Below are 57,065 nucleotides of genomic sequence, written 5' to 3'. Positions count from 1 at the left end.
ATGCCAGCGCCTTGCCCGGTTCGACCAGATGCGCCATCGACAGCATCGGAATACCCGCAACGCCGGTGACGGGGATCAGCTTCTTTTCGCGCGCCTGGGGCTTCTGGTCCTCGCTGCCCATCAGACGCGCCTGGGACGGGCCGTAAATGTCGGCGTCGACGAGGCCGACCTTGTGGCCCAGCCGATGCAGCGCCACCGCCAGATTGGCCGACAGGGTGGATTTGCCCACCCCGCCCTTGCCCGATGCCACCGCGATGATGCGCAGCGGGCGGCGCTCGGCGGTCTGGGCGATGCGGACGTCCGTGACGCCCGGCACGGTGAGGCCACCCTCGCGGATCGCGGCAAGGATCGCGTCACGCTGGTCGGGGCCAAGCCCGCCCACGTCGAGCGCAAGGGTCATGACGCCGTCCCTGACGCGCGGGGCGCTGGCGCGGCCATCGGTCAGGGCGGTCAGGCGGGCGGTAAAATCGGCGATATCGGTCATGGCCACGCCCTGTAGGAAATAATCGCAGCCATTGGCACTGTTTTTCGTGGATAAGCCTTCCTATAGAAGGGCCATGAAAAGAATTTTCGGGTGGATGCCCGGCATCATGAGCATGGCTCAAGGGCCTTGGGGCGGTAAGAGCGACGGGCCGGACGGCAATGACGGCAAGGGGTCGGGCGGAGACGGCGGCCCGCGCAACCCATGGACCCAGCCCAACCGACCCACCGGCCAGAAAGGCCCGTCGGCCATCGACGAATTGCTGCGCCGTGGTCGCGAAAGCTTTGGCCAAGGCGGCGGTGGCGGCGGCTTTGGCGGTCTGCCCCCGCGCGCCAATGGCAAGGCGTTGTGGCCCGCCGCGATCGCGCTGCTGGTGATATTATGGCTGGTGCTGACCAGCTTTCATCGCGTCGGCCCGCAGGAACGGGGCGTCGTCACCCTGCTTGGCAAATATAGCCGCACCCTGTCGCCGGGCATCAGCCTGACCCTGCCTGCGCCGTTCGAGACCGTGTCGATCGTGGATGTGGAGGAAATCCGCACCATCGACGTCGGATCGACCAGTGCGGAAAGCGAGAATCTGGTGCTGACGGGCGACCAGAACATCATCGATCTGGCCTATTCGGTGCGCTGGAACATCCGCAACCCCGAACTCTATCTGTTCCAGTTGTCGGACCCGGACGCAGCCGTGCGCGAAGTCGCCGAAAGCGCGATGCGGGCCGTGCTGGCGAGCGTCAGCCTGGACGATGCGCTGGGCGCTGGGCGCACCGCGATCGAGCAGCAGGTCGAGCAGCGGATGCAGGAAATATTGGATGGTTATCGTTCGGGCATCCGCATTCAGGGCGTCGCGATCAAGCAGGCCGATCCGCCAAGCGCGGTGAACGATGCGTTCAAGGCCGTGTCGGCAGCGCAGCAGACCGCGCAAACCTATCTGAACGAAGCGCGCGCTGCCGCCCAGCAGGTGACGGCCAAGGCGCAGGGCGAGGCCGCGTCGTTCGACAAGGTCTATGAACAATATCGCCTGTCGCCCGACGTGACCCGCCGCCGCATGTATTATGAAACCATGGAGGGCGTGTTGTCGAACGTCGACAAGACCATCGTCGAAGGCGGCAATGTGACGCCCTATCTGCCATTGCCTGAAATCAAGCGCCGCGCGCAGGCAACCCCGGCCACCGGCTCTGCCGCCAGCACGGGAGGCCAGTGATGCGGGGCATATTGCGCCAACCCATCGCGATTGCGCTGATCGCCCTGTTCCTGCTGATCCTGGTCGGCAGCACGGTGACGATCGTACCGGAAACCCGGCAGGGCGTGATCGTGCGCTTTGGCGATCCCAAGGACATCATCAACCGCTATCAGCCCAACGAGACGTTCGGGAATACCGGCGCTGGCATTATCTGGCGCTGGCCGTTCATCGACCAGATCGTGTGGATCGACAAGCGGGTGCTGTCGGTCGAGATGGAGCGGCAGCAGGTGCTGTCCACCGACCAGTTGCGCTTGCAGGTGGATGCCTTTGCCCGGTATCGCATCGTCGATCCGCTGCGCATGTATATTGCCGCTGGCAATGAGGAACGGGTGTCGGACGCGCTGCGCCCGATCCTGGGTTCCGCGTTGCGCAACGAACTGGGCAAGCGGCCTTTCGCCGCGCTGCTCAGCCCCGAACGCGGCCAGGTGATGCAGAATATCGAGGCCGGGCTGGACCGGGTCGCGCGCCAATATGGGGCCGAGATTGTCGACGTGCGGATCAAGCGCGCCGACCTGCCCGACGGCACGCCGCTGGAAAGCGCCTTTACGCGGATGCGTACCGCGCGCGAGCAGGAAGCGCTGACGATCCGGGCGCAGGGCGCCAAGCAGGCGCAGATCATCCGCGCCGAAGCGGACGCCAATGCCGCGCGCATCTATGCCGAAAGTTTCGGCAAGGACCCGTCCTTCTATGATTTCTATCGGGCGATGCAGAGCTATCGCTATACTTTCTCACCCGACCGGACCGGACAGACCAACATCATCCTGTCGCCCAACAACGAGTTTCTGCAACAGTTTCAGGGACGCAAATAAGGGTTCACCGATGCTGCGGATCATTTCGGAACCAGCATCATTCAATGAGGGTTAAGGCAAGGCGGCGCATGACCGGCTCTCTGTTTGAGAGTCCCGCCTTCCATTTCCTGAAGATCATGAGAGGACCGTCACGAGTGCGTTACGCTTATGCCATTACCGGCGCCCTGTTGCTGGGCGGCACCGCCATTGCCATCACGTCCCCCAATGTCGGGGCGCAGACCGCGCAGAATGAAGGATTGCAGGCCGCTGCCCCGGCGGGGGCGCCCGCGAGCCTGGCCGACATGGTCGAAAAGCTGCAACCGGCGGTGGTCAATATTTCGACCAAGCAGCGGGTCGCGGTGCAAAATCCCTTTGCCGGCACCCCCTTTGGCGACCTGTTCGGCCAAGCGCCGGGCGGACGGCCCCAGACCCGGCAGGCCCAGTCGCTGGGTTCGGGCTTCCTGATTTCGGCTGACGGCTATATCGTCACCAACAACCACGTCGTGTCGGCAGGCGCGGAAGGCGCGACCGTCGATTCGATCACGGTCACGCTGACCAACAAGGAAGAATATACCGCCAAGCTGGTGGGCCGCGATCCCGCGACCGACCTGGCGGTGCTGAAGATCGACGCGAAAAAGCCCCTGCCCTTCGTCAAGTTCGGCGACAGCACCAAGGCGCGGGTCGGCGATTGGGTCGTTGCGATCGGCAACCCCTTCGCCCTGTCGGGCACGGTGACGGCTGGTATCATCTCCGCCGTGCATCGCAGCACGGGTGGCGGTTACGAGAAGTTCATCCAGACCGATGCGTCGATCAACCAGGGCAATAGCGGCGGCCCGATGTTCGACATGCGCGGCAATGTGATCGGCATCAACAGCCAGATCCTGTCGCCGTCGGGCGGCAATGTCGGCATCGGCTTTGCCATTCCGTCCGAACAGGCCGCGCCGATCGTCGCGACCCTGCGCCAGGGCCAGAGCGTCAAGCGCGGCTATCTGGGCGTCCAGATCAGCCCGCTGGGCGAGGATCTGGCCGATTCGCTCGGTCTGGCCAAGAATCGCGGCGAATTCGTCCAGGGCGTCGAGCCGGGCAAGGGCGCGGACAAGGCCGGGATCAAGGCGGGCGACGTCATCGTGTCGGTCAATGGTCAGGAAGTGAACCCGGACCAGAACCTGTCCTCCATCGTCGCCAACCAGCCGATCGGCAGCAAGGTGCCGATCGTCCTGATGCGCAATGGCCAGCGCCAGACGGTGACCGCCGTTGTGGGCGAGCGTCCGTCGGAAGAGGAGCTGTCCAGCTTCGCCCCGCAGCAGGATGAGGATTTCAGCCAGCAGGATTCCAATCCGGGCCAGGCAGCGCAGCAGTCGCTAGGCATTTCGGCGATCCCGCTGACGCCCGGCATCATTCGTCAGCTGGGCGTGGCCGCCGATACGCGCGGCGTGGTGATTACTGCCGTTGACGGATCGACCGATGCCGGGGCCAAGGGGCTGCGGCGTGGCGATGTGATCATCAGCGCGAATAATCGCCCGATCACCAGCCAGGCCGAACTGGACGCGCAGGTGAAGGCGGTGGCGGCGCAGAACCGCAACGCCATCCTGCTCCAGGTGCTGCGTCGCGGCCAGCAGCCGATTTTCCTGCCGGTGCGTTTGCGCGATAAATAAGCACCTTATGAACATTCCTCTTTCCTTGACGGCTGGAGGATAGTGAAAATGTTTCCGTCATTCCCGCGCAGGCGGGAATGACGGCTTTTTTATGGGGAAGGAACGGGGATGAGCGACGGCATTTTCATTGGTCTTGGCGCGCCGGACAAGGATGGCGGTGTCCGCCAGTTGCTCAACCTGCGCCGGGCCAATCGCCATGGCCTGATCGCCGGGGCGACGGGCACTGGCAAGACGGTGACGTTGCAGGGCATTGCCGAGAGTTTTTCCGCGCTGGGCGTGCCGGTGTTCCTGTCCGACGTGAAGGGCGACCTGTCAGGCATCGCCATGGCCGGCTCCCCGACGGCCAAAAATGCCGACAAGCTGGTCGCGCGGGCGGCTGAAATCGGCCTTTCCGATTATAGCTATGCCGACAATCCGGCGATCTTTTGGGATCTTTATGGCGAACAGGGCCATCCGATCCGCACGACCATCAGCGAAATGGGGCCGTTGCTGCTGGCGCGGCTTATGGGCCTCAACGAAACGCAGGAAGGCGTGCTGTCGATCGCGTTCAAATATGCCGACGAGGAAGGGCTGCTGCTGCTGGACCTGGGCGACTTGCAGGCGATGCTCAGCTTTTGCGCGGAAAATGCCGACACGCTGTCGGCGCGTTATGGCAATGTTACCAAGGCCAGCGTCGGCGCGATCCAGCGGCAATTGCTCCAGCTTGAAAGCCAGGGCGGCGCGCATTTCTTCGGCGAACCCGCGCTCGACATTCACGACATGATCAAGGTGGATGAGCAAGGGCGCGGTTATGTGAACATATTGGCCGCCGACAAGCTGATGCAGAGCCCGAAACTCTATGCGACGTTTCTGTTGTGGCTGCTGAGCGAATTGTTCGAGACGCTGCCCGAAGTGGGCGATCCGGACAAGCCGGTGCTGGTCTTCTTCTTTGACGAGGCGCATCTGCTGTTCGACGATGCGCCCAAGGCGCTCACCGACAAGATCGAGCAGGTGGTGCGGCTGATCCGGTCCAAGGGCGTGGGCGTCTATTTCGTGACCCAGAACCCGATAGACATACCAGAGGATGTCGCCGGGCAATTGGGCAACCGGGTACAGCACGCGCTGCGCGCCTTCACGCCGCGCGACCAGCGCGCGATCAAGGCGGCGGCTGAGACGTTCCGCATCAATCCCGACCTGAATGTCGAGACGGCGATTACCGAATTGAAGGTCGGCGAGGCGCTGGTGTCGCTATTGCAGGAGGATGGATCGCCCGGCGTCGTCCAGCGCACGCTGATCGCACCGCCGCGATCGCGGCTTGGCCCGGTAAGCCCCAAGGAGCGGGCGATCATCCAGTCGATTTCCCCGGTTGCGGGCAAATATGACGAGGCGATCGACCGCGAATCGGCGGAGGAGATACTGGCCGCGCGCGGCAATGCCGCTGCTGCCGCCGCCGCGAAGAAGGCGCAGGACGAAGCCGAGCGGACCGCCGCCGTGCAGGCCAAGGCGGAGGCCAAGCAGCGCGAACAGGAGATCAAGGCGCAGGCCCGCGCCGACGCCGCCGCCGCGCGCGAGGCGGCCAAGCCGTCCGCGCTGGACAAGGCGATCCAGTCGGCGACGCGCGCGGCCGGCTCATCGGTCGGGCGGCAGGTCGCCAACGAACTGGGCCGCGCGGTGTTCGGCGGATCGAGCCGCAAATCGTCGAGCGGCGGGATTGCGGGTCGGCTGGTGCGCGGGATTTTGGGCAGCCTGTTCAAGTAAGTGCATTGACATAGCCTGCCAGCCGCCGCCGTTCGGACTGAGCCTGTCGAAGCCTTGTCCTTTTCAACCCTTCGGCAAGCTCAGGGCGAACGGACGATGGAGGATGACGGCAAAAGCCACGGCATGGCGCGGCCAAGAAAAGCTGCGCCCATCGGCCCGCGCCATGGTTGCCTGTTTGCCCGCACAGCGGCTAAAGCCGGTGGCATGACAGCCCCCTCCCCGCATCGCCATCCGCTGCATTTCGGCGATTTCCGGGCCTATCTGATCGGTCGGATGACCGCCGTGCTGGCGCAATATAGCATGATGATCGTGCTGGGCTGGCAGGCCTATAATATCGCGCGCGAGACCATGACGACGGCGGGGGCTTCGGCGCAGTTGGGGCTGATCGGCCTGGCGCAGTTCTTGCCGCTGTTTTTCCTGACGCCGCTGACCGGATGGGTCGCGGACCATTATGATCGGCGGATGATCACCCGGCTGACGCTGACGATGCTGACCGCAGCGGCCGGATTGCTGGCCTTCGCGACGTTCGAGGGCTGGGTCGGGCTGCCGCTGATATTCGGCATCGCCGTCATCGTCGGCATCGCCCGCGCGTTCAACGGCCCGGCCTATGGCGCGCTGGCCCCCAATCTGGTGCCGCGCGAGGTGTTGCCCAACGCCATCGCCATATCGGGCGTGGTGTGGCAGGCCGGGTCGATCGTGGGGCCAGCGCTGGGCGGCTATGCCTATGCAGCGACGCCCTGGGGCGCCTATGCGCTGGCTGCGATACTCTATGGGGTGGCGCTGGGCGCGATGATGCTGATCGGCCCGGTGCCGCAGGCCGCGCGCGACGTCACCCGCCACCCGATCCGCCAGATGATCGACGGGCTGAGCTATGTGCGTTCCAACCGGCTGGTGCTGGCGACCATCACGCTGGACCTGTTCGCGGTGCTGCTGGCGGGGGCGACTGCGCTGTTGCCGGTCTATGCGCGCGACATATTGCATGTGGGATCGGCAGGCCTGGGCCATCTCGCCGCAGCGCCGGGGGTCGGCGCGGGGCTGATGGCGCTGTGGTTTTCGTTCCGGCCATTGCGGAATGAAGTCGGCATCAAGATGCTGGGCGCGGTCATCCTGTTTGGCATCGCCACGATCGCATTTGGCTGCACCGCTTTCCTGCCGCGCAGCATCGCGATGGAATTCGGCATCGGCGCGCTGGTGATATTGGGCGCGGCGGACATGATTTCGGTGTTCGTGCGCCAGTCGCTGGTCCAGCTTCACACGCCTGACGCGATGCGCGGGCGGGTGTCGAGCCTGTCGCAACTCACCATTTCCGCCTCCAACGAACTGGGCGAGGCGGAAAGCGGATTTCTGGCCGCGCTGGTCGGGCCGGTTGCCGCTGTCATTGGTGGCGGTATCGGTGCTATCGTCATCACGCTGTTCTGGGCGCGTCTCTTTCCCGAATTGCGCCTTGCACGCACCTTCGACCCACCCGACATAAGGGCGGCGGACCTCAGCCAGGAGAAAGCCCCATGAAAGCTGCCACGATACTCGAAACCATCGGCAATACCCCGCATGTCCGGGTGAACCGGCTGTTTGGCGATGCGCCCGAAGGCACGGAAGTCTGGATCAAGTCGGAACGCTCCAATCCGGGCGGGTCGATCAAGGACCGGATCGCGCTGGCCATGATCGAGGCCGCCGAAGCGTCGGGCGAGTTGCAACCGGGCGGCACCATCATCGAACCGACATCGGGCAATACCGGCGTGGGCCTGGCCATGGTCGCGGCGGTCAAGGGCTACAAGCTGGTGCTCGTCATGCCCGAAAGCATGTCGATCGAGCGGCGGCGGCTGATGCTGGCCTATGGCGCCAGTTTCGACCTGACCCCGCGCGAAAAGGGGATGAAGGGCGCGATCGAGCGCGCGCTGGAACTGGTGGCGCAGACGCCCGGTAGCTGGATGCCGCAGCAGTTTGAAAACCCGGCCAATATCGCGGTCCACGCCCGCACCACGGCGCAGGAGATACTGGCCGATTTCGCCGACGCGCCGATCGACGTGCTGATCACCGGCGTGGGCACCGGCGGGCATATCACCGGCACGGCCGAAATACTGAAAAAGGCCTGGCCGGGGATCAAGGTCTATGCGGTCGAGCCGACCCTGTCGCATGTCATCAGCGGCGGCCAGCCCGGCCCCCACCCCATTCAGGGCATTGGCGCGGGCTTCATTCCGGCGAACCTGCACACGCAATTGCTGGACGGGGTGATCCAGGTCGATCCCGCCGATGCCAAGGACTATGCGCGGCGGTCGGCCAGCGAGGAAGGCATATTGGTGGGCATTTCTTCGGGCGCGACGCTGGCGGCGATCGCGCAGAAGCTGAAGGATTTGCCAGCTGGCAGCCGGGTGCTTGGCTTCAACTACGACACCGGCGAACGCTATCTGTCGGTGCCCGATTTCCTGCCGGAATGATCATCACGCAATGACGGGTGACTCTGTTTCCAGCGAGCCGCGTCCATGGATGTGGATCGTCTGGCTGGCGCTGTTCGCTGGCCTGCCTGCCGCTGTGGCGGGTTGGGAAGCGCGTGCGCCGCGCGCGGGGGGCGAGGCGCATTTTGCCCGGAGGGGTCTATCCCACGCGGTGCGGCCACCCAGCCCGCCGCCGCCGGTGGAGCCAGTGGCGGTCTATGCCCTGCCCGCCGACCGCGCGCGGGCGCTCAATGCCGCCATCCCCTTTTCCCGGCTGGCCAACCCGGCGGCGCGGCCATTCCGGTTCGAAGGGTCGGAGACGGACCTGGCCCGCGCCGTGGATTGCCTGGCCGCGGCGCAAATCTATGAAGCGGGCGACGATGCCGTGGGCGAGCGCGCCGTCGCGCAGGTCGTCCTCAATCGCGTGCGCCATCCCGCCTTTCCCAAGACGGTGTGCGGAGTCGTCTTTCAGGGGCAGGAACGCACCACGGGTTGCCAGTTCACCTTCAGCTGCGACGGCGCGCTGGCCCGCACCCCCTCCCCGGCCGCATGGGACAGGGCGCGCGCCATTGCGCGCGGCGCGCTGGCGGGCGACGTGTTCAAGCCGGTGGGCTATGCGACCCATTATCATACCGATTGGGTGGTGCCCTATTGGAGCGGCAGTCTGGACAAGCTGACGCGGGTGGGCACGCATCTTTTCTTCCGCTGGCGCGGCTGGTGGGGGACGCCGCCAGCCTTTCGCACGCGCACCATCGATGGCGGTGAGCCGCTGATCGGGCGGATTGCGCGCCTGTCCCCCGCGCACAGCATGGCGACCCCGCTGCTGCCGGGCGCCATCACGCCGATGGCCGACAGCGCCGACGCGATCGCCGCGCAGGCACGGCAGGCGATCGGTCTTGATCAGATCGGCAAGAGCGTGGGCGGCGTAAGGCTGATCGCTCTGGCTGACATGCGGAGTTTCCTGGTGGAATTACCACGCGGCAGCAAACCCGACAGCTGGCCCGAAAGCGCCCGCACCTTTTGCGCCGGGCGATCCCAATGCCGGATCATGGGGTGGACGGCAAATGACGCGCCGAAGGAATTGCCGCTGACGCTGGCCAATCTGGCCGCGATGCGGTTTTCCTACATTCACGACACGCAGAGTGGGTTGCAGCGGGCCTTGTGGAATTGCGACCAGACCCCGCGCGCCGACAAGCGTGACTGTATGCGTCGGCGGGTGCCGGTCGCCATGCCTGCACCGCCAGCGCCGACCGGACTGGCCGGGGTGCGGCGTATGGACCGTTTTGAAACGGTGAAGATTGCGCCAGCACCGGGAACGCCGCCGGACGACGCTCGCCAACCCTGAAGACCCGCCGATTATTTCGTCGCGAACTGACCGGCTTCTGCCCGGAACGCGTCGCGTGCAAAGGCGCGGACGGCGGCGGCAGTCTTGAACTTCTCGTCCTGAAGCAGCGACGAGGTCAGCGGATAGCCTTGCGAATTATAGCGGGTTTCGCGCACGGTGAGGCGGAAATGACCTTCTTCATCCTTGCTGATCAGGAAGGGACGGATTGCTGTACGGCTCATAGGGCCTCCTTTGTGAATGACAGAAAAAAGGGAGCGCCGACCGACGCTCCCCCGACAATTCCAATATCAGCCCACCATATCCGCAACGATCTGCTTGAGCTGAACCGTGGACAGGGTGCCACCCGGCGTCAGGCCGGGATGAAAGGGCCGCTTCCTGTCGAACATCGAAAGGGTACGGCGTTGAGTCTTGTTTGAATGGGTATGCAAAATGATTCCTTGCGGCCAGTGCCGCGTAACATATGAGTTGGATCGCGCCCGGCACCATGCCGGACCAAGCGACCATATAGGGTGTCGGCCGCGCGAGGGGCGCGACCGGGCCAGGCCGTCAGCGCGCGCCTTTACGGCTCTTGCGCGCCTGATAGCGCGCATCGCGCGCGGCCTTGCGCTCTTCGTCGGTCAATGCCGGCTTGATCGCAGCAGCGGCAGCTTCCGCCTCCAGACGAGCGCGTTCCGCCTTGGCGGCGCGCTCTTCTTCGCGGGCGAGCTTGACCTGCTGACGCTTTTCCAGTTCAGCAGCCGCCTTGGCTTGCGCCGCGGCAGCCCGCTGGGCCGCCAGCACCGGATCAACCGGGGGCTTGGCCCGCAACTTGGCAAGTGCCTTGTCACGCGCCTGTGTGGCGAGTGCCCTGCGTTCCTGAAAATCGGGTTCCTTATATTTCAGCATTCGTTCCAGTCTGTCCTGCATTGCGCATGATTTGAGGGGGACGCGCGATTATTCGCACATCCCGGCTTTGTGAGGCGCGATAGGGGACAAGAGGAGGAGCCTGAAGGCAGTCCGATATCCGTCAAAAGGCGACGTAAGCAGCTTCCATATAGCAGCTGTTGCCGCAAAAGGGAAGGTGCAGGCGAAAATGGCGCCCTGGCAACAAGGAAGCAGCGGCGCTTACCCCCTTCACAAAGGGGGAGGCCTGCCCTATATGCGACCTTCGAAATCCGGTTCAGGCAGCTTTACGGCATGGCAGGAACCGTCTCCCGAATCGTCCGGGGTACAGGATCGCATTGCGCACGATCACTGGCAGTATGGGGCGAATTTGGCGGGTTACAAGACGCTGACAGTGCGGTTCGGACAGTCCCGACCCGCACTTTTTTGCGTGGATGCGGAAGGGCGAATCACCCCTTTTCATTCGCGTTCAGGCTGAATTTTCGCTGCGATGCGAAAAATACGCGACGAACGAAGGCAAGGACAACGCATGGCGACCAAGGCTCCCTCCATCAGCAACACCGGCGCGAAGAAGCGCATCAGAAAGGTGTTCGGCGACATCCACGAAGTGGTGCAGATGCCGAACCTGATTGAGGTTCAGCGCGAAAGCTATGAACAATTCCTGCGGTCGGACCCGTCGATCGGCTATGTGTCGGGCCTGGAAAAGACGCTGCGCAGCGTGTTCCCGATCCGCGATTTCGCCGGCACCGCCGAAATGGATTTCGTCCATTACGAGCTGGAAGACCCGAAATACGACACCGAGGAATGTCGTCAGCGCGGCATCACCTATGCAGCGCCGATGCGCGTTACCCTGCGCCTGATCGTGTTCGAAGTGGATCAGGACACCGAGACCCGTTCGGTGCTCGATATCAAGGAGCAGGACGTTTACATGGGCGACATGCCCCTGATGACGGGCAACGGCACCTTCATCGTCAACGGCACCGAGCGCGTCATCGTCAGCCAGATGCATCGTTCGCCGGGCGTGCTGTTCGATCATGACCGGGGCAAGACCCATTCGTCGGGCAAATATCTGTTCGCCGCGCGCGTCATCCCCTATCGCGGTTCGTGGCTGGACTTCGAGTTCGACGCCAAGGACATCGTCAACGTCCGCATCGACCGCAAGCGCAAGCTGCCGGTCACGGCGCTGCTCTATGCACTGGGCCTGACCGCCGAGGAAATCCTGGGTCACTTCTACAACAAGGTGACCTTCGTTCGCAGCGAAGGCGGCTGGCAGATTCCCTATCTGGCCGAAGCCTGGCGCGGCCTGAAGCCTGCCTTTGACATTGTCGATGGCAATTCGGGCGAAGTCGTGTTCGCCGCCGGTCACAAGATCAGCCCCCGCGCCGCCAACAAGGCGGAAAAGGACGGCCTGACCACGCTGTTGATCCCGACCGAGGAAGTCTATGGCCGCTACAGCGCCTATGACCTGATCAACGAAAGCACCGGCGAAATCTACATCGAGGCCGGTGACGAAGTTACGCCCGAAAATCTGGAAAAGCTGGACAAGGCGGGCGTCGACCGCCTCGAACTGCTCGACATCGACCATGTCAGCACCGGCCCGTGGATCCGCAATACGCTCAAGGCCGACAAGGCCGAGGAACGCGATCAGGCGTTGAGCGACATTTATCGCGTCATGCGCCCCGGCGAGCCGCCGACGAAGGAAACGGCGGAATCGCTGTTCGCTGGCCTGTTCTTCGATCCTGAACGCTACGACCTGTCGGCGGTCGGCCGCGTCAAGCTGAACATGCGTCTTGACCTGGACGCAGAGGACACCGTCACCACGCTGCGGACCGAGGACATCCTGGCCGTCGTCAAGGAACTGGTGAACCTGAAGGACGGCAAGGGCGAAATCGACGATATCGATAACCTGGGCAACCGTCGTGTCCGTTCGGTCGGCGAATTGCTGGAAAACCAGTATCGCGTCGGGCTGCTGCGCATGGAGCGCGCCGTCAAGGAGCGCATGTCGAGCGTCGACGTGTCGACCGTGATGCCCAACGACCTGATCAACGCCAAGCCCGCCGTGGCCGCCGTGCGTGAATTCTTCGGCTCCTCGCAGCTGTCGCAGTTCATGGATCAGACCAATCCGCTGTCCGAAGTCACCCACAAGCGCCGCGTGTCGGCACTTGGGCCGGGTGGTCTGACGCGCGAGCGTGCGGGCTTTGAAGTCCGCGACGTTCACCCGACCCATTATGGCCGCATCTGCCCGATCGAAACGCCCGAAGGCCCGAACATCGGCCTGATCAACTCGCTGGCGACGTTCAGCCGGGTGAACAAGTACGGCTTCATCGAAACGCCCTACCGCAAGGTCATCGACCATAAGGTGACGGACGAGGTCGTGTACCTGTCCGCCATGGAAGAGGCCAAGCACACGATCGCGCAGGCCAACGCCGAAGTCGATGCCGACGGCCATTTCGTCGAGGATCTCATCTCCAGCCGCGAAGCTGGCGAGTTCCTGATGGCGCCGCGCGACCATATCACCCTGATGGACGTCAGCCCCAAGCAGCTGGTCTCGGTCGCCGCATCGCTCATTCCGTTCCTGGAAAACGATGACGCCAACCGCGCGCTGATGGGATCGAACATGCAGCGTCAGGCCGTGCCGCTGGTACGCGCCGAAGCGCCGTTCGTGGGCACCGGCATGGAAGGCACGGTCGCCCGTGACTCCGGCGCGGCCGTCGCGTCCAAGCGGGCGGGCATCGTCGATCAGGTCGACGCGACCCGTATCGTCATCCGCGCCACCGGCGACATCGCGCCGGGCCAGTCGGGCGTCGACATCTACACGCTCCAGAAGTTCCAGCGTTCCAACCAGGACACCTGCATCAACCAGCGTCCGCTGGTGAAGGTCGGCGACCTGATCGAGGCTGGCGACGTCATCGCCGACGGTCCCTCGACCGAATTTGGCGAACTGGCGCTGGGCCGCAACACGCTCGTCGCGTTCATGCCCTGGAATGGCTACAACTATGAAGACTCCATCCTGATCTCCGAACGGATCGTGAAGGATGACGTCTTTACCTCGATCCATATCGAGGAGTTTGAGGTCATGGCTCGCGACACCAAGCTGGGGCCGGAAGACATCACCCGCGACATTCCCAATGTCGGCGAGGAAGCGCTGCGCAACCTCGACGAGGCGGGCATCGTCTATATCGGCGCTGAAGTGGAGCCGGGCGACATTCTGGTCGGCAAGATCACCCCCAAGGGTGAATCGCCGATGACCCCGGAAGAAAAGCTGCTCCGCGCGATCTTCGGTGAAAAGGCGTCCGACGTGCGCGACACGTCGCTGCGTCTGCCGCCGGGCGTTGCCGGGACGGTCGTTGAAGTGCGCGTGTTCAACCGCCACGGCATCGACAAGGACGAGCGCGCCATGGCGATCGAGCGGGAGGAAATTGACCGCCTCGCCAAGGATCGCGAGGACGAACGCGCCATCCTGAACCGGGCGACCTTCAATCGCCTCCAGGAAATGCTGCTGGGCCAGACCGCCACGGCCGCGCCCAAGGGCGTGCGCAAGGGCGTGGAAATCGACGAGGCTCTGCTGGGCGAAGTCGAGCGTCACGAATGGTGGAAGTTCGCGGTGGCGGACGATGTCCGTCAGGCCGGCATCGAAGCGGTCAAGGCGCAATATGACGAAGCGGTAAAGGTCATCGTCGACAAGTTCGAGGACCGGGTCGACAAGTTGCAGCGTGGCGACGAACTGCCGCCGGGCGTGCTGAAGATGGTCAAGGTGTTCGTCGCGGTGAAGCGCAAGCTGCAGCCGGGCGACAAGATGGCCGGCCGTCACGGGAACAAGGGTGTCATTTCGCGCATCCTGCCGATCGAGGACATGCCGTTCCTGGAGGATGGCACCCATGTCGACATCGTGCTCAATCCGTTGGGCGTGCCGTCGCGCATGAATGTCGGGCAGATTTTCGAAACGCATCTGGGCTGGGCTGCCCGCGGCCTTGGCCAGCAGCTCAAGCATGCGCTGGAAGAATGGCGCGAGGCCAATCCCAACCCGTCGGCGGGCGACATGCCCGACGCCGTCAAGGATCGGTTGCTGACCGCCTATGGTCCGCAATATGCCGCCGAGATCGAAGCGCGGACGCCCGAACAGATCGTCGATCTGGCCGAGCATCTGGAACGCGGCGTGCCGATGGCGACGCCGGTGTTCGACGGTGCGCGCGAAGCGGACGTGTCGACCATGCTGGAACTGGCGGGGCTGCATTCGTCGGGTCAGAGCGACCTGTTCGACGGCCGCACCGGCGACAAGTTCGACCGCAAGGTCACGGTCGGCATCATCTACATGTTGAAGCTGCATCACCTTGTCGACGACAAGATCCATGCCCGCTCGATCGGCCCCTACTCGCTCGTTACCCAGCAGCCGCTGGGTGGTAAGGCGCAGTTCGGTGGCCAGCGCTTCGGGGAAATGGAGGTCTGGGCGCTCCAGGCCTATGGCGCCGCCTATACGTTGCAGGAAATGCTGACGGTGAAGTCCGATGACGTGGTCGGCCGCACCAAGGTCTATGAAGCGATCGTCAAGGGCGACGATACGTTTGAAGCGGGCATCCCCGAAAGCTTCAACGTGCTCGTCAAGGAAATGCGCTCGCTGGGCCTCAACGTCGAACTCAATTCGCTGGATGAAATTCCAGAGGATGAAGGCGGCTTCGCGGCAGCGGCGGAATAAGGGATTTGCGGGCGTCGCTGCGATGCGGCGCCCCTGCCCCGTCCCGCACCAGAATTTTGCCCTCATGAGGGAATGAAAAATGAACGAACTGACCAACTTCGCCAACCCGGTCGCCAAGACCGAGACTTTCGACCAGATCCAGATCGGCCTTGCCTCGCCAGAGCGCATCCGCAGCTGGTCCTTCGGCGAGATCAAGAAGCCCGAAACCATCAACTATCGCACGTTCAAGCCCGAACGTGACGGCCTGTTCTGCGCGCGTATCTTTGGCCCGATCAAGGATTATGAATGCCTGTGCGGCAAGTATAAGCGCATGAAGTACAAGGGCATCGTCTGCGAAAAATGCGGTGTCGAAGTCACGGTGAGCAAGGTGCGCCGCGAGCGCATGGGCCATATCGAACTGGCAGCCCCGGTTGCGCATATCTGGTTCCTGAAATCGCTGCCTTCGCGCATCGGCCTGCTGCTCGACATGCAGTTGAAGCAGCTGGAGCGCGTCCTCTATTTCGAAAGCTATATCGTCATCGAGCCGGGCCTGACCCCGCTGGAGAAATATCAGCTTCTGAATGAGGACGAACTGCTCGACGCGCAGGACGAATATGGCGAGGACGCCTTCTCCGCCGGGATCGGCGCCGAAGCGGTCAAGCAGATGCTGATGGACCTCGACCTGGAAGGCGAAAAGCAGGTTCTGCTGGAAGAGCTGGCGACGACCAAGTCGGAGCTGAAGCCCAAGAAGATCATCAAGCGTTTGAAGGTCGTCGAAAGCTTCATCGATTCGGGCAACCGCCCCGAATGGATGATCCTGGACGTCGTGCCCGTGATCCCGCCAGAACTGCGCCCGCTGGTGCCGCTGGACGGTGGCCGGTTCGCGACGTCGGACCTCAATGACCTGTATCGCCGCGTCATCAACCGCAACAACCGCTTGAAGCGGCTGATGGAACTGCGCGCGCCGGACATCATCGTCCGCAACGAAAAGCGCATGTTGCAGGAAGCGGTCGACGCCCTGTTCGACAATGGCCGTCGTGGCCGCGTCATCACCGGCGCGAACAAGCGTCCATTGAAGTCGCTGTCCGACATGCTCAAGGGCAAGCAGGGCCGCTTCCGCCAGAACCTGCTCGGCAAGCGCGTCGACTATTCGGGCCGTTCGGTCATCGTGACCGGGCCGGAACTCAAGCTGCACCAGTGCGGCCTGCCCAAGAAGATGGCGCTCGAACTGTTCAAGCCGTTCATCTACGCCCGTCTGGATGCCAAGGGTCTGTCCATGACCCTGAAGCAGGCCAAGAAGTGGGTCGAGAAGGAGCGCAAGGAAGTCTGGGACATTCTGGACGAGGTGATCCGCGAGCATCCGGTGATGCTGAACCGCGCACCGACGCTCCATCGCCTCGGCATCCAGGCGTTCGAACCCGTGCTGATCGAGGGCAAGGCGATCCAGCTGCACCCGCTGGTCTGCTCGGCCTTCAACGCCGACTTCGACGGTGACCAGATGGCCGTTCACGTTCCGCTGAGCCTGGAGGCCCAGCTGGAAGCGCGCGTGCTGATGATGTCGACCAACAACATCCTGTCGCCCGCCAACGGCAAGCCGATCATCGTGCCGTCGCAGGACATGGTGCTGGGCATCTATTATCTGTCGATGGAACGCGAAGGCGAGCCGGGCGAAGGCATGTTGCTGAGCGACATGCAGGAAGTGCATCAGGCGCTGTTCACCAAGTCGGTGACGCTGCACAGCAAGATCATCAGCCGCGTGCCGCAGACCGACGAGGCGGGCAACAGCTACCTGAAGCGTTATGAAACGACGCCGGGCCGCATGTTGCTGGGCGAATGCCTGCCCAAGAACCACAAGGTTCCCTTCGACGTTGTCAACCGCCTGCTGACCAAGAAGGACGTCGGCGACGTGATCGACGAGGTCTATCGTCACACCGGCCAGAAGGACACGGTGCTGTTCGCCGACGCCATCATGGCGCTGGGCTTCCGCCACGCGTTCCAGGCCGGCATTTCGTTCGGCAAGGACGACATGGTCATCCCCGACAGCAAGGTGACGCTGGTCGACGAGACCAAGGCGCTGGTTGCGGACTATGAGCAGCAATATCAGGACGGTCTGATCACCCAGCAGGAAAAATACAACAAGGTGATCGACGCCTGGTCGGGTTGCGGCGATCGCGTCGCGAACGCCATGATGGACGAGATCCGCGCCCAGCCCAAGGATCCGCAGACCGGTCGCCTGGCGCAGATCAACTCGATCTACATGATGGCGCATTCCGGTGCGCGTGGTAGCCAGGCGCAGATGAAGCAGCTCGCGGGGATGCGCGGCCTGATGGCCAAGCCTTCGGGCGAGATCATCGAAACCCCGATCATCTCCAACTTCAAGGAAGGCCTGACCGTCCTTGAATATTTCAACTCCACCCACGGCGCCCGCAAGGGTCTGGCCGACACCGCGCTCAAGACGGCGAATTCGGGTTACCTGACCCGCCGTCTGGTCGACGTCAGCCAGGACTGCACGATCGTCGAGGAAGATTGCGGCACCGACCGCGCGCTGGAAATGAAGGCGATCGTCCAGGGCGGTTCGACCATCGCGTCGCTGGGCGAACGTATCCTGGGCCGCACCACGGCGCAGGACATTATCGACAGCAAGGACGGCAGCATCGTCATCCCGATCGGCACGCTGCTGGACGAACCGATGATCGCCAAGATCGAGGCGATCGGCACGCAGTCGGTGAAGATCCGCAGCCCGCTGATCTGCGAAAGCAAGATGGGCGTTTGCGGCAAATGCTATGGTCGTGACCTTGCCCGCGGTACGCCGGTCAATATCGGTGAAGCGGTCGGCGTCATCGCGGCCCAGTCGATCGGTGAGCCTGGCACCCAGCTGACGATGCGGACCTTCCACATCGGCGGCGCGGCGCAGCTCAACGAAACGTCGAACCTGGAAGCGATTGCCGACGGGACGCTGGAACTGCGCGACATGCCGACGATCACGGACAGCCGTGGCCGCCGCCTGTCGCTCGCCCGCAACGGCGAACTGGCGATCATCGACAATGAAGGCCGCGAACGCGCCGTGCATCGCCTGCCTTATGGTGCGACCATTCTGTTCGAGAATAACGCACAGGTTAAGCAGGGCGACCGGATCGCCGAATGGGATCCGTTCACCATGCCGGTGATCACCGAGCGTCCGGGTATCGTCAAATATGTCGACCTGATCGACGGCAAGACGCTGACCGAACAGACCGACGAAGCGACCGGCATCGCCCAGCGCGTCGTCACCGAGCATCGCGGTTCGAGCCGTACCAAGGAGGATCTGCGTCCGCGCCTGACCCTGCTGGACGATGGTTCGGGCGAAGCGGCCCGCTATATGCTGGCCGTGGGCGCGACTCTCTCGGTCGAGGACGGGCAGACGGTGCAGGCCGGTGACGTGCTGGCGCGTGTCAGCCGCGAAGCCGCCAAGACCCGCGACATCACGGGCGGTCTGCCGCGCGTGGCCGAGCTGTTCGAAGCGCGCAAGCCCAAGGACAACGCCATCATCGCCAAGGTGTCGGGCCGCGTCCAGTTCCTCAAGGACTATAAGGCGAAGCGCAAGATCGCCATCAATCCTGAGGATGGCGGCGAGCCGGTCGAATATCTGATCCCCAAGAGCAAGGTGATCGACGTTCAGGAAGGCGACTATGTCAAGCGCGGCGACAATCTGATCGGCGGTTCGCCCGATCCGCATGACATTCTGGAAGTTCTGGGTATCGAGCCGCTGGCCGAATATCTGGTCGCAGAAATCCAGGAAGTCTATCGCTTGCAGGGCGTGAAGATCAACGACAAGCATATCGAGACGATCGTTCGTCAGATGTTGCAGAAGGTCGAGATCACCGAGTCCGGCGACACCACCTTGCTGGTGGGCGAGCAGGTCGATCGTGAGGAAATGGACGAAATCAACGCCAAGCTGGCGCCGGGCTTCCTGCCTGCTGCTGGCAAGCCGGTGTTGCTGGGCATCACCAAGGCCTCGCTCCAGACCCGCTCCTTCATCTCGGCAGCGTCCTTCCAAGAAACCACCCGCGTCCTCACGGAAGCGGCGGTTCAGGGCAAGAAGGACACGCTCGTCGGTCTGAAGGAAAATGTCATCGTCGGCCGCCTGATCCCGGCGGGGACCGGCGCGGGCATGAACCGCCTGCGCGTCGCCGCCTCCGCGCGGGATGCAGCCATGCGCGCCGCGCTGCGAGCGGCGAGCCAGGTCGACCTGATCGCGCCAGCCAGCGCTGCGGCGGAACATGCCGCCGAGCTGCGCCAGGGGCCGGAAGCCGCGATCGGCAACGATCCGCTGGCGACCGTGCAGGGTGATGATTTCACCACGCAGGACATGGACTGACGCTTCGAGGGTGCGGGTGGCTGTTTCCTGTACGGGGAGCGGCCACCCCGCACCTAGCCTTTGACGGGTAACGCAAAAGCCCGCCGGATGCGTGACGCGCACCGGCGGGCTTTTCTTTTCGCGCTCATATCGTTTTGCACATCCGATATTCGTGTGCGGGAAGAAACCATCCTCCCCTTGCAGGGGAGATGGCTGGCCGGAGGCCAGACGGAAGGGTGTGGCGCTATCGATAGGGCGACACCCCTCCACCACCGCTACGCGGCGGTCCCCCTCCCCTTGCAGTGGAGGATTATTGCAGTGTTGGGTTTGCAGCGCGCATAGTCGCCTTCACGTTGCTATCCGCGTGAGGCCAAAAACCCTCTTGACCTCTCCCTAGCCGCCGCCTATCTGCGGCCTCCCAAGCGGGTCACGGCCCGCCATTGATGCCCGATCCTCTAATGGTAAGAGAGCGGACTCTGACTCCGTCAATCAAGGTTCGAATCCTTGTCGGGCATCCAAAACTTTCAAAAATATTATTTTAAAACATAATGTTGGATGAACGCAGGTCGTTTCATCCCCACATATCCCCCCACATCTCATCTGTGATACCGCGACCCGATTGGGCCGCTCATCGCAATTGTTGTCCGGCTCGACCGGAGCGTGGTTGTTAGCGAGCGGGTCGGACCGGCGCAGTTCGCGATCCACAGCACACAGAATCGCGAAACCACGCCAACGCCCAGACTTGTTGCTGGGTTTGAGCATTTGCAGCCTCGACTCGCGCCTCTCGAAATAGCAACCATATGCTTACAATAAAGCACCTTTGAACATGCTATTGTCCAGCATCCAAACGCTGAGCGGGTGCTTTGGAGAGGAGTGATTTGGCGTCTGATTGCAACTTCCTACGTCAGATTACCCTCCCCTGACCCCAACTACTTGACTTCGATGGGAGGTTTGAACGGCGATATAGACATCAGCCCTGCCCCCGCCTAATGAAAGGCTGCTGGTTCGGTCTCGTAAGCCGTAGCAGCGCGCATAATGCGCAGAACACGGGTTCGCTCATGTCGGGCGGCCCACGAAATACAACAGCCTCACGGTGAATACGTGGGGCGTGCTTACCCGTGTTCGCGCGTTACGAACCACCCGGCTCCAGCCGGGCAACGCGGGGGGCAAGACTGTGACAGATGAAAACGTGCGCGAAGTTGCAATTGCGAAGCGCTGGAGGCGAATGCGCAACCAGCTTGGCATATCGGCTTTCGCAAGCACGATGGCTGACATCGTGTTCCGGGGCGCATTGTCGCATGGGGTTAGCAAAGGCACCAACATGCTGCTCTTTGGCGGACTAGCTGCGGTGATTTATTTCGCTATGAAGCGGGCCATTCTAGCCGGGGATACGACATCCTTCGCCTGGAAAGGTCGGAATCCTTGGCTGTTGGTCTATTGGCCGCTAGCAGGTTTGACACTCATATTGCTGCAAACGAGATTTATCGGCGGCAATTGAGCAATAGCTTGTTCTGATCTTAGCGAAACCATTCACCCGCACCCGCACTACCTGCACTCCCTATAAGGGAAGTGCGGAAGGTGCGGGCGGGTTCAGCACGGGTCGCTCACCGCACTCTCCGCACTTTCCGCACCGCACCTTTCAGGGTGCGGGCAAGTCAACTGCGCCGGGTCCACCGGATCACCAACCACGACGAATGGACGTCTATCGCCGTTCTTGTCGGGCAAATTTGCCACTTTGAGTGCGCCGTTGTGCTTCCACGTTTTCAGGATGGCCTTGATGCGGGCTTTGTCTTTATCGACGGAAAGCCCAGCTACCTGAGCGACCACATGGCCGACCCAATCCTTGGCTTGCGCATTGTCGCGCCAGTGCCCCGCTGCAACGCGCGATTGCACCTGCGAGACGTGCCACACACTCAGACCGTGCAACACGTCTGGCCTTTCCCAAAGACAGGCAACGGCAACATAATCGGCCGGCTCGCTGGCATCCCCATTATCGAGACACTGGCTTTCCAGCTTGATCCACGTTGCTGCATCCTGCGGAGCGCGATTGGCCTTTCCGGTATCGACGCGCACCAGCGAGCGGCGCAAGGCCGGGTCGGCAATGCCCAGTTCGTCGGCCTCGGCCTGGCTCATCGTATTGAGCGGCAGCACTACGCGGGCAGCATCGCGCAGGGCGACCGCGCCGCGCCCATCCTCTGCCGTCACCTCGCGCCCGCCCAGCTTCTTGGTATGGTGCACCAGCACTACTGCGCAGCCGGTTTCCTGAGCCAGCCGCTTCCACCGCTTGGCGATGGCGTCGATTGCCTCATTGCTGCTTTCACGCACGGTATGGCTAGATACGAACGGGTCCACGATCACGACCGAAATTCCCCGCTCAAGCACCGTCACCGCCACCTGAGCAAATACGCCCTCGGCAATGGCGAAGCCGTCGCGACCCTCGGTTGCTGTGCAGAGCGGCTGGACAAGCCCGCTATCGACGCAAAGCCGGTTCTGGCAATCATCCGGCACTATGCCGTGAAACAGGCAGGCAGCAGACATTTGCCGGTCCAGTTCGTCTTGCGAATCCTCAAGGTTGTAAATCCATGCCGATTGCGGGCCACGCGGCAACGGCTTGCCAAGCAGCGGTTTTCCAGATGCCAGAGACAAAGCTAATGCCGTACCGATCGTGCTCTTGCCGGTGCCGCCGGGCGCAATGATCGCTGTGACTTCACCCCGCAGCAGCCAATGGCCAAGCAGCCATTGCCGGGTTGGCAGCGAACGGGGATCGGGCCAGCGGTAGGGCGTAGCACGAATAACCGTGTCGACGGACGTGGCACCGGCAATGCGGCTGGCCACGTCTTCCAGCTCCATATCGGCAAAATCCATGGGGGCGGTCGTGTTACGCATGGCCGCCCCCTCCAGCCCGACCGATCCAGGCCACCACCTTGGTAGGCAGAATGTCCTCAATATCGCTCCCGGAGTCCACTGAGCGCGTTTCCGGCTCAAGGGGCAGCGGAGTGGCCAAAAGGGCCCCAACGGACTTAGCGGCTCGCTGAGCGGCCTCCAGTCCAATATTCTCCGATAGGTGACGGTCATCGTCCGCCGCGACGATCAGCGTCCGGCTGGGGAACAGCTTGCGCATGGCGCGGGCGACGACTTCGAGGTTGTGCGCCGCTAGTGCCGCGACCACGCCGTGTCCTGTCGCATGATGGATCGCGGCCATGGTGGCGAAGCCCTCCCCGATCACCAACGGCCCAACCGATGGTCTGCCATCCTGCACAAACGCGCCATGGGGCCAGAACAGCCCCTCGGTGCGCCCGCCGGACAGGAACAGCTTGCGCCCGTCCGGAAAGATGCGCTGGACGTTCAACAGACGAAAGCCGGGATCGACCATCGGGACAAGCAGCGCGTCGCCATGCTGCCGGATACCGAACGGGGGAAGGCTTTTACGGGCCATATACCCATGCGCGGAGTTGGGCCTGCCAGCGCCGCGCCACAGATCGCGGGCAACGCCAGCCGCCGCTTCCTGCTTGGCCTCGGTTTCCTCCCTGCGTCGTGATTTGCTTTCACGGGCCTGAGCCATGATCGCGCGCCGTTCGGCTGGTGATAGCGAACGGAGATCGCTCCCCGCACGCCACACCTTCCGCACGCCCAGCCGATAATGCCGGAATACGCCAGCGGGCACGCCATCGAGATGCAGCCATGCCCAGCCGTTGCGCCGTCCGGGCTTGTCGCCATCGGCCCGGAAGCGGACGGGATCACCGGAAGCGAGCATGTCGGCAATCGGCTCCACCGGATGGATACCAGCCGCCCCCATGGCATCGAGAAATTCCGAAACGGCATCGGTCACAGCGCAGCCCTCCCCTTTCCGGTGAGGCGCAGCACTGCCGCTGCTTTGCCGGAAGGGTTGAGGCGACGGGCGCCGGTCGGTTCAACCAGTCCCATCGCCCGCAGCTCCGAGAAGCGCGGCTGAAGGCTTTCGCGGGAAACGCCCGCAGCGGCCACAGCCTCCAGCACCGTCGCCTCCCCCAGCCGGGCGAGCGTATTCAACGTCAAACGACGAAGATGAAAGGCGCGCGGCCTCATGGCCTCGGCTGCGTCCTGGCTGGTGCCGTCCAAACCTTTCGCGCCGGGGATGTCGGGATAGCGATCAACCATGGTCAACGCCTCCGCCGAATGCGAACGCGGCGATCAGCAATTGCGCCGGAATGCCTGACGAATTAGGGAAGTCACGGAAGGAGCCGCCACAGCTTTTCCGCGACACCCGCGCGCATGCGCGGGTTTCGCTTTTCTGAAGCATGGCTTACACCTCGCCTTCGATGAGGCGGCGAAGCGAGCGGGTCAAGACAAGGCGCTTGCGACCTACCTTCCGGGTTTCCAAGCGACCATCGGCCATCGCTTCGTAAAGGGTGGTCTTTCCGAGTCCGGACGCCTTCACGGCTTCCGACACGCTGAGCGCGATAGGCTCCATATTGGTAGTCTCCGCCAGCGTCCCGGCGGAATTGCGGGGATGGTGGCGGGACGAAAAGACCATATCGAAACCAAGCGGCGCAGATGCGCCATCGCTTTACGTCGCTTGCAGTTTCGCTTGCAGCCGGTGTCCGGTTCGCTTCAGCTTTGCGTCCTTCCAAGCGGGGCGAAAGACGTCATCACGCGAAAGGCCGTGGTGTTCCGGTAATGTCTTGAAGGCGTTCCATGCCTTATCATGACCATTCCCCTTGCCGGCTGCTATCCAATGCTCGCACCAAGCGACCACCTCATCGTGCGACTTGCGCGGTGCCTTGACGGGATGCGGCCAACGGCGAATTACGCCGTCCCGTTCAACCTCAACCATGAGGTAGCCACCTAAGGCGCGCGGATTGCCACCGAATGCCTCGAACTCCCGTCGAAAGCTTTGAGGATCGCCGCTCCAAAGAACGTATGGTGACAATCCGGGTTCGCGTCGAATGCCACCTGTAGAAATGTCAAACTGGGGAAACTCGGCTAGCAAGTTGCCGCTCAAATCCTCGACGCTGGCCAAGCGCGCATCAGCGAGCGAATACGTTTCCGTGAGGCGGCCACGCATCCTAATGGTCCCATGTTCAACCTCTTCACGCAGTTGGTGCCAAGCCTCAATTATTTTATCCAATCCGACTTGACGGTTTACGAAATGACGGGAACCGGCAACGTTCGCCACATAGTGATCCTGCCCAGCGAAGAATTTCCGCAACCGCTCCTCATGAGTATCGGTCATAGGTGGAGGGTACCCCTCTACGTGCGTCTTCAGATCGTCCGCTGCCATAGCGTCCCCGAAAGCGATCCAAGTCAACGCCTCGGCCAGCGAAACGAACTTTCTATTATTCAAGCTGTCACGCCCCAGAATTGTCATGTCGCTCTCCGACAATAATATTTTATCCAGCCTCAACCTTGCGGATCGGCGTGACATTGCCCGCTACGCCGGACAGCGAAGGTGCGGCGAAGCTGCCCCATGCTTCCATGAGCGCGCGGCGCATGTCGCGCAGATCGGTGCGCAGATAGGCTTGCTCCGTCGCCGTGCCGACACGATGCGCCAGCGCCATTTCGGCCACCATTGCGGGAATGGTTGGCATCTTTTCAGCAGCCCAATCGCGGAATGCGGAGCGGAAGCCATGCACGGTTTCTGTTCGGCCAGCCGTTCGCATGGCCTTGGTAAGCGACATATCGGACAGCGGCCCACCGCGCACGCCGGCAAAGATCAGTCCCTTGCGCATGTCCTTGGGCGCATAGGCTTCAAGCAGCGCAACGACAGCATCGGACAGGGTGACAACGTGCCCCTCTTTCATCTTCATGACCGATGCAGGGCGCGTCCATGTCCGGGCATCAAGGTCGATTTGCTCCCATGTCACTTGCCGGACTTCACCGGAGCGCGCAGCCGTGAGAATGACAAACAATACGGCATGGCGACTGGCGCTCGCGCCCTTGCCAAGCTCGTCTGCGATGAATGCGGGCACTTCGGCAAATGGCATCGCTGCGAAGTTGCCGCCGCGCGCCTGCTTGGAAAGGCCGGTGCGCAATTCGCGGGCGTCGGGCAGCGCATCGGCACGCCAGCCGCGCGCCTTGGCGAAGGCAAGCACTTGGCTAATGCGACTGCGCACCTTGCGGGCCATGACGGGCTTGTCGGTCCAGATCGGGGCAAGCGCAGTGATGACTTCGGCGCTGCCAATCGCGTTCACCTTCAACGCACCCAGCTTGGGGTTGGCATGTTCCTCCAGCGAAGCCTTGAACGCCTTGGCCGTGCGGTCGCTCCAACCGGACTTGAGCGCCTTGTGCGCTTCCGTCACCGCCTCGGCGAAGGTGGGCACCTTCACACGCTCCCTGTCCCGCTCAACCTTCGGATCATTCCCTGCCTTGGCGAGCTTGCGCAGTGCTGCAGCCTTTTCCCGTGCTTCCGCCAGAGACAGGCTCTTGCGCAGCATAAGGGGAATATCGGAATGGCGGGCATCGTGCTTACCGAAGGCGTCGCTGCCCAAACCGTCAACGTCCACAGCGCCAAGCCCGATGTCCCGGCGCTTGCCGTCCACCTGAACGCGAAGCATCCATGACTTTGCGCCGCTGGATGCCACCAGCAGGAATAGGCCATCCCCGTCCTGATAGGCGCGCTTCACTGGCTTCCCGGCCGATCCAAATCCGGGCTTGGCATTGCGGACCTTGGCAACGGTGAGCTTCCCCACGCTAATTCCCCCACATTCACCCCCACACTTTATTGCGGCTTTCGGCGAACGTCAACGGCAAGGTGCGGAACGGATATGCCGCAAACCATCGCATTTACGTTGTTTAATTGGAAAGCGGCGGAATGCAGCGGAAGCTAGTTATGATCCTTGTCGGGCATCCATTTCCAAATAGTCGCGATTTCCAGGGCTGTTAGCCTGGCCGATGACGTCAGGTGTCGTCGTGCGGGTGATGCTGTTCCATGCGGCGATGGGCTTCGGCCAGTTCGATCTCGCCGATCAGCAGGGCCGCGTCGCCGGTCGTGAAGCCGGTGACGGGATCGATCAAGCCGCTGTGGCTGAACCGGCTAACGAAATTCTGGAACCGTTCGAGGGCTATGCGGACGTCGCTGGTCATGACTGTCTGTCCCGATATGCGATTTAAGGGAGAGCATATCGGGTGCGCCGGATTTTGCCAGCCTATCGCATCATTCCCAGCGCAACCGCCTCCGCCACCTTGATGCCGTCGATCGCGGCGGAAAGGATGCCTCCGGCATAGCCTGCGCCCTCACCAGCGGGATATAGGCCAGCGACATTGAGGCTCTGGAAATCCTTGCCGCGGGTGATGCGGATGGGCGAGGATGTGCGTGTTTCCACGCCGGTCATGACCGCGTCAGGATGGTCGTAATGGCTGATCTGGCGGCCAAAGGCAGGCAGCGCCTCCCGAATGGCGTCGACCACATAGTCGGGCAGGCAGCGCGCCAGATCGGTGGGGGTAACGCCCGGCTTGTAGGAGGGGACGACCTCTCCCAAGGCGGTGGAGGGGCGAGCGGCCATGAAGTCGCCCACGGTCTGGCCGGGTGCAAAGTAGGAGGAGCCGCCCGCGACGAAGGCCGCCGATTCCCAGCGACGTTGCAACGCGATGCCCGCCAACGGGCCTTCGGGATAGTCGCGCGCGGGATCGATGCCGACCACCAGTCCTGAATTGGCGTTGAATTCGGCGCGGCTATACTGGCTCATGCCGTTGGTGACGACGCGCCCTTCCTCCGACGTCGCGGCGACGACCCGGCCGCCGGGACACATGCAGAAACTGTAGACGGTGCGGCCATTGGCGCAGTGATGGGCCAGGCTATAGGAAGCCGCGCCCAGATCCGGGTGGCCCGCGCAATTGCCGTAGCGGGCGCGATCGACCCAGCTTTGCGGATGTTCGATCCGCACCCCGATGGAGAAGGGCTTGGCCTCTATATGGACGCCGCGGCTGTGCAGCATTTCGAAGGTCGGGCGGGCGCTGTGGCCGACAGCAAGGACGACATGGTCGGCTTCGAGGAAGCTGCCATCCTGCATATGGAGGCCGCGCAGCCTATGGGCGCCCTCACCCGCTGGCTCCAGCGCGAGATCGTCCACGCGGGTCTGCCAGCGATATTCGCCGCCCAGCGCCTCGATCTGGCGGCGCATGGATTCGACCATGGTGACCAGGCGGAAGGTGCCGATATGGGGATGGGCTTCCCATAATATGTCGTCAGGGGCGCCCGCCGCGACGAACTCCTCCAGCACCTTCCGGCCAAGGAAGCGCGGGTCTTTGACGCGGCAATAGAGTTTGCCGTCGGAGAATGTGCCCGCCCCGCCCTCGCCGAACTGCACGTTGGAATCCGGGTTCAATTCGGCGCGACGCCACAGGCCCCATGTGTCCTTCGTCCGTTCGCGCACTGGCTTGCCGCGATCCAGGATGATCGGGCGGAAGCCCATTTGCGCCAGGATCAGGCCCGCAAACAGCCCGCATGGTCCCGCGCCGATGACGACCGGGCGCTGCGCCGGACCGCTTTCGGGGGCGTGGGTCACGAATCTGTAGCGTGTGTCGGGCGCGGGGCGCACATCCTTGTCACCAACGAAGCGGGCGAGGATGGCGGGTTCGTCGCTGGCGGCGATGTCGAATGTATAGACAAGCTGGATCGCGCTGCGGCGGCGCGCGTCATTGCCGCGCCGCACCAGGCTGTGGGACAGCAGGTCGGAGGCAGGGATGCCGAGACGGGCGCAGATGGCGGCGGGGATCGCTTCGGCAGGATGGTCGAGCGGGAGTTGGAGGCCGGAGAGACGGATCATGGACGGGCTGTAGATGATGTGGCCGGATAAGAAAACCGTCCGCCTTGGACGGAAGCTGCCCCCTCATTTAATCCGTTCGCCCTGAGCTTGTCGAAGGGGAGTCCTTTTCTTTCGAGAAGAAGGACGGGGCTTCGACAAGCTCAGCCCGAACGGGATTTAGGCCGTCCGGCGCTGCCCCATGATCCATTCGCCCAGCAAGGCGACGAGCATGCTGAGGCCGGTCAACGGGAACAGCAGCCCGATGAACAGCATCAACCCCGCCACCATGCGCCGGGCGGCGAGGGTGGCCGCGGGCGGTGCGCTGAGCCGCCCCTGTTGCCGCCGTTTCCACCACAGGACCGGCGCGGTCAGGCACAGAAGGAGGAGACACAGGCAAGCCGCGAGCATCAGCAGCCGGTTGACCTCTCCATATTGCTGGCCCTGATGGGTGGCGATGCCCCATTCGACCGCCTTTGCGCCCGGACCAAACATGCGCCAGTCCATATCCTGCACCACCGCGCCTGATGCCGCGTCGATGGTGATGGCGCGCGCGTCCTGCGCCTGGGTGACGATGGAGGCGGCGAGATAGGGCGCGCCGGGACTGGCGGGCAGGATGAGCTGCACACCGCCCATGCCATGCGCGGTGGCGATGCGCAGGGCCTGATCAATGCCGATGTCGCCTGCATCGCCCGCGATCGCGCCGCCTTCGCGCAACGTCCAGGGCAGCGCATCCCTGGCCGGCGCGCTCCATGGGACGACCGCCATTTTGGGCCGTCCCCAGTCATTGGCGGCAACGACGGCGCGCAGCCCGCCGCCCCAGACTTCCGTCCATGGCATCCCCGTCACCGCAAGGAAGAGGATGACGCCAGCCGACAGGAAACCCAGCGTGCCGTGCAGGTCGCGCCAGAAGAGGCGACCCGACGCCCTGCCCCGGATCGCCAGCGCGGGCTGGCCGCGCCGGGGCCAGCGCAGATAGAGGCCGGTGATGCAGAGCAGGATCGCCCAGCCCGCGACGACCTCCACCAGCCGGTTGCCGACCGGGCCGGTGAGCGCAAGGCTGTGCAAATCCTTGATGACCTTCATGAAGCCGCCGCCGCGCATCTGACCGAGTATCCGGCCATCGCGCGGATCGACGAAATGGACCGTTGGCGGGCCACCTTCCACCTTGGTCATCACCCGCCAGCTTTCCGACATGGTGGCGGGACGAACGATTTGCGTTACCTGCGCGCCTGTCGTCCGCTCCACCACAGCGGCCAGGCGCGATGGCGGAAGCAACGCGCGGGACGGCGTCGTCGACATATGGACGGGATAGAGCGTCGCCTCTATCTCCGGCTTGTAGAGATAGAGTGCGCCCGTCACCGCCATGAGTGCCAGCACGGGCAGGACGATCAGACCGGCATAGAAATGCCAGCGCCACATCGCCCGGTAGAAGCCTGTGTCATCCATCGTCCTGCCCCCCGGTTCAGAAACGCGCGCGCACGCCGCCATAGATGGCGCGGCGTTCGAGCGGGTAGAAGGCGACGCTGCCTTCATCCACTGCCGTCGCCGCGTTGTCAGGCGTGTAGCGGACCAGCGCGCTGATGTCGCCGACCGCGCGCTTCTGCGTCAGGTTGCGCGCATCGAGGAACAGGGTGACGCCTTCGCGCAGCTGCGCCTGTGCGCCCAGATTGAGCAGGGCATAATTGCCGACCCGCTTGCTGTTGACATAGTCGACCCATGCCCCCTGCGGCAGCCATTCGACCGAGGGCGAGATGCTGAGCCTGTCTGTCCCCAGTTTGAGTTCGGCGCGGTAGAAATGGCGCGGCACCACCGGCAGGCGATTGTCGCCATAGATGGCGTCGTTGCGGAAGCGGAAATCGCTATATTGATAGACCTGGCGGAGCGATGCCCATGGGGTGAAGGCGAGTTCGAGACCCGCTTCGACGCCCTGATGGCGGGTCTTGTCCGCGTTGAAGGTGGCGGCGGGGATGACGCCGGGGACGACATTAAATTGCAGCATCTCACCCTTTATGTCGGCGCGATAGAGGCTGACATCCCAGGATGCGATGCCGATGCGGCCACGGGTGCCGATTTCCGCGGTCCATGCCTTTTGCGCGCCGACAGGCGTGAAGCCGGGCGCGCCGCCTGCGGGCGTTTGGCTGAGTTCACTATAGCCGGGCAGTTCGACCGAGCGGTTATAATTGGCGTAGAATTGCAGGGCTTCGTCGGGCTTGTAGAGCAGGCCGATCTTGGGCGAAAAAGCGTCGAAGCTGGCGTCGCCGCTGCGTTGCGGGGCAAAGCGGTTGTCGATCCGCCGTTCGCCATGGGTGTAGAGCCCGCCCGCGATCAGCCACAGGCCGGGCGTGGGGGCCACGCGGACTTCGCCATAGCTGTTGATCGTCTGGGCGCGCTGCTGAACATTGGCGGTGGGCGCGCCGCGCTTGCCCGACAGGTTGATAAACTGGCGCGCGGTGACCTTGCCAAAGCGCGCCTGCGTGCCAAGCGTCAGTTCGACCGGCAGACCGCCCAGATCGCCCGCCAGATCGAGGCTGGCGAACGCGCCGCGATCTTCCGATTTCTGGTCGATCACCTGAAAGATGGGGTGGTAGAGATCCTTGGCATTGAGGAACAGGCCGAAGGCCAGCTGGCCGCCGTCAAGCTGGATGGTCGTGCGGTTTTGCAGGCGGATCGAATCAATGTCGCGCGCCTGATCGCCAACGAAATTGCCCTTGGTCGGGTTGGTCAGCACCGATTTTTCGCTGAGCGAGCCGGACAGTTTCTGACGGATGGTCTGGGCGCTGGCGTAAAAGCGGGTTTCGATTGTCTCGCTGATCTTCACGCCGACATTGCCGTTGAAGCGATAGGATTTCCGCTTGCCATGATCGCGGTCGCCATCCGAACGATCGCTGGTGATCGCGGCGAAGGCATCACCCCGGTCGTCGGCATAGCCATAGGCCGCCTTGGTGCGGATCGTGTCGAAGCTGCCGCCATCGACGCGCAGTTCAACGCCCGGCGCGCTGCGTCCGGTCGGGGTGACGGCATTGATCGCGCCGCCCAGCGTCGATCCGCCCAGCCGCAGCGCATTGCCGCCGCGATAGACCTCCAGATGCTGGAAAACCTGCGGGTCGAATTCCTGAAAGTCACCGTTATCGTCGGCCAGGTTGATCGGAATGCCATCCTGCAACAGGGTCAGGCCGCGCATGTGGAAGCCGCGCGACAGGCCCGAACCACGGATAGAGATGCGAACCTCCTGCCCGAAGCGGGGCTGGGTGTAGACGCCGGGCGAGAAGGTGAGCGCGTCGCGCAGGGAGACGGCCAGCTTATTTTCAAAATCGTCAGCGGCAACGACATCGACGCCGCCGGGTGTGCGCTCGACGCGGGCGGCAGCTTCCTGGGCAAGCGCGCTGGCGGTGACGATGATGCGGCTCTGGTCGGGGGCTTCGTCGGCAAAGGCAGCGGTAGTCGACAGGGCAAAGGCGATGGCGCACAGCGAAACGCTGCGCGTGGCGTGGGTGATACGCATGAATTTTAACCTATTGATATAGTGTAGTTTCCTGACTTTCTTGTCAGGATTGGGGCTGGGCAAATTGCATCCTCCCTACAAGGGGAGGTGGCTGGCCGCAGGCCAGACGGAGGGGTGTCAAGCTATCAAGAGGGTGACACCCCTCCGCCAGCACTTCGTGCTGCCACCTCCCCCTCAGGGGGAGGATGTCGTTAAGCGGTTGGCGGCCCGGATGAAGGCGGCGGGGGCGCGGCGAGGCGCGCGATCAGGCCCGTCTTGAGCGCGAAGGCGATCGGGCCATAGGCCAGTTGCCAGGCAGGCAGCGGCAGGTCTGCGAGCAGCAGCGGCGGCACGGCGGGCTGGACCGAAGCGGCGAAGGCGCAGGGCATATGCCCGGCCATGCCATCGTCGGGCGCATGATCGCCCTTGCCCGGCGCCAAGTCGCGATCGACCAGCACGTTGATTGCGCCCTGCCCGGTACAGAGGGTTATGATGACGCCCCGATCCGTGCGGACAGGCATGAAACCCGATGGCACGAACAACTGGACGGCCAGGACGAGCAGCGCCAATGCGGCAAGCAGGCCGCGCGCGGTGCTGGAATGTCTGATCGCCCCCGTCATGTGGGGGCCGCCATAATGACGAGGTGCTGCCTTGTCACTAGGGCAATAGGTCCATCGCGCGCTGCCCTGAACTAACCTTGACGTAAACGTAAAGCTGCGTTACATCATGCGTCATGGACAAGCGCAGCAGCATCGCCGGCATCGAGCTACCCGACCATCGGGACCAGCAGAGCTACAGCATTTCCGACCTTTCCGAAGAGTTTGGCGTCACGGCGCGCGCCTTGCGATTCTATGAGGATGAGGGGCTGATCGCGCCCGAACGGCAAGGTCTGGCCCGCATCTATTCGCGGCGCGACCGCGCGCGGCTGGCGTGGATTTTGCGCGGCAAGCGGGTCGGTTTCAGCCTGACTGAAATTCGCGAGATGATCGACCTGTATGACGCCGATGAAGAACATGAAGAGCAGCGCCGCGTCACGGCCGCCAAATGTCAGGCGCGGATCGAACTGCTGACCCGGCAAAAGGACGATATTGACGCGGCCATTGCCGAACTGGCCAATTTCGTTGCGGCCATCGCCAAAGACTGACGCCCTCCCCTACCCGCCCTTTCCCGATAAGAAAAACGCCCGGAGACGATCATGCCCACTTATACTCCCCCCGTTCGCGACACACGGTTCGTACTGGATCATGTCGTCGGGCTGGAACGCTATGCCAACCTGCCCGGCTTTGAAAATGCGACGCCCGACCTGGTCGAGGCGATCCTGACCGAAGGCGGCAAGATTGCCGCGGAAGTGCTGTTCCCGTTGAACGCGGTGGGCGACAAGGAAGGATGCACCCGTCACCCCGACGGCAGCGTGACCACGCCGACCGGCTTCAAGGATGCGTTCGACCAGTTTGTCGCGGGCGGTTGGACCACGCTGCATTCACCGGCCGAATTTGGCGGACAGGGCCTGCCGTCCGTCCTGGCGACGGCGGTGGACGAATATGTGCTGTCGGCCAATCAGGCGTTTGAAATGTATCATGGCCTGACCGCAGGCGCGGTCGCGGCGCTGATTGCCAAGGGCAGCGATGAATTGCAGCAGCGCTATATCCCCAAGATGGTGTCGGGCCAGTGGACCGGCACGATGAACCTGACCGAGCCGCATTGCGGCACCGATCTGGGCCTGATCAAGACCAAGGCCGTGCCCAATGCCGATGGCAGCTATGCGATCACCGGGACCAAGATTTTCATTTCGGCGGGCGAGCATGACCTTTCGGAAAATATCATCCATCTGGTGCTGGCCAAGACACCGGGCGCACCCGACAGCAGCAAGGGCATTTCGCTGTTCGTCGTTCCCAAGATCCTGCTGCATGACGACGGGTCGCTGGGCGAGCGCAACGCCGTGTCCTGTGGTTCGATCGAGCATAAGATGGGCATCCATGGCAACGCCACCTGCGTCATGAATTATGACGGGGCGACCGGATGGATGGTCGGCGAGGAGAATAAGGGGCTGGCCGCGATGTTCATCATGATGAACGCGGCGCGACTGGGCGTTGGCCTCCAGGGTCTGGCTCAGGGCGAAATCGCCTTGCAGAACGCGGTTCATTATGCCCGCGACCGGCGGCAGGGCCGCGCGCTCACCGGGCCGAAGGAGCCGGAGGAAAAGGCCGATACGCTGTTCGTTCATCCCGATGTGCGCCGGATGCTGATGGAGGGCAAGGCCATCACCGAAGGGTTGCGCGCGCTGATCCTGTGGGGGGCTTTGCAGGTCGATCTGTCGCATTATGCCGCCACCGAAGAAGAGCGCCAGCAAGCCGACGATCTGATCGGGCTGCTGACCCCGGTCATCAAGGGCTATGGCACCGACAAGGGTTTCGATGTCGCGGTATCCAGCCAGCAGGTGTTTGGCGGCCATGGTTATATCTGGGAAAATGGCGTGGAGCAGTATGTCCGCGACGCGCGCATCGCCCAGATTTATGAAGGCACCAACGGCGTGCAGGCGATGGATCTGGTCGGCCGCAAACTGCCGATGAATGGTGGCCGCGCGTTGCAGGCGTTGCTGAAGATCATCGCGACCGAAGTGGCCGATGCCAAGGCCGAGCCCAAGCTCGCCGCCTTCGCCGAAGCGCTGGAAAAGGCGACCGGCCAGTTGCAGGCCGCGACCATGTGGCTGATGCAGAATGCGATGAAGAACCCCGACAATGCGGGCGCAGGCGCGCATCATTATATGCATATCCTGGGCATCGTCGCGACCGGCCTGATGTGGTTGCGCATGGCCAAGGCCGCGACCGGGCTGCTGGCGGCGGGCGAAGGGGATGCGAAGTATCTGGAAGCCAAGCTGGTGACGGCGCGCTTCTTTGCCGAGCGGATCATGCCCGACGCGGGATCGCTGCGCCGCAAGATGGAAGGTGGCGCCGAAGCGCTGATGGCGCTGGACCCGGATATGTTCTTGGCGGCGTAACGCCAATGAAGGCGGGCCTGGCCACATGGGTGGCCAAGGCCCGCCACCCGCGATAGGCTGGCCCCTTTCGAGGGGGACGCCAGCCATGACCATCACCGCCAGTCCGGCGCCTGCCCGCACGCTGGGCCTGGCTGCCTGCATCGCGCTGGTGATGGGGAATATGATCGGGTCGGGCGTGTTCCTGCTGCCTGCCGCGCTCGCGCCCTTTGGCTGGGATGCGGTGGCAGGCTGGGGGTTTACGATCGCCGGGTCGCTGGTGCTGGCCTTCGTCATCGCCCGGCTGACAGTGGCCCTGCCGGGGACGAGCGCTTCGCAGATGATCGCGCGGGCCTATGGGCCGCTTGCCGGGTTTGCGATTGGCTGGATCTACTGGCTGTCGATCATCATCACCAATGTCACGATTGCAGTCGCGGCGACGGCCAATCTGTCCAGCGTCCTGCCGCTGCTGGCGCGGCCGGGCGTCGGGGCGATAATGTCGATCGGCTTGCTGTGGGCGATGACGGGCATCAACCTGATCGGCGCGCGGGCGGCGGGCATGACGCAGATCGTCACGACGATCATCAAGCTGATCCCGATCGCGGTGGTGCTGGTCCTGCTGGTCATGACGGTGGGGAACGGCACGGCGCAGGTCGCGCCCTTCCCGGCGCAGGGGCTGACAGGCGCGGGCATTACCGCGTCGGCGGCGCTGACGCTCTGGGCCTTGCTGGGGTTTGAATCGGCCAGCGTGGCGGCGGACAAGGTGCGTGATCCGGCGCGAACCATCCCGCGCGCAACGCTGATCGGCACGGCGGTGACGGGGCTGATCTATCTGCTGGTCTGTTCAGGAATAGCGCTGACCCTGCCAGCGGCGGAGACGCAGACCGGATCGCCCTTTGGCGCATTTGTCAGCCATTATTGGTCGCCCGGCCCGGCCCGCTTCATCGCCTTGTTCGTGGCGATCAGTTGCCTGGGCGCGCTCAATGGCTGGACGCTGCTGATGGGCGAGGTGCCGCTGGTGATGGCGCGGGCGGGCGAACTGCCGCGCTGGCTGGCAGGGACCAATGCCAAAGGGACGCCAGTGCGCGGGCTGATAGTGTCCACGCTGCTCGCCAGCCTGTTGCTGGTCGCCAATAGTTTGCAGGGGCTGGTGGCGCTGTTTACCGCCATGGCGCTGCTGGCGACATCGGCGACGCTGTGGCTCTATGTCGGCTGCGCGCTGGCGAGCATGCGGTTTCGGGTGGTGGTGCCAGCCGCGGCCGTGGGGCTGGGCTATGCGCTATGGACGCTATGGGGCGCGGGGATTGTGGCGAGCGGGTCGAGCGTGCTGCTGATGGCGGCGGGGTTGCCCTTTTATTGGTGGGCGCGGCGAGAGCGTGCAGCCTGACGTGACGTACTCCCGCGAAGGCGGGAGTCCAGTTCAGAGGGCAGGACTGGGCTCCCGCCTTCGCGGGAGCACCATGATGCCAGCGATCAATCCCCCCACAAATCCTTGATCTTGCCGAAAAATCCGGTCGAGGCCGGGCATTCTTCGCCGGTTTCGGTTTCACGGAAGGCTTCGAGCAGTTCCTTCTGCTTGGCCGTCAGCTTCGTGGGCGTTTCGACGTCGATCTGGACGACGAGATCGCCCTGCCCGCGTCCGTTGAGAACCGGCATGCCCGCGCCACGCTGGCGGATCTGCTTGCCCGACTGAATGCCGACCGGGATCTTGATGCTGTGGCGCACGCCATCCAGACCCGGCACTTCGATCGTGCCGCCGAGCGCAGCCGTCGTGAAGCTGACCGGGCAGCGACAGAAGAGCGTCGTGCCATCGCGCTCGAACAGCGAGTGGCGCTTGACGTGGAGGAAGATGTAGAGGTCGCCCGCAGGCGCGCCGCGCGCGCCCGCCTCGCCCTCACCCGACAGGCGGATGCGGGTGCCATCGTCCACGCCAGCGGGGACGTTGACCGACAGCGTCTTGGGCTTGTCCACCCGGCCTTCGCCCCGGCAGGAGCGGCAGGGGCTTTCAATGACCTTGCCCGCGCCATGGCAGGAGGGGCAGGTGCGTTCGACCACGAAAAAGCCCTGCTGCGCGCGGACCTGACCATGGCCCTTGCAAGTCGGGCAAGTCTTGACGCTGGTTCCCGGTTCCGCGCCAGAGCCGTCGCAACTGTCGCAGACGGCCGAAACCTCGATCTGAATCTCGGTCTGCTTGCCATGATAGGCTTCGTCGAGGGTGATCTCGAGATCATAGCGCAGGTCCGCGCCGCGCCGCTGCTGCTGGCGACCGCCACCGCCAAAGCCGCCGCCCTGGCCGAAAATCGTCTCGAATATATCGCCAAGGTCGGAAAAACCGCCGGCACCGGCATGGAAGCCGCCACCGCCGCCCTGTTGCTGCTGCTTGAAGGCCGCATGACCGAAACGATCATAGGCTGCGCGCTTTTGCGGGTCTTTCAGAACCTCATAGGCTTCCGACACGGCCTTGAACTTGGCTTCGCTGTCGGTGCATCCCCCGGTCTTGTCCGGGTGATATTTCATCGCCATTTTGCGATAGGCGCTTTTCAGCACGCTCGCGTCGGCGGTGCGCTCGACTTCGAGCAATTCATAATAGTCGATTTCGGTCGTCATTCGGACCCCCGCCCGGCTGTCCCGTCACCCCGCCTGGCGGCGGGGTGACGGGTATAGGGCTTCAGCTTCAAGCCTTGTTGTCGTCCACTTCGGAGAATTCGGCGTCGACGACATCGTCGTCCGCCTTGGGTGCTTCAGCGCCCGGCGCAGCAGCCGCAGCCTGCTCCTTCTCATAAATGGCCTGACCCAGCTTCATCGCGACCGTGGCGAGTTCCTGCGCCTTGGCCTTCATGGCTTCAGCGTCACCACTTTCGATCGCAGACTTGGTGTCGGCAATGGCGGTTTCGATTTCGCCCTTCAGGCTCGCATCGACCTTGTCGCCATGTTCGGCCAGCTGCTGCTCGGTCGTGTGGACGAGGCTTTCAGCGTTATTCTTGGCTTCGGCCGCTTCACGACGCTTCTTGTCCTCTTCGGCGAAGCGTTCGGCGTCCTTGACCATCTGGTCGATGTCGGAGTCCGACAGACCGCCCGAAGCCTGGATGCGGATCTGCTGTTCCTTGCCGGTGCCCTTGTCCTTCGCGGACACATTGACCAGACCGTTGGCGTCGATGTCGAACGTCACCTCGATCTGCGGCACGCCGCGCGGCGCCGGGGGGATGCCGACGAGGTCGAACTGGCCGAGGATCTTGTTGTCCGCCGCCATTTCGCGTTCGCCCTGGAACACACGGATCGTCACCGCCTGCTGATTATCGTCGGCGGTCGAATAGACCTGCGACTTTTTCGCCGGGATGGTGGTGTTGCGGTCGATCATGCGGGTGAACACGCCACCCAGCGTTTCGATGCCAAGGCTGAGCGGCGTCACGTCGAGCAGCAGCACGTCCTTGACGTCGCCCTGCAACACGCCCGCCTGGATCGCCGCGCCCATGGCGACGACTTCGTCCGGGTTCACGCCGGTATGCGGTTCCTTGCCGAAAAATTCCTTTACGGCTTCGCGCACCTTGGGCATGCGGGTCATACCGCCGACCAAAACGACTTCGCTGATCTCGCTGGCTGAAACGCCTGCGTCGGCCATCGCCTTCTTGCAGGGTTCCATGGTGCGCTTGATGAGGTCAGCGACCAAACGCTCCAGATCGGCGCGGGTGATCGACTTCACCAGATGCTTGGGACCATTCTGGTCAGCGGTGATGAAGGGCAGGTTGACTTCGGTCGTCTGGGCCGAGGACAGCTCGATCTTGGCCTTTTCAGCCGCTTCCTTCAAACGCTGGAGCGCCAGCTTGTCCTTGGTAAGGTCAATGCCTTCGGACTTCTGGAAGTCGGCGGCCAGGAATTCGACCAGCTTGGCGTCGAAATCTTCGCCGCCCAGGAAAGTGTCGCCATTGGTCGACTTCACCTCGAACACGCCGTCGCCGATTTCCAGAATGGAGATGTCGAACGTGCCGCCGCCAAGGTCGTAAACCGCGATCGTCTTGCCGTCCTGCTTGTCGAGACCATAAGCGAGCGCGGCCGCTGTCGGCTCGTTGATGATGCGCAGCACTTCCAGGCCCGCGATCTGGCCAGCGTCCTTGGTCGCCTGACGCTGGGCGTCGTTAAAATAGGCAGGCACGGTGATGACCGCCTGGGTGACGGTTTCGCCCAGATAGGATTCGGCGGTTTCCTTCATCTTCTGCAGGATGAAGGCGCTGATCTGCGAGGGGCTGTAATCCTGGCCACCGGCCTTGACCCAGGCGTCGCCATTCGGACCCTTGGCAATCGAATAAGGGACGAGTTCCATGTCCTTCTTGGTCATGGGATCGTCGAAGCGGCGGCCGATCAGGCGCTTGACCGCGAAAATCGTGCTGTCCGGATTGGTGACCGCCTGGCGCTTGGCCGGCTGACCGATCAGGCGCTCGCCATCCTTGGCGAAGGCGACGATGGACGGCGTCGTGCGCGCGCCTTCCGCATTTTCGATTACCTTGGGCTTGCCACCGTCCATGACGGCGACGCAGCTGTTGGTGGTGCCAAGGTCGATACCGATAACTTTTGCCATTGTGTCCTCTTTGAACCCCAAATTCTATTCAGCGGTTGATGGCCCCATACCTCACGAAAGCGCCAAGGCAAGGCCGGTTTGCAAGGGCGATATAGGGGCGCTTTTGCTTGGCACAAGAAGCTGGGGCGATTACCTATGTACGCTGACCGGAAACGAGACAGTCAGGAATGAGTTGATGCGCGCCCCCTTTGCCCTTTTCGCCCTCTTGGCTCCGCTGGCGCTGGCCGCGTGCGGCGACCCGGCGCCGACCTATATCGACCAGGCCTGGGTACGGTTGAGCCCCAACAAGGAAACGCCATCGGCCGGCTATTTCGTCGCGCATGGCGGCGATGCGGGCGGGCAGATACGCGGCGTGCTGACCGATTACGCGCTCAAGGTCGAGATGCATGAAAGCGTCGACAAGGACGGCATGATGACGATGGAGCGAATCGATAGTGTCGATATTCCGGCCAAGGGTGAGGTCGCTTTCGCCCCCGGCGGCAAGCATCTGATGCTGTGGGGCGTCAATGATACCGCGATCAGCCGGGGCAAGATGCAGCTGACCTTCCTGATGGCCAATGGCGACCGCTTGCTGGTCGATGCGGTGATCCGCAAGCCGGAGGCAGCAGGTGCAGGCGCAGCGGCAGCCAAGCCTGCTGGCGAGCATGAGGGCCATTGAGCAGCCGTAGCCTGACGCCCCATGAGGTTGCGCTGGCGCGGGGCGTGTTCGGCGCGGCGATCGATTATGGCCGGGTACGGGTGCATGCGCGCAAATGGTGGCCGTTCCAGCCCAGGGGCGTGACGATGGCGCCCGATGGCGACCTGTGGTTTCACCCGGACGGCGGGCTGTTCTGCGCGGATTTCTGTGAAAGCCCGCTGCATATTCAGGGGCATTTCATCCATGAGATGACCCATGTGTGGCAGGCGCAGCGGTCGGGGCGGTGGTGGTTGCCGCTGATGCGGCATCCCTTCTGCCGCTATGGTTATGATGTCGTGCCCGGCAAGCCGTTCGAGCGCTATGGCATCGAGCAGCAGGCGGAGATCGTGCGGCACGCTTTTCTGTTGCGGCGCGGGGTGGCGGTGAAGGGGAAGCCGGGATTGGAGGCGTATGAGGGGTTGCTGCCCTTTGGTTGAAGCGGTTACCCAAATCGGGTAATATGGCATCATGAGCAAATCCACATCCGTCGCGTTGAGCGACCATTTCCGCGCCTTTGCCGAGCGCAAGGTGGCAGAGGGCCGGTTCGGATCGACCAGCGAGGTCGTCCGCGCGGGCTTGCGACTGCTGGAAATGGAGGAAGAGAAACTGGAAGCCTTACGGGCGGCCCTGATCGAGGGCGAAAAGAGTGGCGTCCTGCATGACTTCGACATGCGTGAATGGATTGATCGCCGGTTTCCTGAGGCGTGACCGCTGCCGTCAGTTTTGCAGTTGCTGCCGAACGTGATCTGGCGGAAATTTCGACCTATACCCAAGCAGAGTGGGGCGCGGCGCAGGCCAAGGCTTATCTGCTGGCGATTGCCGATGCGATCGACCGGATCGCTGCCTATTCGGGCATTGGTAGCCCGATCGACGATGTTCGCGGCGGATACCGCAAGTTTCGCGTGGAAAGGCACAATATCTATTATCGTCAGCGCGGGACGGGGATCGAAATAGTCCGCATCCTGCATCAGCGCGCAGATCTTACTGCCAAGCTGCAATGAAAAGGGCGGACCTTCCGGCCCGCCCCTTCTGATGTCACGACAACTGATGGCAGGATCAGTACACCCGTGCCTTGGGCTTCACATATTCCGCTTCGTCGGTCATCGTATAGTCGTGGACCGGACGGTAATCGAGCGTCACCTTGCCGCCCGAACCACCCCAGCCTTCGAACCAGCTGATGGTGTGCTTCATCCAGTTTTCGTCGTCGCGGTTGGGGAAGTCCTCATGCGCGTGGGCGCCGCGCGATTCCTTGCGGGCTTCGGCGCCTTCCATCGTGCAGATGGCCTGGCTCATGAGATTGTCGAGTTCGAGCGTTTCGACAAGGTCCGTGTTCCAGATCAGCGAGCGATCGCTGACCTTGACGTCCTGAAGCCGCTTGTTGACCGCCTGCATCCGGGTGACGCCTTCGGACAGGAGTGCGCTGTCGCGGAACACGGCGGCGTGCTTCTGCATGGTGCGCTGCATGTCGAGGCGGATGTCCGCCGTCGGCGTGCTGCCCTTGGCATTGCGATAATGGTCGAGGCGACCGAGCGCGAGATCGGCGGCGTCCGACGGCAGCGGCTTGTGCGGCGCGTTGGGCTTCAGATTGTCCTTGAGGAACAGGCCGGTAGCGCGGCCAAACACAACAAGGTCGATGAGCGAGTTGGAGCCGAGGCGATTCGCGCCATGCACCGACACGCAGGCCGCTTCGCCGACCGCGAACAGGCCGGGCACGACCACTTCGGGATCATCGCCCTTCTTAGTCACGACCTGACCATGATAGTTACAGGGGATGCCGCCCATATTGTAGTGGACGGTCGGCGTCACCGGCAACGGCTGGCGGGTCAGGTCGACGCCCGCGAAAATCTTGCCGCTTTCGGTGATGCCGGGCAGGCGTTCGGCCAGCACCTTGGGATCGATATGGTCGAGGTGCAGGAAGATATGATCCTTATGCTCGCCAACGCCGCGCCCTTCGCGCATTTCCATCGCCATCGAGCGGGACACGACGTCGCGCGACGCCAGATCCTTGGCCGAGGGTGCATAGCGTTCCATGAAACGCTCGCCTTCGGAGTTGGTGAGATACCCGCCCTCGCCGCGCGCGCCTTCGGTGATCAGCACGCCCGCGCCGTAAATGCCGGTCGGGTGAAACTGCACGAATTCCAGATCCTGAAGCGGAAGCCCTGCGCGCAGCACCATGCCGCCACCGTCGCCGGTGCAGCTGTGCGCCGAGGTCGCGGAGAAATAGGCGCGGCCATAGCCGCCGGTCGCCAGCACGACCGCATGGCTGCGGAAGCGGTGGATCGAGCCATCTTCCATGCACAGCGCGATCACGCCGCGACATTCGCCATTTTCCATGATCAGGTCGATGGCGAAATATTCGATGTAGAAGTCAGCGTCATATTTCAGCGATTGCTGATAGAGCGCGTGAAGCATGGCATGGCCGGTACGGTCAGCCGCCGCGCAGGTGCGCTGCACTGGCGGGCCGGCGCCCATATTCTGCATATGGCCGCCAAAGGGACGCTGGTAGATCGTCCCGTCGTCGTTCCGGCTGAACGGCACGCCCGCATGTTCCAGTTCGATGACGGCGGCGGGCGCTTCGCGCACCATATATTCGATCGCGTCCTGATCGCCCAGCCAGTCCGACCCCTTGACGGTGTCGTACATGTGCCAGGTCCAGTGATCGGGCGAATTGTTGCCAAGGCTGGCGGCGATGCCGCCCTGCGCCGCAACGGTGTGGCTGCGGGTGGGGAACAGCTTGGTGATGCAGGCGGTCTTGAGGCCCGCTTCGGCGCTGCCCATGGTCGCGCGCAGGCCCGAACCGCCAGCGCCGACAACCACGGTGTCATACACATGGTCGATGATCTTATAGGCTTGCGTCATTATTCGACGACCCCCGTGAAGGCGATCTTGGCGATCGCAAAGACGCCCGCGGCCGCGTCGCCAAAGGCATAGAAATTGAGCAGCAGGATAGAGAAGAAGGCCAGTCCCTTGTCATGGACATAATCTTCCAGCATCACCTGCATCCCAAGGCGCAGATGCCAGAAAATGCTGACGATCATCAGCATCATCGGCACCGCGACCAGCGGGTTGGCGATCCACAGCACGACGCTTTCATAGTCGAGGCCAGGCAGGGTCAGGAGGCTGAAGATCAGCCACAGCACCAGCAGCAGATTGCCAACGGCGGTGTAGCGCTGCGCCAGCCAGTGATGCGCGCCATGCCGCGCCGACCCAAGGCCACGGACGCGGCCGATACCAGTTCCGTTACCCATCAGAAGGCCTTTCCGAAAATATAGAGCCAGACAAGGGCGGTCACGAGCACCGAAGCGACCACCACCGCGATCGACCAGCTCTTGTTCGTGCGCAGTTCATAGCCCGCGCCCATATCCAGAACGAAATGGCGCAGCCCCGAAAAGAGATGCTGGAAAAAGGCCCAGGTAATGCCGATCATCACCAGATAGCCAAAGGGCGAGGTCGCGCATGTGATGAAGGTCGCATAGGCTTCAGGACCAATCGCGGCAGCCATCAGCCACCAGACGAGGCCCAGCGCGCCAACCGTCGCAAGGCCGTTGCCAGTCACGCGGTGCAGGATGGAAATGGCCATCGCGGGGCCCCATTTCCAGATCGTCAAATGCGGCGAGAGCGGCCGGCTGTTGGTTCGCGCCATGTCTACCCTTGTCCCTGAAATGTCCCTATAAGTGCGATCCCCTTAAGAGCGAACGCGCATGAGGGCAAGCGGTGCAAAGCATGGCTGCCCCAACGATCGTATCCCGCGATCATAAGAAGTGATTAACCAAAGCGCGCTAAGGTCGGCCTGCCAAATGCCATTGCACCAACAGGGGCTGTCCCATCATGTCGTCCTTCGCCGCATCACCAGACAATAGCCGGAACGGCACCGTCAGCCCGGAATTGATCTCGAAAATCGACCCGAACGACAAATTTTCCAAGGGCGCGCAGGAGATTGGCCTGCTGATCAAGGACAGCCTGGCGAGCGTGGGGGACGCCTTTTTCACGACCTATATGCAAAAGACCGGGCTGCGCGAGAAACTGAGTTCCGCAGCGATCAGTGCGATCGAGAGAGAAACGCACCGCTATGTCGAGCAGAAGTTATTGCACTTCAAGGATGCGCTCTGGGCCCAGTCCGCTGCGGATTGCGTGCGCAACGCCCGCAAACATGGCGTGTCGGTGCGGTCGGTGCTCACCGCCGTCGCCGCGGCGAACGAAAAGATCATCGCCCTGATATGGGAATATAGTCGCGATGACGCGGAGCGAAGCCAGCGCCTGACGCTCGTCATGCTCCACATCGCCATGATGGACGCAGGCTTCATGACCAATGTCCTGTCGAACGATCAGGCCGATGCGCAACGTGCCGAACGGCAGCGTTTCGGTTCCTTGTTCGAACAGCGAATCGTCGGTGAAATCGACGGCGCGACCCGATTGGGCGAATCGCTGCGCGAACAGGCCAAGGATGCTTCGGCGGCGACGCGCGGGATGCTGGGCAAGGCATCGGAAGTCGCGGCGGCGGCCGAACAATCCGCCCTGGCGATGCGTGAAGCGGCCCGCACGTCGGCCGGGCTGATCCGCGCCATCGAGGACGCCCGTACCGAGGTTGAGGGGGCTGCCGGGGTTGCCCTGCGAGCCGCGAAACAATCGGGCGATGCGGTCACCATGTCCTCTACCCTGTCCGAGCATGCCAAATCGATCGAATCGATCCTGGGCCTGATCCGCGACATTGCCGGGCAGACCAATTTGCTGGCGCTCAACGCCACGATCGAGGCGGCGCGCGCAGGCGATGCCGGTCGCGGCTTTGCCGTGGTCGCGCAGGAGGTCAAAAGCCTGGCTAACCAGACAGCGCGCGCGACGGACGAGATTGCGGGCAAGATTGCCGACATCCAGGCATCGACTCGCCTGTCGGTGGAAACCAACGAACGCATTCGCGACACGGTGGGCGAAGTGCAGGCCAGCGCCGAGCGCATCCGTCATGCGATGGACGCGCAGGCCCAGACCGTCACCATGATCACCGCCGCCGTCGATGAAACCGCGTTGGCCGCCGATTCGATGTCGACCACCATTTCGGCCATCCGGCAGGATACCGAGGTCGTCGCGTCGGAAATCGACCAGCTCGAACGCGGCTTCGTGAGCGTCGAAGGCAAGCTTGCCAGCCTGCGGCACGCATCATCCGATTTCGGTCGACAGGTCGCATAAGATTGGGCTGATGCCGGGCTGCAAATAGCGCCTTTCTGCGCTTCCAGTGCTCACGTGCTTTAAGCACGCTGCGCGCTGGTTGTCGAAAGTCACTATTTTCGCTCCGGCCTGAGCCCAATCTGGCAATTGTGAGGTTCTTCCCCTCCCCTTCTCGCTCGGCTAAAGGCGGCAGCATGACTGCTGCCACACAATCCGCGCAAAGCCGGCCAGCCCTTCAAAGCTGGAAAGTCACCCTGCCCTGCACCCGTATCGAAGCCGAGGCGCTGGACGGGGAAATTGCCGCCTTTGCCCTGATGGAGCGGCCGCCGGTGCTGATGACCAGCGAGGCGGCGCCAGACGACGACAATGCATGGCAGCTCGACGCCTATTTCGAGGGCAAGCCCAGCGCCGCCGCGATCAAGTTGCTGCGGTCGATGGTCCCCAGCGCCGCCGGAACCAAGCCGCTGGTCGAGGCGCTGCCGGACGAGGATTGGGTGACGTTGAGCCAGCAGGGGCTGGAAGCGGTCACTGCCGGACGCTTCCATGTCCGCAATCTTGCCAGCGATCCGGAACAGCCGGGCCAGGTCAATATTCTGATTGCGGCCAGCCGCGCCTTTGGCACCGGCCAGCACGAAACAACGGCCGGATGCCTGACGATGCTGGACCGGATGCGTCAGGTGGGCATGCGGTTCAACAATATGGCCGATATTGGCACCGGGACCGGCCTGCTTGCCTTTGCGGCGATGAACCTGTGGCCGCGCGCCCATGCGATCGCATCCGACATTGACCCGGTCGCGGTCGAAATCAGCGCGGAAAATGCCGCGACCAATGGCGTGCCGCTAGGCGTCGGGCCTGGGCGACTGGCATTGGTGACCGCCGCCGGGGCCAATCATGCAGCGATTATCGGACGGGCGCCCTATGATCTGTTGATCGCCAACATTCTGGCCGGACCGCTGATCGAACTGGCGCCGTCGCTCTGCGCGCTGGTCGAGGATGGCGGCACGATCCTGCTGGCGGGCCTGCTCGACACACAGGTCGACGCTGTGCTGGCCGCCTATCGGGCGCAGGGCATGCGCCTCGCTGAACGGACCGACCGGGGCGACTGGCCGACGCTGCGGTTGCGCAAACGCCCCCGCATCGGATGGAAACGGCCCAAGCGCCTGAACCCCGCCGCGCGTGGCGAAGCGCCCGGCTTTGGCAGTATCTAAGGGGAGCCCCCATGACCATTACCCGCAACAGCATCGTCCATGAAGGACCGGGCGGCCTGTTCGAAAGCATGGTCGTGACCGATAGCGCCGCCAGCGCGCCGCGGCCCGGCGTGCTTCTCTTCCCCAATGTGCTGGGGACCAAGGAGGCCGATTTCGCCTATGCGGAAAAGGTCGCGGCGCTGGGCTACGCCGTGCTGGTCGCCGATGTCTATGGCCAGGGCAAGCGCACCACCCGCGCCGATCCCGATGCCGCGCGCTATATGGCGGAACTGAACGCCCACCGCGCCCTGCTGCGCGACCGCCTTTTGGCCTCCCATGCGCTGCTCAAGGGGCTGGACGCGGTGGACGCGGCCCGCACTGCCACGATCGGCTTCTGCTTTGGCGGCAAATGCGTGCTGGATCTGGCGCGCGCTGGTGCGGACATAGCGGGCGGGGTCAGTTTCCATGGCGTCTATGATGCGCCGCCCTTCCCCAATGCCGCCATCCGCGCAAAACTGCTGATTTGCCACGGCTGGGACGATCCGATCGCGCCGCCTGAGGCGACCGTCGCGCTGGCGCAGGAACTCACGGCGGCAGGGTGCGACTGGCAACTCCACGCCTATGGCCGCACCGGCCATGCCTTTACCGACGAGAGCGTCAACATGCCTGAAAAGGGGTTGGCTTATAGCGCGGATGCCGATCGGCGCAGTTTCCGCGCGATGGTGGGTTTTTTGGGCGAGCTGTTCGGCGCTTAAGGAGAATTGCCGTTCGTCCCGACAAGATGATCGGGATATTCAGGATTGCGTGTTCCCGCGCAGGCGGGAACCCAGCCCCGCCGTTGAACTGGGTTCCCGCCTGCGCGGGAACACATGGTGTTGGGATGACATAGCGTAGAACGTCACCGCGTCGGGATGCGTCGCGCGCTGGCAAGATGATGGGCGTGGGTGATGGCGACGGCGAGCGCGTCCGCGGCGTCAGGCCCGGCGATCTTCACGCCGGGCAACAGGCGTGACACCATGGCATGGACCTGATCCTTCGACGCATTGCCGACGCCGACCACGGATTTCTTGATCAGCCGCGCGGCATATTCGCCGACCTCCATGCCGGAGCGCGCGGCGTTGAGCAGGATCACGCCGCGCGCCTGTCCCAGTTTCAGGGTCGATTGCGGATTGACGTTGACGAACACCTCCTCGACCGCCGCGCCATCGGGCCGATGTTCGAGGATGAGGTCGGTCAGGGCAAGATCGAGCGCCAGCAGTCGCGTTGCCAGCGGCATCACGCTATCCGTCTTGATCTGGCCATTGCCCAGATGCGTGAGGCGGTTGCCGTCGGCGGCGATCAGACCCCAGCCGGTGGTGCCAAGGCCGGGGTCGAGACCAAGGAGGATCATTGGGATTTCCTCGCCCCTTCAGGGGAGAGGATAGCAAGGCTAGCCGACATGTCGGCTAGCCGCGCTTGGAGAGGGGAGCGATAGTCGCGGATGGCAGAGCCCCCTCTCCCAGCTTCGCCCAGGCGGCAAAGCCGCCAAGGCTGCGCAACCCTCTCCCCAAGGGGAGAGGGAAAACACATCAACCCAGCTTCTCCATGACCGCGTCGGGCACTTCATAATTGCCCCAGACGGTCTGGACGTCGTCATCATCTTCCAGCGTGTCGACCAGCTTCATCAGCGTGGCGGCATTGGCCTCATCGACTTCGACGGTGGTCGTGGGTTTCCAGGCGAGCTTCGCGCCATCCGCCGGACCAAGGCTCGCTTCCAGCGCCTTGGCGACTTCGTGGAGCGCGTCCATCGCGGTCCAGATTTCATGTTCGTCCTCGTTGGACGAGACGTCCTCTGCCCCCGCTTCGAGCGCGGCCTCGAAGATGGCGTCGGCATCGCCCGCGCTGGCGGGATAGGTGATCAGGCCGACGCGGTCGAAGCCATGGCTCACTGCGCCCGATGCACCCAGATTGCCGCCATTTTTGGAAAAGGCGGTACGCACATTGGTCGCGGTGCGGTTGCGATTGTCGGTCAGCGCTTCGACGATGATGGCGATGCCTGCGGGGCCATAGCCCTCATAGCGCACTTCTTCATAGTTCTCGCCACCTGCGGCATTCGCCTTGTCGACGGCGCGCTGGATATTGTCCTTGGGCATGGACTGCGCCTTGGCGGCGTTGATCGCCAGCCGCAGGCGGGGATTCATGTCCGGGTCGGGCATCCCCATCTTGGCCGCGACAGTGATTTCGCGGCTCAGCTTGGAGAACATCGAGGAGCGCTTCTTGTCCTGCGCGCCCTTGCGATGCATGATATTCTTGAATTTGGAATGGCCGGCCACGGCCTTCTCCTGACATTATCTGATGAAACACGAGCGCGCTCTCTAGCGAGCGAGGCGCGCTCGCGCAATGTTACACGAGGATGGCGGTACCAGAGGCCGACACCATCAGCATCGATCCGCTGGAGCCTATCACTTCATAGTCCAGGTCGACGCCGACGACAGCGTTGCCGCCCAGCGTCGCCGCGCGCATCCGCATTTCGCCGATCGCCTGTTCGCGCGCCCGCTGAAGCACATCTTCATAAGCGCCCGACCGGCCACCCACGATGTCCCGCACGCTGGCGAACAGATCGCGGAACAGATTGGCGCCCACGATCACTTCGCCCGTGACGATGCCAAGATATTCCTTGGCGGGGCGCCCTTCCAGACGGCTGGTGGTGCTGACGATGACTTCGGACATTTCACTCTCCCTCTGATCCCGTTCGGGCCGAGCGCTTAGAACATCTGCCCTGAACGCAGTGAAGGCCCCTTCCTACGCCAGGCGCGAACGGCGGTGGAGTCCTATTCCATGCCCAGCGCGGACAGATAGGTCTGGAGGATCGCTTCCATTTCCTGCCGGTCATGAGGCTGCATTTTCCGCAGGCGGACGATCTGGCGCATGATCTTGGGGTCGTAGCCGGTCGCCTTGGCTTCCAGATAGACGTCCTTGATGTCGTCGCCGATGCCCTTTTTCTCTTCTTCCAGCCGCTCGATCCGTTCGATCAGCAGGCGGAGCTGGTCGGCGGCGACATTGGGTTCGGTCATGGGGGAGTTTCTCCGGTAGATGTGAATCGGTTGGAGGGCGTCCTAGTGGCTGTCGGCGTTCTTCGCCACACTCTCTTTCATCCGCGCGATCTGCTGCGGCGTCGCTTCGCCCTGATAGCGGGATTTCCATTCGGCAAAGGGCATGCCGTGGATGAGTTCGCGCGCCTGATCTTTCGTCAGGCCACCATCCGCCTCCGCCACCCAGTCGGCCAGGCAATTGCGGCAGAAACCCGCCAAACCCATAAGGTCGATATTTTCGACATCGGTGCGGTGCTGCAAATGCGTCACCAGACGGCGGAAGGCGGTTGCGGCGGCGGCGTCTGTGAGTATGGTGTCGCTCATCGGCGGACCCTTTCGCTGATACATCATCCTGTCGTGCAGCACGGATAACCCATAACGACGCGCTGGCAAGACCAAGGGGGGGGAAGCCCAACGGTCGGGCCAGCGGCGATCACGACGGTCAGGAGAATATATGTCACGACTACCGCCCCGCTCACGCAAGGTCCGTATTCTTGCGACACTTGGGCCTGCGAGCGATACGCCCGAAATGATCCGGGCGCTGTTCATTGCCGGGGCCGACGCCTTTCGCATCAATATGAGCCATGGCGCGCATGAGGATCATGCCGCGCGCATCGCCACGATCCGCGCGTTGGAAAAGGAATTTCAGCGGCCGACCACGATCCTGGGCGACCTTCAGGGGCCAAAGCTGCGCGTCGGCACGTTCGAGAAGGGGCTGGCGCTGCTGGAAACCGGCGCGCCCTTCATTCTGGATCGCGACGAGACGCCGGGCGATTCGCGCCGCGTGAACCTGCCCCACCCCGAAATCTATGCCGCCCTGGTGCCTGAAACCCGGCTGTTGCTGGACGATGGCAAGATGGTGCTGCGCGTCAAGGCGATCAGCGAGGATCGCATCGATACGATCGTCGAGGTCGGCGGGACGCTGTCCAACCGCAAGGGCGTGAACGTCCCCGATGTCGTGGTGCCGGTGCCTGCGCTGACCGACAAGGACCGCCGCGACCTTAGCTTCGCGATGCAACAGGGGTGCGACTGGATCGCCTTGAGCTTCGTGCAGCGGCCGGAGGATCTGGCCGAAGCCCGCAAGCTGATGGGCGGATATGGGTCGTTGATGGCCAAGATCGAAAAGCCGTCAGCCGTGCAGCGGCTGGAGGAGATTATCGAGATGGCCGATGGCGTGATGGTCGCACGCGGCGATCTGGGCGTCGAACTGCCGCCTTATGATGTACCGCCGCTGCAAAAGCAGATCGTCGCGACGGCGCGCCGCATGGGTCGCCCGGTGGTGGTCGCGACCCAGATGCTGGAATCGATGATCAAGTCTCCCTCCCCCACGCGCGCGGAAGTGTCGGACGTGGCGACGGCGGTCTATGACGGTGCGGACGCCGTCATGCTGTCCGCCGAAACCGCAGCGGGCGACTGGCCGGTCGAGGCGGTCGCGATGATGGATTCGATCGCCCACAGCGTGGAGCGCGATCCGGGCTATCTGGCGCGACTGCATTTTACCGAGACGCTGCCCGATCCGACCACCGCCGACGCGCTGGCCGAGGCCACCGGCAATATCGTGAATGTCGTGGGCGCGAGCGCGATCACCTGCTTCACATCGTCGGGCAGCACGGTGCGGCGCGTGGCGCGCGAACGTCCGTCCGCGCCGATCCTGGCGCTGACGCCGCGCACCGATACGGCGCGCAAGCTGGGCCTGACCTGGGGCGTCCATGCCATCCGTACCAAGGATATCGGCAATTTCGAGGAGATGATCGGGAAGGCCCGGCGCATGGCGCTGCGTCACGACATGGCCGAAAAGGGCGGTAAGATCGTCGTACTGGCCGGTGTCCCGTTCGGCACGCCGGGATCGACCAATGTGCTGCACGTCGCGGCAGTACGGGGGGACGAACTGAAGGGCCGCGATTATTAGACCGCCACCACCTCCGGCAAGATCGCGTCGAGCAGCAGCATGCCAGCCGGCGCGACTTGCAGGCGGGTGCCGGTCAGGCGGATGAGGCCAAGGTCGGTCAACTGGTCGATGGCGCGTTCATCGACCAGATGGCCAAGGCCAACGCCCGACAGTGCCGCAATCCGGGCGAGATCAACCCCCTCGCCCAACCGCAGCCCCATGAGCAGCGCTTCCCGCGCCCGCTCCTCGCCCGCCAGCGGCTGTTCCAGCTGAAGGCCGTGGCCATTGCGGCTGACGGCGCCGATCCAGTTTTCCGGCTTCTTGTGACGCTGCGTTGCCATAGCGCCGCGCCGCCCATGCGCGCCGGGACCAATGCCGACATAATCGCCGTAGCGCCAGTAAGTGAGGTTATGGCGGCTTTCCTGCCCGGCGCGGGCATGATTGCTGATTTCATAGGCGGGAATCCCCGCCGCGCCGGTCATCGCGGCAGTCAGTTCATAGAGCGTCGCGCCATGATCCGGGTCGGCGGGCGTCATCCTGCCCTGTGCAACCAGCGTGGCGAAGCGGGTGCCGGGTTCGATCGTCAGTTGATAGAGGGAGAGATGGCCGGTGCCGAACGACAGGGCGCGCGCCAGTTCCGCCTGCCATTGCGCTTCGCTCTGGTCGGGCCGGGCGTAGATCAGGTCGAAGCTCACCCGATCGAACACCGACTGGGCGGTGTCGAGTGCGGCCAGCCCTTCGGCAACGTCATGGGCGCGGCCCAGAAAATGGAGCGCATCGTTATCGAGCGCCTGCAGGCCCAGCGAGACGCGGTTGACCCCGGCGGCGGCGAGATCGGCAAAGCGCGCCGCCTCGACCGAGTTGGGATTGGCCTCCAGCGTGATCTCGACTTGCGGGGTAAAGCCCCAATGGCGTTCCGCCGCCGCGATCAGGTCCGCCACCAAAGCGGGCGGCATCAGCGAGGGCGTGCCGCCGCCGAAGAAAATCGAGGAAAGCGGTCGCCCGCCGGTCAACGCAGCTTCGTGCCCCATGTCAGCGAGCAGAGCGGCGCGCCAGGCATCCACATCTATGCCTTCGCGGACATGACTGTTAAAATCGCAATAGGGACATTTCGATACGCAAAAGGGCCAATGACTATATAAGGCCAGAGCGTCGGCGGGGGCCGGCGCCGATGGGGATGCAGAGTTGGGGGGAATGAGGGCCATGGCTGGGGGCAGCCCTAATCTGTTTTTGCGTGCCGGGCTATGGGCGGCGTTGCTGATTGCGACGGGTGCGCAGGCGGCGTCCGACAGCGCGCCGGGGAGCAAGGCGGTGACCGCAGCGCCGGTCAATGTTCCGACCGGCGTGGTCATGCCGGCGGCCTATTACGGGATGGAGGAAGCGCCAAGAGGCGAGCCGCTGCTGCGGGCCGTGATGCTGGACGCGCATAATGGGGAACGGGCGCTGGTCGGCGTTCCGCCGCTGAAATGGGATGAGGCGCTGGCGGCGGACGCGGCGCGCTATGCCGCCGACATGGCGCAGAGCGGGGCGTTTCGCCACAGCCCGCGTGGCAGCCGGGCGATACCGAGCGGCGAAAATCTGTGGATGGGACCACGCCGCCTCTATGGCTATGGCGTCATGGTCGGCGCTTTTCTGGATGAGAAAAAACTGTTCCGGATCGAAGGCAAATTGCCTGACCTGAGCACCAGCGGGCGCTGGCAGGATGTCGGCCATTATACGCAGATGATCTGGCGCGGCACGCGCAAGGTGGGCTGCGCGCTGGGTGAAGGGGCGAATTACGAATATCTGGTGTGCCGCTATTTCCCCGCTGGCAATGCGTTCGGGAAAGGCCCGCTGGACGAGGAAGCAGCGCCGGTCGAACTGGCCAGCGGTGGGCAGTGATCCTCCCCGGCGCGGGGAGGAACCGGGTCAGAATACCGCCGCCACCAATTGTCTGAATGCGTCGGCGCGATGGCTCATGGCGTGTTTGGCGTCCGGGTCCATTTCGCCGAAGCTGATGTCGAAGCCGAGCGGCTGGAACATGGCGTCATAGCCAAAGCCATTGGCTCCGCGCGGCGGCCAGACGAGCGTACCGTCGACCCGCCCCTCAAACGCTTCGACATGACCATCGGGCCAGGCAAGGGCCAGGGCGCAGATGAAATGGGCGTCATGGCCGGCTTCCGGGCCTTTGGCCTGCACGCCATCCCATACTTTCTGCATGGCGAGGGCGAAGTCCTTGTCCGGTCCGGCCCAGCGCGCCGAAAACAGCCCCGGATCGCCACCCAGCGCCTCGACGCACAAGCCGCTATCGTCGGCCAGCGCAGGCAGGCCGGACAGGTCGGCGGCCTGCAATGCCTTCAGTTCCGCATTGGCAATGAAGGTCGTGCCGGTTTCTTCCGGTTCGGGCAGGTCGAGCGACGCGGCGGAGATCGGCTCGATACCATAGGGGCCAAGCAGCGCGGCGATTTCACGCACCTTGCCAGCATTGTGACTGGCGATCACCAGCTTGCCGGGGGCGAGCTTGCGGATCGCCTGTTCCTGTCCGAATTGGTCGGTCATTATTCCACCTCTTTCCGTTCGTTTCGAGCGCATTCGAGAAACGCAAAAGTCACGCTATCGGCTTCTCGACTTCGCTCGAAGCGAACGGATAATTGTGATTACCGCCCCGTCGCGGCATCCTGCGCAGCGAAAATCTTGGCGCAGCCGATCCGGGCGAGGCGCAGCAGGCGCAGCAGCTCTTCCTCGTCATAGGCCGCGCCTTCGGCGGTCGCCTGCACTTCGGCGAACTTGCCGTCGCCGGTCAGGATCAGGTTCGCGTCCGTTTCGGCATTGCTGTCCTCGGCATAGTCGAGGTCGAGGACCGGCGTGCCTTCATAGATGCCGCAGCTGATGGCCGCGACCTTCTGGATGATGGGATCTTCCTTGAGCGCGCCGGAGGCCAGCAGCTTGTCCACCGCAATGCGCAGCGCGACCCACGATCCGGAGATCGCCGCCGTGCGGGTGCCGCCATCGGCCTGGATCACGTCGCAATCGACCACGATCTGGCGTTCGCCCAGCTTCTTCATGTCCACGACGGTGCGCAGCGAGCGACCGATGAGGCGCTGGATTTCCTGCGTGCGGCCCGATTGCTTGCCTTTGGCCGCTTCGCGGCTGCCACGGGTGTGGGTGGCGCGCGGCAACATGCCATATTCAGCCGTGACCCAGCCCGACCCCTTGCCCCGCAGGAAGGGCGGCACTTTTTCTTCCACCGACGCGGTGCACAGCACGCGGGTGTCGCCGAAACTGATGAGGCAGCTTCCTTCGGCATGGATGGTGAAGCCAGGCTCCATGATGATGTCGCGCATCTGGTCGGGCGCGCGGCCGGAAGGACGCATATTCTTTCTCCAAATCGATCAGGAGACGGCGCTTAGCGTCCGACAGCGTTTCTTGCCAGTGCCATGCGCGCAATTAGGCGATAAGAGGGGCCATGATGACCAGAATGATAATAGCCGCGACGGTGATGCTGCTGGCGGGATGCGCCACCGCCGACACTGAGCTGGACACACCGCGCGCCGCCGGAGACACGATCCGCTTTACCGCCGGACGCTGCTTTGGTGCCTGCCCCGCCTATAGCGTGCAGGTGACGCCCGATGGATCGGGCCTGCTGGAGCCGGACAAGTTCACGGCCGTGCCAGGGCCGACGCGCTTTACCGTGACCCCGGCGCAATATCGGCAATTGCGCCTGGCGCTGGCCCCGTACAAGCCGCTGGTCGGCACTGAAAGGCGGATCGCCCATGGCGAAAATTGCACCCGCTTTGCGACCGACATGCCCGGCTATCGCATCGAATGGACGCGCGGCGAGGCCAAGCCGACGCGGCTCGACTATCAGTCGGGATGCCTGGACGCGCGCTATGCGAAGCTGCGCACGACGATTGGCGGCATTCCCAAATTGCTGGGGATCGAACCGATGCTGAAGGCCAAAATTGCCCAATAGGGCTGGCCGCCACGCAGGCGTTGAGCCTGGAGGCAATCCATCCTACATTTTGCCGATGACGCCAACGACACCCATTACCGAATTGAACGAGCGCGCCCGCGACGTTTTTCGCCTGGTGGTGGAAAGCTATCTGGGCACTGGCCTGCCGGTCGCATCGCGCACGCTCAGCAAGATCGCATCGCTCAGCCTGTCCCCTGCATCGATCCGCAACGTGATGCAGGATCTGGAGGAACTGGGGCTGCTGGCCGCGCCGCATACGTCGGCGGGGCGGATGCCAACCGAAACGGGGCTGCGGCTGTTTGTCGACGGGATGATGCAGGCGGCGTTGCCGTCAGCAGAAGAACGGCGCGCGATCGAGGCGGGGCTGGCCGAGGGCGGGCCGATCGAGGAAGCGCTGTCCGCCGCCACCGCTGCGCTGTCGGGCCTGTCGGCCTGTGCGGGCATTGTCATGGTGCCAAAGCGCGAACCGATCCTGCGCCAGTTCGGCTTCGTGCCGCTGAACGACCGGCAGGCGCTGGCGGTGCTGGTCGGGCAGGATGGATCGGTTGAAAATCGCGTGCTGGACCTGCCGCCCGGCGTATCCCCCTCCATGCTCAACGAAGCGGCCAATTTCATGTCGGCGCGCTTTGCCGGGCTGACGCTGCGGCAGGCGGGCGACAGGCTGGCGCTGGAAATGGAGAGCGAACGCAGCGCGCTCGACGGCGCGGCGCGGGAACTGGTGGAACGCGGCGTCGCCATCTGGTCGCATGACGCCGACGACAGGCCAGTGCTGATCGTGCGGGGGCAGGCCCATCTGATCGACGACGGCACGGCGGCCGACCTGGAGCGGGTGCGGCAATTGCTGGAGCAGCTGGAAGGCAAGCAGGAAATATCCCGCCTGCTGGAAAGCGCATTGGCGAGCAGCGCGACCAAAATCTTCATCGGATCGGAAAACAAGCTCTTTTCCCTGTCGGGTTCTTCGGTCATAGCCGCCCCCTATCGTGGCGCGGACGGCCGGGTGGTCGGCGTGGTCGGCGTGATCGGCCCCACGCGCTTGAACTATGCACGGGTGATCCCCATGGTGGATTTCACCGCACAAACGCTTTCGAGATTGATGAGATGAGCGAAGATAATCTGAACGTCGAAAATACCGAAGTCGTGGACCAGTTGCCGGAGGATGCACCCGTGGCAGATGCCAATGCAGAGCGTATCGCCGCGCTGGAAGCGGAACTGGCGACTGCGAAGCAGGACATTCTCTATGCCCATGCCGATACGCAGAATGTGCGCCGTCGGCTGGAAAAGGAACTGACCGACACCCGCGCCTATGCCGCGACCAATTTTGCCCGCGACATTTTGTCGGTCGCCGACAATCTGAGCCGCGCGCTCGCCGCCATTCCGGCGGAACTGCGCGAGGATGAGAAGTTCAAGGGGCTGGTCGTCGGGCTGGAAGCCACGGGCCGCGAACTGGATGCGGTGTTTGGCCGCAACGGCATATCCAAGGTCGAGTCGGTCGGCCAGCCGCTCGACCCCAACAAGCATCAGGCGATGATGGAAGTCCCGTCCGCCGATGCCGCGCCCGGTACGATCCTAGTCGAAATGCAGGCGGGCTATATGATCAAGGACCGGCTGTTGCGCCCGGCCATGGTCAGCGTGGCGAAAGCGCCGGACTAAGATATGCATCGCCCCTTCCGTTCGCGGGAGGGGCATGAAAAGTGGCCGGGGGGCACAGACTAAAGGATACCCCGTTGCGCCACGACCTGAACCTCACCACCGATCGTCCCACCTTCGTCACCCATCTGGAATGTTCGCTGACGGGCGAGCACTATCCGGGCT

General features: G+C 63.5%; 53 protein-coding genes and 1 tRNA gene (1 of these 54 running past the window's edge). 26 read left to right on the top strand and 28 right to left on the bottom strand.

The features are described from left to right. Window positions 1–484 carry the 5' portion of an Mrp/NBP35 family ATP-binding protein gene (locus tag SX1_RS01675; RefSeq protein WP_019051649.1) on the bottom strand. 482 nt of this gene lie to the left of the window's left edge, so only the first 484 of its 966 coding nucleotides appear in the window; its start codon is at window positions 482–484; its stop codon lies beyond the left edge, outside the window. A 73-nt stretch (window positions 485–557) separates the two neighbouring features. Here SX1_RS01675 and hflK point away from each other — a divergent pair, with 73 nt between their 5' ends. From hflK to SX1_RS01640, 7 genes are all read left to right on the top strand, one after another. Continuing rightward, on the top strand, window positions 558–1,682 hold the full coding sequence (hflK, locus tag SX1_RS01670) for an FtsH protease activity modulator HflK (protein ID WP_174302219.1): 1,125 nt from the start codon (window positions 558–560) through the stop codon (window positions 1,680–1,682). Next, the gene (hflC, locus tag SX1_RS01665; protein ID WP_017182619.1) at window positions 1,682–2,530 is read left to right on the top strand and encodes a protease modulator HflC; all 849 of its coding nucleotides are present in this window, start codon (window positions 1,682–1,684) and stop codon (window positions 2,528–2,530) included. The genes hflK and hflC overlap by 1 nt, the downstream gene beginning before the upstream one ends. 134 nt (window positions 2,531–2,664) lie before the next feature. Next, entirely contained in the window at window positions 2,665–4,164 is a 1,500-nt protein-coding gene (locus SX1_RS01660; protein WP_017182618.1) for a Do family serine endopeptidase, read from the top strand. A gap of 108 nt (window positions 4,165–4,272) precedes the next feature. Beyond that, entirely contained in the window at window positions 4,273–5,901 is a 1,629-nt protein-coding gene (locus SX1_RS01655) for a helicase HerA-like domain-containing protein (protein ID WP_019051648.1), read from the top strand. A 204-nt stretch (window positions 5,902–6,105) separates the two neighbouring features. Then, window positions 6,106–7,410 (top strand): MFS transporter, encoded by a 1,305-nt coding sequence (locus SX1_RS01650; RefSeq protein WP_026002297.1) that lies wholly within the window; start codon window positions 6,106–6,108, stop codon window positions 7,408–7,410. Then, a complete protein-coding gene (cysK, locus tag SX1_RS01645; RefSeq protein ID WP_019051646.1) occupies window positions 7,407–8,336 on the top strand; it encodes a cysteine synthase A in 930 nt (309 codons plus the stop codon). Before SX1_RS01650 ends, cysK begins: the two co-directional genes overlap by 4 nt. Window positions 8,337–8,346: 10 nt before the next feature. After that, window positions 8,347–9,678, top strand: coding sequence for a cell wall hydrolase (locus SX1_RS01640; protein WP_255209681.1), 1,332 nt, complete (start codon window positions 8,347–8,349; stop codon window positions 9,676–9,678). 11 nt (window positions 9,679–9,689) lie between these two features. Here the strand turns inward: SX1_RS01640 and SX1_RS01635 are convergent, their stop codons facing one another. The 3 genes from SX1_RS01635 to SX1_RS01625 form a co-directional block, all read right to left on the bottom strand. Continuing rightward, window positions 9,690–9,899 (bottom strand): hypothetical protein, encoded by a 210-nt coding sequence (locus SX1_RS01635; protein WP_017182613.1) that lies wholly within the window; start codon window positions 9,897–9,899, stop codon window positions 9,690–9,692. Window positions 9,900–9,965: 66 nt separating this feature from the next. Then, on the bottom strand, window positions 9,966–10,106 hold the full coding sequence (locus SX1_RS24460) for a hypothetical protein (protein WP_157742265.1): 141 nt from the start codon (window positions 10,104–10,106) through the stop codon (window positions 9,966–9,968). Between the two features lie 118 nt (window positions 10,107–10,224). Then, window positions 10,225–10,563, bottom strand: coding sequence for a DUF6481 family protein (locus SX1_RS01625; RefSeq protein ID WP_026149400.1), 339 nt, complete (start codon window positions 10,561–10,563; stop codon window positions 10,225–10,227). A gap of 526 nt (window positions 10,564–11,089) precedes the next feature. Between SX1_RS01625 and rpoB the strand changes: the two genes are divergently transcribed. The 4 genes from rpoB to SX1_RS01600 all read left to right on the top strand — a co-directional run bounded on the left by rpoB (window position 11,090) and on the right by SX1_RS01600 (window position 21,066). Then, window positions 11,090–15,253, top strand: coding sequence for a DNA-directed RNA polymerase subunit beta (gene rpoB / locus SX1_RS01620; protein WP_019051643.1), 4,164 nt, complete (start codon window positions 11,090–11,092; stop codon window positions 15,251–15,253). A gap of 79 nt (window positions 15,254–15,332) precedes the next feature. Then, a complete protein-coding gene (gene rpoC / locus SX1_RS01615; RefSeq protein WP_019051642.1) occupies window positions 15,333–19,589 on the top strand; it encodes a DNA-directed RNA polymerase subunit beta' in 4,257 nt (1,418 codons plus the stop codon). Between the two features lie 423 nt (window positions 19,590–20,012). Then, window positions 20,013–20,086, top strand: a tRNA-Gln gene (locus tag SX1_RS01605). A 656-nt stretch (window positions 20,087–20,742) separates the two neighbouring features. Beyond that, window positions 20,743–21,066, top strand: a complete 324-nt coding sequence (locus tag SX1_RS01600; protein WP_157410072.1) for a hypothetical protein — start codon at window positions 20,743–20,745, stop codon at window positions 21,064–21,066. 92 nt (window positions 21,067–21,158) lie between these two features. Here SX1_RS01600 and SX1_RS22320 read toward each other — a convergent pair whose 3' ends face one another. The 11 genes from SX1_RS22320 to SX1_RS01545 all read right to left on the bottom strand — a co-directional run bounded on the left by SX1_RS22320 (window position 21,159) and on the right by SX1_RS01545 (window position 32,392). Beyond that, window positions 21,159–22,454: an AAA family ATPase gene (locus SX1_RS22320; protein ID WP_081609910.1), complete on the bottom strand. Its 1,296-nt coding sequence runs from the start codon at window positions 22,452–22,454 to the stop codon at window positions 21,159–21,161. Continuing rightward, the gene (locus SX1_RS22315) at window positions 22,447–23,397 is read right to left on the bottom strand and encodes a toprim domain-containing protein (protein WP_019051638.1); all 951 of its coding nucleotides are present in this window, start codon (window positions 23,395–23,397) and stop codon (window positions 22,447–22,449) included. The genes SX1_RS22320 and SX1_RS22315 overlap by 8 nt, the downstream gene beginning before the upstream one ends. Next, window positions 23,394–23,705 (bottom strand): hypothetical protein, encoded by a 312-nt coding sequence (locus SX1_RS01585; protein WP_043145156.1) that lies wholly within the window; start codon window positions 23,703–23,705, stop codon window positions 23,394–23,396. The genes SX1_RS22315 and SX1_RS01585 overlap by 4 nt, the downstream gene beginning before the upstream one ends. 145 nt (window positions 23,706–23,850) lie before the next feature. After that, the gene (locus SX1_RS22310; protein ID WP_019051636.1) at window positions 23,851–24,081 is read right to left on the bottom strand and encodes a helix-turn-helix domain-containing protein; all 231 of its coding nucleotides are present in this window, start codon (window positions 24,079–24,081) and stop codon (window positions 23,851–23,853) included. Window positions 24,082–24,114: 33 nt separating this feature from the next. Beyond that, the gene (locus SX1_RS01575) at window positions 24,115–24,915 is read right to left on the bottom strand and encodes a hypothetical protein (protein ID WP_019051635.1); all 801 of its coding nucleotides are present in this window, start codon (window positions 24,913–24,915) and stop codon (window positions 24,115–24,117) included. Between the two features lie 22 nt (window positions 24,916–24,937). Continuing rightward, window positions 24,938–26,236: a tyrosine-type recombinase/integrase gene (locus tag SX1_RS22305; RefSeq protein ID WP_019051634.1), complete on the bottom strand. Its 1,299-nt coding sequence runs from the start codon at window positions 26,234–26,236 to the stop codon at window positions 24,938–24,940. Between the two features lie 208 nt (window positions 26,237–26,444). Beyond that, a complete protein-coding gene (locus SX1_RS01565; protein ID WP_019051633.1) occupies window positions 26,445–26,630 on the bottom strand; it encodes a hypothetical protein in 186 nt (61 codons plus the stop codon). Between the two features lie 62 nt (window positions 26,631–26,692). Beyond that, window positions 26,693–28,312 carry an NAD(P)/FAD-dependent oxidoreductase gene (locus SX1_RS01560; RefSeq protein WP_019051632.1) on the bottom strand — a complete coding sequence of 540 codons (1,620 nt, stop codon included), beginning with the start codon at window positions 28,310–28,312 and terminating at the stop codon, window positions 26,693–26,695. 156 nt (window positions 28,313–28,468) lie between these two features. After that, on the bottom strand, window positions 28,469–29,737 hold the full coding sequence (locus tag SX1_RS01555; protein WP_019051631.1) for a PepSY-associated TM helix domain-containing protein: 1,269 nt from the start codon (window positions 29,735–29,737) through the stop codon (window positions 28,469–28,471). A gap of 16 nt (window positions 29,738–29,753) precedes the next feature. After that, complete coding sequence (locus tag SX1_RS01550; RefSeq protein WP_019051630.1) at window positions 29,754–31,793, bottom strand: TonB-dependent receptor family protein; 2,040 nt, start codon at window positions 31,791–31,793, stop codon at window positions 29,754–29,756. A gap of 191 nt (window positions 31,794–31,984) precedes the next feature. Further along, window positions 31,985–32,392, bottom strand: a complete 408-nt coding sequence (locus tag SX1_RS01545) for a hypothetical protein (RefSeq protein WP_019051629.1) — start codon at window positions 32,390–32,392, stop codon at window positions 31,985–31,987. A gap of 113 nt (window positions 32,393–32,505) precedes the next feature. Here SX1_RS01545 and SX1_RS01540 point away from each other — a divergent pair, with 113 nt between their 5' ends. The 3 genes from SX1_RS01540 to SX1_RS01530 all read left to right on the top strand — a co-directional run bounded on the left by SX1_RS01540 (window position 32,506) and on the right by SX1_RS01530 (window position 36,133). Then, window positions 32,506–32,916, top strand: a complete 411-nt coding sequence (locus SX1_RS01540; RefSeq protein ID WP_017180887.1) for a MerR family transcriptional regulator — start codon at window positions 32,506–32,508, stop codon at window positions 32,914–32,916. Between the two features lie 51 nt (window positions 32,917–32,967). Continuing rightward, window positions 32,968–34,770 (top strand): acyl-CoA dehydrogenase C-terminal domain-containing protein, encoded by a 1,803-nt coding sequence (locus SX1_RS01535; RefSeq protein WP_019051628.1) that lies wholly within the window; start codon window positions 32,968–32,970, stop codon window positions 34,768–34,770. Window positions 34,771–34,855: 85 nt separating this feature from the next. Next, window positions 34,856–36,133, top strand: coding sequence for an amino acid permease (locus SX1_RS01530; RefSeq protein WP_019051627.1), 1,278 nt, complete (start codon window positions 34,856–34,858; stop codon window positions 36,131–36,133). 86 nt (window positions 36,134–36,219) lie between these two features. On the opposite strand, the gene dnaJ is transcribed toward SX1_RS01530, so the two are convergent. Next, window positions 36,220–37,353 (bottom strand): molecular chaperone DnaJ, encoded by a 1,134-nt coding sequence (dnaJ, locus tag SX1_RS01525; protein ID WP_019051626.1) that lies wholly within the window; start codon window positions 37,351–37,353, stop codon window positions 36,220–36,222. A gap of 67 nt (window positions 37,354–37,420) precedes the next feature. Next, entirely contained in the window at window positions 37,421–39,319 is a 1,899-nt protein-coding gene (dnaK, locus tag SX1_RS01520; RefSeq protein WP_017180891.1) for a molecular chaperone DnaK, read from the bottom strand. Window positions 39,320–39,494: 175 nt separating this feature from the next. Between dnaK and SX1_RS01515 the strand changes: the two genes are divergently transcribed. Genes SX1_RS01515 through SX1_RS01500 form a run of 4 tightly spaced genes read left to right on the top strand, consistent with a single transcriptional unit; the run spans window position 39,495 to window position 40,996 of the window. Beyond that, window positions 39,495–39,977, top strand: coding sequence for a copper chaperone PCu(A)C (locus SX1_RS01515; protein WP_019051625.1), 483 nt, complete (start codon window positions 39,495–39,497; stop codon window positions 39,975–39,977). After that, window positions 39,974–40,432 carry a hypothetical protein gene (locus SX1_RS01510; RefSeq protein ID WP_019051624.1) on the top strand — a complete coding sequence of 153 codons (459 nt, stop codon included), beginning with the start codon at window positions 39,974–39,976 and terminating at the stop codon, window positions 40,430–40,432. Before SX1_RS01515 ends, SX1_RS01510 begins: the two co-directional genes overlap by 4 nt. 31 nt (window positions 40,433–40,463) lie before the next feature. Next, a complete protein-coding gene (locus SX1_RS01505; RefSeq protein WP_019051623.1) occupies window positions 40,464–40,703 on the top strand; it encodes a type II toxin-antitoxin system ParD family antitoxin in 240 nt (79 codons plus the stop codon). Further along, a complete protein-coding gene (locus tag SX1_RS01500; RefSeq protein WP_019051622.1) occupies window positions 40,700–40,996 on the top strand; it encodes a type II toxin-antitoxin system RelE/ParE family toxin in 297 nt (98 codons plus the stop codon). Before SX1_RS01505 ends, SX1_RS01500 begins: the two co-directional genes overlap by 4 nt. 55 nt (window positions 40,997–41,051) lie before the next feature. Here the strand turns inward: SX1_RS01500 and sdhA are convergent, their stop codons facing one another. Genes sdhA through sdhC form a run of 3 tightly spaced genes read right to left on the bottom strand, consistent with a single transcriptional unit; the run spans window position 41,052 to window position 43,638 of the window. Then, window positions 41,052–42,854 (bottom strand): succinate dehydrogenase flavoprotein subunit, encoded by a 1,803-nt coding sequence (sdhA, locus tag SX1_RS01495; RefSeq protein WP_019051621.1) that lies wholly within the window; start codon window positions 42,852–42,854, stop codon window positions 41,052–41,054. Next, complete coding sequence (sdhD, locus tag SX1_RS01490; RefSeq protein ID WP_019051620.1) at window positions 42,854–43,243, bottom strand: succinate dehydrogenase, hydrophobic membrane anchor protein; 390 nt, start codon at window positions 43,241–43,243, stop codon at window positions 42,854–42,856. Before sdhD ends, sdhA begins: the two co-directional genes overlap by 1 nt. Next, window positions 43,243–43,638, bottom strand: coding sequence for a succinate dehydrogenase, cytochrome b556 subunit (sdhC, locus tag SX1_RS01485; protein ID WP_017180897.1), 396 nt, complete (start codon window positions 43,636–43,638; stop codon window positions 43,243–43,245). The genes sdhD and sdhC overlap by 1 nt, the downstream gene beginning before the upstream one ends. A 185-nt stretch (window positions 43,639–43,823) precedes the next feature. Between sdhC and SX1_RS01480 the strand changes: the two genes are divergently transcribed. From SX1_RS01480 to SX1_RS01470, 3 genes are all read left to right on the top strand, one after another. Next, a complete protein-coding gene (locus SX1_RS01480) occupies window positions 43,824–45,176 on the top strand; it encodes a methyl-accepting chemotaxis protein (RefSeq protein WP_019051619.1) in 1,353 nt (450 codons plus the stop codon). Window positions 45,177–45,349: 173 nt separating this feature from the next. After that, window positions 45,350–46,363 (top strand): 50S ribosomal protein L11 methyltransferase, encoded by a 1,014-nt coding sequence (locus tag SX1_RS01475; protein ID WP_019051618.1) that lies wholly within the window; start codon window positions 45,350–45,352, stop codon window positions 46,361–46,363. 11 nt (window positions 46,364–46,374) lie between these two features. Then, the gene (locus tag SX1_RS01470; RefSeq protein ID WP_019051617.1) at window positions 46,375–47,097 is read left to right on the top strand and encodes a dienelactone hydrolase family protein; all 723 of its coding nucleotides are present in this window, start codon (window positions 46,375–46,377) and stop codon (window positions 47,095–47,097) included. A gap of 143 nt (window positions 47,098–47,240) precedes the next feature. Here the strand turns inward: SX1_RS01470 and ruvC are convergent, their stop codons facing one another. From ruvC to SX1_RS01445, 5 genes are all read right to left on the bottom strand, one after another. Further along, window positions 47,241–47,732, bottom strand: a complete 492-nt coding sequence (gene ruvC, locus SX1_RS01465) for a crossover junction endodeoxyribonuclease RuvC (protein ID WP_019051616.1) — start codon at window positions 47,730–47,732, stop codon at window positions 47,241–47,243. A 178-nt stretch (window positions 47,733–47,910) separates the two neighbouring features. Continuing rightward, on the bottom strand, window positions 47,911–48,654 hold the full coding sequence (locus tag SX1_RS01460; RefSeq protein WP_017181384.1) for a YebC/PmpR family DNA-binding transcriptional regulator: 744 nt from the start codon (window positions 48,652–48,654) through the stop codon (window positions 47,911–47,913). A gap of 70 nt (window positions 48,655–48,724) precedes the next feature. Further along, entirely contained in the window at window positions 48,725–49,051 is a 327-nt protein-coding gene (locus tag SX1_RS01455) for a heavy metal-binding domain-containing protein (protein ID WP_019051615.1), read from the bottom strand. A gap of 101 nt (window positions 49,052–49,152) precedes the next feature. Next, on the bottom strand, window positions 49,153–49,395 hold the full coding sequence (locus SX1_RS01450; protein WP_006956223.1) for a DUF2312 domain-containing protein: 243 nt from the start codon (window positions 49,393–49,395) through the stop codon (window positions 49,153–49,155). Between the two features lie 42 nt (window positions 49,396–49,437). Continuing rightward, window positions 49,438–49,737 carry a DUF1244 domain-containing protein gene (locus tag SX1_RS01445; RefSeq protein WP_026149399.1) on the bottom strand — a complete coding sequence of 100 codons (300 nt, stop codon included), beginning with the start codon at window positions 49,735–49,737 and terminating at the stop codon, window positions 49,438–49,440. Between the two features lie 130 nt (window positions 49,738–49,867). Between SX1_RS01445 and pyk the strand changes: the two genes are divergently transcribed. Further along, the gene (gene pyk, locus SX1_RS01440) at window positions 49,868–51,322 is read left to right on the top strand and encodes a pyruvate kinase (RefSeq protein WP_026002091.1); all 1,455 of its coding nucleotides are present in this window, start codon (window positions 49,868–49,870) and stop codon (window positions 51,320–51,322) included. On the opposite strand, the gene hemW is transcribed toward pyk, so the two are convergent. Continuing rightward, a complete protein-coding gene (hemW, locus tag SX1_RS01435; RefSeq protein ID WP_026149398.1) occupies window positions 51,319–52,506 on the bottom strand; it encodes a radical SAM family heme chaperone HemW in 1,188 nt (395 codons plus the stop codon). The two genes, pyk and hemW, sit on opposite strands and share 4 nt — an antisense overlap. On the opposite strand from hemW, the gene SX1_RS01430 reads away from it, so the two are divergent. Then, window positions 52,505–53,182, top strand: coding sequence for a CAP domain-containing protein (locus SX1_RS01430; protein ID WP_019051612.1), 678 nt, complete (start codon window positions 52,505–52,507; stop codon window positions 53,180–53,182). The genes hemW and SX1_RS01430 overlap by 2 nt on opposite strands. A gap of 27 nt (window positions 53,183–53,209) precedes the next feature. Here SX1_RS01430 and rdgB read toward each other — a convergent pair whose 3' ends face one another. Together rdgB and rph are read right to left on the bottom strand one after the other, a co-directional pair. Further along, on the bottom strand, window positions 53,210–53,839 hold the full coding sequence (gene rdgB / locus SX1_RS01425) for an RdgB/HAM1 family non-canonical purine NTP pyrophosphatase (protein WP_019051611.1): 630 nt from the start codon (window positions 53,837–53,839) through the stop codon (window positions 53,210–53,212). A gap of 98 nt (window positions 53,840–53,937) precedes the next feature. Then, complete coding sequence (gene rph, locus SX1_RS01420) at window positions 53,938–54,654, bottom strand: ribonuclease PH (protein ID WP_017181391.1); 717 nt, start codon at window positions 54,652–54,654, stop codon at window positions 53,938–53,940. Window positions 54,655–54,746: 92 nt separating this feature from the next. On the opposite strand from rph, the gene SX1_RS01415 reads away from it, so the two are divergent. The 3 genes from SX1_RS01415 to grpE are packed head-to-tail and all read left to right on the top strand — an operon-like array spanning window position 54,747 to window position 56,903. Next, window positions 54,747–55,253, top strand: coding sequence for a DUF6438 domain-containing protein (locus tag SX1_RS01415; RefSeq protein WP_026149397.1), 507 nt, complete (start codon window positions 54,747–54,749; stop codon window positions 55,251–55,253). Between the two features lie 55 nt (window positions 55,254–55,308). Continuing rightward, a complete protein-coding gene (gene hrcA / locus SX1_RS01410; RefSeq protein ID WP_019051609.1) occupies window positions 55,309–56,355 on the top strand; it encodes a heat-inducible transcriptional repressor HrcA in 1,047 nt (348 codons plus the stop codon). Beyond that, entirely contained in the window at window positions 56,352–56,903 is a 552-nt protein-coding gene (grpE, locus tag SX1_RS01405; RefSeq protein WP_019051608.1) for a nucleotide exchange factor GrpE, read from the top strand. The genes hrcA and grpE overlap by 4 nt, the downstream gene beginning before the upstream one ends. Window positions 56,904–57,065: the final 162 nt, after the last annotated feature.

The sequence above is a fragment of the Sphingobium xenophagum NBRC 107872 genome, assembly GCF_000367345.1.
Lineage (GTDB): Bacteria > Pseudomonadota > Alphaproteobacteria > Sphingomonadales > Sphingomonadaceae > Sphingobium > Sphingobium xenophagum.
Note: the sequence above shows the minus strand (reverse complement) of the source record. Positions and strands in the feature narration are given on the sequence as shown.

Bases quoted from the DNA above. Each gene is read 5' to 3' on its own strand.
- hflK (WP_174302219.1), top strand. From the start codon at position 558: ATGAAAAGAATTTTCGGGTGGATGCCCGGCATCATGAGCATGGCTCAA.
- hflC (WP_017182619.1), top strand. From the start codon at position 1,682: ATGCGGGGCATATTGCGCCAACCCATCGCGATTGCGCTGATCGCCCTG.
- SX1_RS01655 (WP_019051648.1), top strand. From the start codon at position 4,273: ATGAGCGACGGCATTTTCATTGGTCTTGGCGCGCCGGACAAGGATGGC.
- SX1_RS01650 (WP_026002297.1), top strand. From the start codon at position 6,106: ATGACAGCCCCCTCCCCGCATCGCCATCCGCTGCATTTCGGCGATTTC.
- cysK (WP_019051646.1), top strand. From the start codon at position 7,407: ATGAAAGCTGCCACGATACTCGAAACCATCGGCAATACCCCGCATGTC.
- SX1_RS01640 (WP_255209681.1), top strand. From the start codon at position 8,347: ATGACGGGTGACTCTGTTTCCAGCGAGCCGCGTCCATGGATGTGGATC.
- SX1_RS01635 (WP_017182613.1), bottom strand. From the start codon at position 9,899: ATGAGCCGTACAGCAATCCGTCCCTTCCTGATCAGCAAGGATGAAGAA.
- SX1_RS01625 (WP_026149400.1), bottom strand. From the start codon at position 10,563: ATGCTGAAATATAAGGAACCCGATTTTCAGGAACGCAGGGCACTCGCC.
- rpoB (WP_019051643.1), top strand. From the start codon at position 11,090: ATGGCGACCAAGGCTCCCTCCATCAGCAACACCGGCGCGAAGAAGCGC.
- rpoC (WP_019051642.1), top strand. From the start codon at position 15,333: ATGAACGAACTGACCAACTTCGCCAACCCGGTCGCCAAGACCGAGACT.
- SX1_RS22320 (WP_081609910.1), bottom strand. From the start codon at position 22,454: ATGCGTAACACGACCGCCCCCATGGATTTTGCCGATATGGAGCTGGAA.
- SX1_RS01585 (WP_043145156.1), bottom strand. From the start codon at position 23,705: ATGGTTGATCGCTATCCCGACATCCCCGGCGCGAAAGGTTTGGACGGC.
- SX1_RS22310 (WP_019051636.1), bottom strand. From the start codon at position 24,081: ATGGTCTTTTCGTCCCGCCACCATCCCCGCAATTCCGCCGGGACGCTG.
- SX1_RS01575 (WP_019051635.1), bottom strand. From the start codon at position 24,915: ATGACAATTCTGGGGCGTGACAGCTTGAATAATAGAAAGTTCGTTTCG.
- SX1_RS01565 (WP_019051633.1), bottom strand. From the start codon at position 26,630: ATGACCAGCGACGTCCGCATAGCCCTCGAACGGTTCCAGAATTTCGTT.
- SX1_RS01560 (WP_019051632.1), bottom strand. From the start codon at position 28,312: ATGATCCGTCTCTCCGGCCTCCAACTCCCGCTCGACCATCCTGCCGAA.
- SX1_RS01555 (WP_019051631.1), bottom strand. From the start codon at position 29,737: ATGGATGACACAGGCTTCTACCGGGCGATGTGGCGCTGGCATTTCTAT.
- SX1_RS01550 (WP_019051630.1), bottom strand. From the start codon at position 31,793: ATGCGTATCACCCACGCCACGCGCAGCGTTTCGCTGTGCGCCATCGCC.
- SX1_RS01545 (WP_019051629.1), bottom strand. From the start codon at position 32,392: ATGACGGGGGCGATCAGACATTCCAGCACCGCGCGCGGCCTGCTTGCC.
- SX1_RS01540 (WP_017180887.1), top strand. From the start codon at position 32,506: ATGGACAAGCGCAGCAGCATCGCCGGCATCGAGCTACCCGACCATCGG.
- SX1_RS01535 (WP_019051628.1), top strand. From the start codon at position 32,968: ATGCCCACTTATACTCCCCCCGTTCGCGACACACGGTTCGTACTGGAT.
- SX1_RS01530 (WP_019051627.1), top strand. From the start codon at position 34,856: ATGACCATCACCGCCAGTCCGGCGCCTGCCCGCACGCTGGGCCTGGCT.
- dnaJ (WP_019051626.1), bottom strand. From the start codon at position 37,353: ATGACGACCGAAATCGACTATTATGAATTGCTCGAAGTCGAGCGCACC.
- dnaK (WP_017180891.1), bottom strand. From the start codon at position 39,319: ATGGCAAAAGTTATCGGTATCGACCTTGGCACCACCAACAGCTGCGTC.
- SX1_RS01515 (WP_019051625.1), top strand. From the start codon at position 39,495: ATGCGCGCCCCCTTTGCCCTTTTCGCCCTCTTGGCTCCGCTGGCGCTG.
- SX1_RS01505 (WP_019051623.1), top strand. From the start codon at position 40,464: ATGAGCAAATCCACATCCGTCGCGTTGAGCGACCATTTCCGCGCCTTT.
- sdhA (WP_019051621.1), bottom strand. From the start codon at position 42,854: ATGACGCAAGCCTATAAGATCATCGACCATGTGTATGACACCGTGGTT.
- sdhD (WP_019051620.1), bottom strand. From the start codon at position 43,243: ATGGGTAACGGAACTGGTATCGGCCGCGTCCGTGGCCTTGGGTCGGCG.
- sdhC (WP_017180897.1), bottom strand. From the start codon at position 43,638: ATGGCGCGAACCAACAGCCGGCCGCTCTCGCCGCATTTGACGATCTGG.
- SX1_RS01480 (WP_019051619.1), top strand. From the start codon at position 43,824: ATGTCGTCCTTCGCCGCATCACCAGACAATAGCCGGAACGGCACCGTC.
- SX1_RS01475 (WP_019051618.1), top strand. From the start codon at position 45,350: ATGACTGCTGCCACACAATCCGCGCAAAGCCGGCCAGCCCTTCAAAGC.
- SX1_RS01470 (WP_019051617.1), top strand. From the start codon at position 46,375: ATGACCATTACCCGCAACAGCATCGTCCATGAAGGACCGGGCGGCCTG.
- ruvC (WP_019051616.1), bottom strand. From the start codon at position 47,732: ATGATCCTCCTTGGTCTCGACCCCGGCCTTGGCACCACCGGCTGGGGT.
- SX1_RS01455 (WP_019051615.1), bottom strand. From the start codon at position 49,051: ATGTCCGAAGTCATCGTCAGCACCACCAGCCGTCTGGAAGGGCGCCCC.
- SX1_RS01450 (WP_006956223.1), bottom strand. From the start codon at position 49,395: ATGACCGAACCCAATGTCGCCGCCGACCAGCTCCGCCTGCTGATCGAA.
- SX1_RS01445 (WP_026149399.1), bottom strand. From the start codon at position 49,737: ATGAGCGACACCATACTCACAGACGCCGCCGCCGCAACCGCCTTCCGC.
- pyk (WP_026002091.1), top strand. From the start codon at position 49,868: ATGTCACGACTACCGCCCCGCTCACGCAAGGTCCGTATTCTTGCGACA.
- SX1_RS01430 (WP_019051612.1), top strand. From the start codon at position 52,505: ATGGCTGGGGGCAGCCCTAATCTGTTTTTGCGTGCCGGGCTATGGGCG.
- hemW (WP_026149398.1), bottom strand. From the start codon at position 52,506: ATGGCCCTCATTCCCCCCAACTCTGCATCCCCATCGGCGCCGGCCCCC.
- rdgB (WP_019051611.1), bottom strand. From the start codon at position 53,839: ATGACCGACCAATTCGGACAGGAACAGGCGATCCGCAAGCTCGCCCCC.
- rph (WP_017181391.1), bottom strand. From the start codon at position 54,654: ATGCGTCCTTCCGGCCGCGCGCCCGACCAGATGCGCGACATCATCATG.
- SX1_RS01415 (WP_026149397.1), top strand. From the start codon at position 54,747: ATGATGACCAGAATGATAATAGCCGCGACGGTGATGCTGCTGGCGGGA.
- hrcA (WP_019051609.1), top strand. From the start codon at position 55,309: ATGACGCCAACGACACCCATTACCGAATTGAACGAGCGCGCCCGCGAC.
- grpE (WP_019051608.1), top strand. From the start codon at position 56,352: ATGAGCGAAGATAATCTGAACGTCGAAAATACCGAAGTCGTGGACCAG.